Source organism: Actinacidiphila yeochonensis CN732 (genome assembly GCF_000745345.1).
GTDB lineage: Bacteria > Actinomycetota > Actinomycetes > Streptomycetales > Streptomycetaceae > Actinacidiphila > Actinacidiphila yeochonensis.
Map to the genome: position 1 here is coordinate 2,360,790 of NZ_JQNR01000005.1, position 55,781 is coordinate 2,416,570.

Below are 55,781 nucleotides of genomic sequence, written 5' to 3' on the forward strand. Positions count from 1 at the left end.
GAGGTAGTCGTACCCGGCCTGGTTCAGGTCGTACACGGTGCCGCCCTTGGCGGCGCCGGCCACGGCCGGAGCGGGACCGGTGGAGTCGGCGGCAGTGCCGAGACCGTAGTTCGGGACCGTCGCGGTCGCCGCCGTGGCCGTACCGCCGGTACCGCCGCCGCCGGTGCCGCCACCGCCGCTGCTGCACGCAGCGGTCAGCGAAAGCGCCCCGACAGCCGCCATGGCGGCCGTCACCCGAGCTTTGCTGTATCGCATGAAATCCTGCCTGTCACTGGACTGAACTGCCACCGATGCCGGCGCCCCGGCAGCCCGTCGGTATACGGACCGGTACGACGACCTGGACAACTTGGTTGTGGTGCTGGTGCGTTAGCGGAGGGTCTTCGGGTCGAGCGCGTCCCGGACCGAGTCCCCGAGCAGGTTGAACGCGACGACGAAGAGGACCATCGCGATGCCGGGGAAGAACATGAAGGTGATGTCGTTCTGGTAGTTCTGGGCGCCGGTCTGGAACAGCAGGCCCCAGTCGGGGGTGGGCGGCAGCATGCCGACGCCGAGGAACGACAGGCCCGCCTCAGCGGTCACGAAGACCGGCAGCATAAGCGTGGACTGCACCAGGATGGTACTTCCCAGGTTGGGCAGCAGCTCCTTGCGGATGATCCGCCAGGACGAGGCGCCGCTGATCCGCGCGGCCTCGATGAACTCCCGCTCGCGCAGGCTGAGTACCTGGGCGCGGATCAGGCGGCCGATGCTCATCCAGCCCAGGATGAACTGCACGCCGATCAGCACCAGCGGCCGGACCCACCAGCCCTCGGCGTCGCCCGGCTTCACGAAGAGCGCGATGGCCACCGGGGAGAAGGCGATGAAGAACAGCTGCTGCGGGAAGGACAGCAGGAAGTCGGAGACCCGACCCATGAAGAAGTCGGTGCGGCCGCCGAGGAAGCCCTGCGTGATGCCGAACAGCACGCCGACGAGGACCGACAGGATCGTGACCACGGCGGCGATGGCCAGCGAGTTGCGCATGCCGTACAGCAGCAGCGTGAAGACGTCACGCCCCAGGTTCGGCTCCAGGCCGAACCAGAAGTGGCTGTCGACACCGCCGTTGGGCTTGATCGGCAGGCCGTACTGGTTGAGCAGGCCGGGGGTGTCCTGGCCGTACAGCTCGGTCGGGTTCTTGCCGTAGAGCTTCGCGATCAGCGGGGCACCCACGGAGATCACGATGAAGAAGAGGACGACGCAGGCGCAGACGATGCCCGTCTTGTCCCGCTTGAAGCGCAGCCATGCGAGCTGTCCGGGTGTACGCCCGGCCAGTTCGCCGGCGCCCGCCGTGGACGCCTTGTCGGGCCCACCCTCAGGTTCGAGGGTGAGGCTGCCACCGTTGGCGTCGGCCTGGCTTGGACTCGTCATTGGTTACTTCCCCGGGGACCGAAAGCGTGCTTGCGACGCCTGAAGTGCGTCATGGGTTGAGCGGACTTTCGCAATGGAATCAACTTCCAGTCAAGGGGGGAAGGTATGAAGAAACCTTGTTGTTTGGCATCTTGAGCGAAGATTTTGCAGATTGTCGTCCGTACGTGCTTGACATCCGCCAGGTGAAACGGGCATGTCACCCGTACTGGTGCAGAACGCGTTTACACGCAGGCAACTTTTCCGTCGCAGCTCCGATATACGGACCCGGCAGTCTGAACAACGTACGGCCGTGCGGGTGCCGTAGGCCGGTCGGGCCCCTCAACAGGCCCGACCGGCCGCTCCCGAGGTCCTCCCAAGTCGCCCCCCGAACACCGGGGAAGCGATTGTTCCCCCTGACCCGGCCCGGTATATCTGAGGGTCCGTCGGATCTGAGGGGGAGCCGCCATGCCGCCGTACGCCGGGTATCCCGGGAAGTCGTCAGAAGTCCCGGCGGGAACACCCGGCGCAGCCGGAACTCCCGCCACAACCGTCGCCCCCGCGGGCCGGACCGCCGGCATCGTCCTCAGCCTCGCTCTCCTCGCGGTCGAGATCGCCTGGATCCTCCGCGACATCAAGTCCACCAGCCTGCACAACATGTTGGGGCGGTGGCTCGACTTCGACGTGACCGACCCGCACAGCCGACCAGTCTTCACCACCTGGGTGGACGGCCTGGTACTGGTGGTGCTCGTGGGGTCGGTGGTGGCGGCCAGGCGTTCCAGTGCGCGTGGGGCGTTCGTCACAACCGGGCTCCTGGTCGCCGTGGTCAGGCTGCCGGGCTGCTGGATCCTCACCTCGGACCGGGGCGAGGAGTACCTGATGCACGGGCGGTTGGCGGCCACGTCCTTCTTCGGGGCCCTGGCCGGAATCGCGCTGCTGGCGATCGGCCTCCTCTGGCGGGAGCCGGCCGAGGAGGGCGAGCCCGGTTCGGGGCCGCGGACCGCGCCGGTCCGGCCGCACCCGGGGTGGGCCGTCCTCACCGGGGTGCTGCTCGTGCTGTGCTGCCTCGAAACCGTCGGCTGGCAGGGCTACTGGATCGCCCGGGGATCGCAGGTCGTGCCCGTCCCGCACTACTACCGGGCGACGCTCTTCGGTGCCCGGCTGCTGCCGATCCCGCCGCTGGCCGCCCCGTCCGGGTGGCTGGCCTGGTGGACCGCGGTCCTCGCGGTGGTCGGCGCGGTCGCGGCCTTCCGCCGGGACGCGCTCGTCCGGGTGCTGGGCCTGGTCGTCGGGGCGCGCATGCTGCTCGGTGCCTGGGTGCTGCTCGACTACTGGCACGAGGAGCATCTGCTCTTCACGTTCGGCCGGCTGCCGGACTACGTGAAGGTGGAGCAGCCGTTCACGGTCCTGGAGGTCGTGCTCGGAGTGCTGCTGCTCGTGGTGGCCGGGCTGCGGGACACCGGTCAGCCGAACCTTCCGGCGCGGCCGTGGGGCGGGTCGGCCGGGCATCCCGCTCCGGGGCCTCGGCAGGGCTGGGGGCCGGCCGCCGGGTACGGGCCCGGGGTGCCACCGCAGCCGGCCCAGCCGCCGCAGCCGCCGCGGGGGGCGCCGCCCTATCCCGGCACCGCGTACCCGCCCGGCCCGGCCGTGCCGCCGACCGTGCCTCCGGCCCCGCCGCAGCCGCCTGCCGAACCGCCGGCCGCCGGCTGACCCGTCCGGGGAGGGAGCGGGGGAGGCGGAGGACGGGCGTCAGGCGCGGGGGCGGGAGGACAGCGCGCGCTTGAGGAAGTCGACCTGGAGCAGGAGCAGGTTCTCCGCGACCTGCTCCTGCGGGGTCATGTGGGTGACGCCCGACAGCGGCAGCACCTCGTGCGGGCGGCCCGCCGCGAGCAGCGCGCTCGACAGCCGCAGCGAGTGGGCGACGAGGACGTTGTCGTCGGCCAGGCCGTGGATCACCATCATCGGCCGCGGCGGCAGCGCCGCCCCGACCAGCCCGGCGTCGCCCACCAGGGAGTTGGCCTCGTAGACCGCCGGCTGCTCGGTGGGGTCGCCGAGGTAGCGCTCCATGTAGTGCGTGTCGTAGAGGCGCAGGTCGGTGACGGGGGCGCCGACGATCGCGGCGTGGAAGACGTCCGGCCGGCGCAGCGCCGCGAGCGCGGCCAGGTAGCCGCCGTAGGACCAGCCGCGGATCGCCACCCGGCCCAGGTCCAGCGGGTACTCCTCGGCCACCGCGTCCAGCGCCGCCACCTGGTCGGCCAGGGAGACCGCCGCGAGGTCGTTCGCCACCGCCTTCTCCCAGGCGGGCGAGCGGCCCGGGGTGCCGCGGCCGTCGGCGACGACCACGGCGAAACCCTGGTCGGCGAACCACTGCGAGACCAGGTGCGGGTTGTGCGCGGCGTAGACCCGCTGGCCGTGCGGGCCGCCGTACGGGTCGAGCAGCACCGGCAGCGGGCCGTCCGACCGGCTCCAACCGGTGGGCAGCAGGACGGCGGTGGGGATACGCGACGGGCCGGCCTCCAGCAGCCGCGGCCGGGCCGTCAGCGACGGGGTCTCCGTGTACGAGGCGATCCGTGCGGCCTTCCCGCCGCCGCGCAGCACCCGGGTGATCGGGCCGGGCCGGTCCAGTGCCAGCGAGGTGAGGACCGTCAACTCCCCGGCCCGCACCGCCGTGTGCACCCCCGGCTCGGGGGAGACCCGGGCCGCGCCCTCGGCACCCACCCGGTAGACGTGCACCTCGCCGATCTCCGGAGCGGCCGCCGCCTCGCCCGCGACCGCCGCCACGAGGACGTCCGGGCCGCTCGCGTCCAGCACCGCGCGCACCTGCAACTCCGGTCCGGTCAGCGACCTCTCACCCACCTTCAGGACCCGGACGCCGTCCTCGTCGGTGATCCGCACCAGCTCACCCGAGGGCGTCAGGGCGGGCACACCGGGGAAGAGATCCAGCCAAATTCGATCTTCCTCGGCGGCGAGGACCTCCGTCCCGCCGCTGACCGGGTCCACCGAGAGGTACCGCTGGGCGCGCTGCGCGCGGTTCTGCACCAGCAGCACCGCCGGGCCGGCCGCCGACCAGTGCACCGCCGCGAGATACGGGAACTCCGCCCCGTCCCAGACCACTTCGCGGCGCGAGCCGTCCAGGCCCAGCAGGAAGAGCGTCACCTCCGCGTTGGCCGTGCCGGCCGCCGGATAGGGCACACTGACCGGCGCCCGGCCCGGCTGGGCCGGCTCGGCGATCCACCAGCGCCGCACCGCGGACTCGTCGACCCGGGCGACCAGCAGCGCGCTGCTGTCCGGCGCCCACCAGAAACCCCGGCTGCGGCCCATCTCCTCGGCCGCGATGAACTCGGCCAGGCCCCACGTCACCGACTCGCCCTCCGGCTCGGCCAGCGCGCGGTCCTCCGCGCCGTCCGCGCCCACCACCCGCAGCGCGCCCCCCGCGGCGTAGGCGACCCACTGGCCGTCGGGGGAGAGGTGCGGGTCCACCACGGGCCCGGGGACGGCCAGTTCACGCACGGCCCCGGCCGGCACGCGACGGTCCGCGCCCCCGGCCGCGCCCTCCGTGCCGCTCTCGGGGGCGGCCCCAGGGCTCTCCTCGGCGCTCTCCGGCGCCCCCAGGCCGACCGTGAACAGCCGCCCCGACAAGGCGAACACCGCCGTCCGTACGGCCGCGTCCACCGCGAAGCCGACGATGCCGGCCGACCCCTCGCGGCTCCGCTCCCGCCGGGCCCGCTCCTCCGCCGAGAGCTCCTCCCCGGCCCCGCCCAGCAGGGCGTCCGGGTCCGCCGCCAACCGCTCGCCCCCGCCGGGCAGATCGAGCACCCACAACGCCTGCCGGCCGCCCCCGGCCGAGCCCTCCTCGGCCCCCGCGGCCCCGTCCTCCACCGCCGGCGGGCGGGAGCGGGCGAACGCCACCCGCGAGCCGTCCGGCGCCACAGCGAAGCCCCTCGGGGCACCGAGGGAGAACCGCTGCGTCCTCGCGTACTGCCGCGGGAATGAGAGGTACGTCATACCCGCGACCCTAGAGGGTGGGGCCGACAATCGCCCCTGTATTACGCCCGGTTCCGGTCGCACGCCGCTGACCTGGTACTCCGTCACCGCCCGGCGCGCCGGGCGGAGGCGGTGGGGTGGCTGGATCCGGTCATGCGCCCCCGTGTGCTTCCGTGCTCCGACATATGCGGGGGGACGGAAAGTTATGATCCGTAGCCGTGGGTGGGTAATAAGCAGATGGCATCTGACTGCCGGACCGACCGCACTCGACGGACCCTGCGTACTTGGGAGGTGAGCCGCTGTGGCACTTTCGATTTCGGCGGTGCTGCTGCTGCTGATCATCGTCGTCCTGCTGATCCGTCGCTCCGGTCTGAAACCCGGGCACGCCATCGCGTGCACGCTTCTGGGCTTCTACCTGGCCGGCTCGTCGTGGGCGCCGCAGATCACGGACCTGACGCACAACGTGGCTCAGACCATCTCCAACATCAAGCTCTAGTGCCGCGACCGGCACGGTTCGCCCGGTAGCGAGGCGTCCTGGCGCGGTCAGCCGCAAGGCGCCGAACCGGCCTCGTAGCGGGCCTGCTCGGCCGGTACGGCAACGCGGCGGACGGCCGTGCCAGGGCGGCGAGCGGGGCACACCCTGCCGGGAGCGCCACCAGGGCCTCTGCCCCGCACCCTGCCCCGGCACCGGGCCGCCGCCTTCGGCGGCCGCGGGCCCGGCCGCCGCACCCGCTCTCCGGGGTGCGGTGCCCGGGCCCGGTGCCGCGGGCCGGAGCCCCGTCCGCGGCGGCCCGCACTCCGTGCTCCGCCCCGGGCCGGGGCGTGCTTCCGCCGCGCCCCGGCGCGGTGCTCGCGTCCGGCCGCCGGGCGGGGCCGCGTAGGCTTCCTGGTATGACCGAAGCACCCGGGAGCCTGCCTGACCGGCGCCTGCTCTTCGTCCACGCGCACCCGGACGACGAGACGATCAACAACGGCGCCACCATGGCCAAGTACGCCGCCGAGGGCGCGCACGTCACCCTGGTGACCTGCACGCTCGGCGAGGAGGGCGAGGTCATCCCGCCCGAGCTCGCGCACCTGGCGTCCGACCGTGACGACACCCTGGGACGGCACCGGATCGGCGAGCTGGCCGCGGCCATGGCCGAGCTCGGTGTCACCGACCACCGCTTCCTGGGCGGCCCCGGCCGCTACCGGGACTCCGGGATGATGGGTGTGGCGCAGAACGACCACCCGGCGTGCTTCTGGCAGGCCGACCTCGACGAGGCGGCCGGCCACCTCGCCGACATCATCCTGGAGGTCCGCCCGCAGGCCCTGGCCGCGTACGACGCCGACGGCGGCTACGGCCACCCCGACCACATCCAGGCCCACCGGGTGGCGATGCGGGGCTGGGAGCTGGCCGCCGAGCGCGGGTACCGGGTGCCGCGGGTCTACGAGATGTGCATGGCCCGCTCCAAGGTCCAGGAGGGCTTCGACCGGCTCACCGCGGCCGGCCTCGACGTCCCGTTCAAGGGCGTCGCCGCCATCTCCGACCTGCCCGGCGTCGTCGACGACTCCCTGGTGAGCGTGGCCGTGGACGGCACCGCGTACAGGGACCGCAAGACCGCGGCCATGCGCGCGCACGCCTCCCAGATCGCCGTCGACGGGCCGTTCTTCGCCCTCTCCAACGACCTGGGCCAGCCGCTCCTCGCCGTCGAGTGCTACCGGCTGGCGCACGGCCGGCCTCCTGCCGGGCCGCTGCCCGCGGGCGACCTGCTCGCGGGCCTGGACGCCGCGGAGGCCGCCGTCGCCGACGCCGCTGCCGGTCCGGACGGGGAGGGCGACCGATGAGCCGGCCCGTCCCCTCGTCGCGCAACCAGCCGCTGTACCGGCCGATGGGCTCCAACCCGCTGATGACCCGGGGCGCGCGCGTCACGAGCTACGTCGGCCTCGGGGTGCTGGGGGCCGTGGTGGCGGTCGCCGGGGCACTGGTGCAGGGCGCCTGGCTGCCGGGCGGGGTGCTGCTGGCGCTGGCCGGATGCGTGGCGCTCTTCTTCGGCGGCGCCAAGTTGACCGGCACCCGGTTGGGTACGGTGGTGCCGGCGGCCGTCTGGCTGCTGTGCGTGATCCTGCTGAGCACCTCGCGCCCGGAGGGCGACTTCCTCTTCGCCGCCGGGGTGGGGCCCTACCTGTACCTGCTGGGGGGCGCGTTGGCCGCGGTGATCTGCGCCACTCTGCCCCAGACGCCGCCATCGGACCAGAAACGCACCTGACTTGGCAGGCGGGGGCCGGGGCGTGGTTGGGTGTGCTCAGCGTTCCGCCGGACCCGAGTCGCCGCCCTGCCCAGGTCGGTATGGTGGTGCCGCCGGCGAGCCCCCCGCCGAGTGACCGGCGGGGCGGCGTGGCCAACCGGGAGAGCCTGCTTTGAGTCGTGAAACTGACAGTACGTCCTCTGGCCCGCAGGGGCGCGGAGGCGCCGCGTACCCGTCGGGGACCCAGCCATACGGACCGCGTCCGTTCCCCGCGCTGCACCCGCAGGAGCGGCAGCGCCCGGCCGGCCAGGAGCAGGCCGGAGCCGGGGAGGACACCCCCGACGCGACGGACGAGCCGAAGACCGAGACGACTCTGACCACCCGGATCAGGATCAACATCCCAGGCTCGCGTCCGATCCCGCCGGTCGTGGTGCGCACCACGGTCGACGGCGAGGCGTCCGGCGCCGAGCCGGGCGCGCCGGAGCCCGCTCCCGAGCCGGCCGAGCAGGCCGCCGCGGAGCCGGAGAAGCCGGAGAAGAAGGGGACCAGCGACTGGTTCGCCCCGCGCAAGCCGATGGCGCAGCCCGCCCCGGCGGTGGGCGATGCGCCTGGCGGCGCCGAGAGCGGCTTCGCCGCGGCCCCGCAGACCACCCCTTCCGCCCCCGCGGTGCCCGGCGGCCCGGCGGCCCCGGGCGGCGACTACTTCGGCGGCAACCCCGCCGGGGACGACCTCTTCTCGGGCCCGTTCGCGGCGCCCTACAACGAGGAGGAGACGGCCGCCCTCCCGCTGCCGAACATCGGCTCGCCCCTCGGCGACGGCGCGCGCGGCTCGCACGACACTCAGGGCGCCGGCTTCCCCGGGGCCTTTGACACGGGTTCGCACGCGTCGCCGTTCGACACGGGTTCGCACGCGGCGCCGTTCGACACGGGTTCGCATGCGGCGGGTGGTTTCGACACGGGTTCGCATGCGTCGCCGTTTGATACGGGTTCGCATGCGTCGCCGTTCGATACGGGTTCGCATGCGGCGGGTGGTTTCGACACGGGTTCGCACGCGTCGCCGTTCGATACGGGTTCGCACGCGGCGGGTGGTTTCGACACGGGCTCGCACGAGGTGCCGGAGTTCGACACCGGCACCCACCGCGTCCCCGAGACGGACACCGGCTCGCACCCCGCCCCGGGCTTCGAGACCGGCTCGCACCCGGCGCCCGGCGTGCCCGGCGCGCCGTTCGGGCCCGACGACTTCCCGCCGGGTGTGCCGCGCCCGAACCCCGGCGCGGCGGACGAGGCCGATCCGGCAGGTGTCACACACCCCTCCGGGCCGACCAGCGGCCCGGCCACCGGCAGCATGACGGTGCCGCCGCTCGATGCCACACCGGCGGGGGGTTTCGACCCCGGCCTTCCGCAGGCCGCCCCGAAGGCGCCGAGGCGCCGCGTGGACGGGACCTCCGGCGACACCCTGGTCGGCGGCATTCCCCCGGTGCCACCCGCCGGGGCCGCGCAGCCGCAGCCGCAGCCGCCCGTCACGGCGTCCGCGCCCCGACCGGTGCCGGCACCCGCACCCGCCCCCGTACCGGCACCCGCCCCTGCACCGGCGCCCGGGTCCGCGGCCGGTGGTCCGCCCGCGAAGTCGGCTCCCGCGAAGAAGGGCCGCTCGAAGGTGGCGCTGCTCGGTGCGGGGGTGTGCGCCGTCGCGGCCGTCGCCTACGGCGCCGGGCTGCTGATGAACCACGCCGACGTGCCGAAGGGCACCACCGTGCTCGGCGTCGACATCGGCAACATGAACCAGGACGCCGCCGTCAAGACGCTCGACGACACCCTCGGCGGCCGGGCCAGCGCCCCGCTGGTCCTCACCGTCGACGGCAAGAAGGAGACGTTGAAGCCGTCGGTGGCCGGGCTGTCCATCGACACCGACGCCACCGTCCAGAAGGTCGCCCACGCCGACTACAACCCGGTCACGGTGATCGAGACGCTCGTGGGCCGCACCCACCCGGCGACGCCCGTGATCGACGTGGACGGGGACAAGCTCAGGGCGGCGCTCCAGGGCGTCGCGGGCCGGACCGGCTCGGCGTCGGAGGGCATGGTCACCTTCACCGACGGCACGGCCAAGGGGGTCCCGGGCAAGCCCGGCAAGTCGCTGGACGTGAACGCCGCCGCCGCGCAGGTGTCGGCCGCCTACCGGCAGCGCGCCGCCAGCGGGCAGAACACCCCCATAGCCCTGGCCACCGCCACGGTCCCGCCGAAGGTCACCCAGGCCGAGCTGGACAAGGCGGTCAACGGCTTCGGCAGGACCGCGATGTCCGGCCCGATCACGATCACCGGCGGCGGGCAGCGGATCGACTTCCTCACCACGGTGCCGCAGTTCCTCACCATGCAGGCCGCCCCGGACGGCCAGCTCGCCCCGCACGTCGACCTGAAGGCGCTCCAGGCCCTGTACGGGCAGATCTTCTCCGGCGTGCTGCTGGAGCGCGGCAACGGCTCCAAGACCGCGGTCACCCCGCAGGACGTGGCGACCGCCGTCGTCCAGGCGCTGGGGTCGCAGGGCGCCGGCCGGACCGTCGACCTGTCGGAGACGGCGGGGCAGTAGCGGGTCGCGGCTCCGCCGCCGGTCAGCCGGGGGCCAGGCGCCCGTGGGCGTCCACGGTGGCGGAGCCGACGTTCCCGACGATGGTGTGGCACCGGCCGCCGTCGGTGTGGTGGACCGACACCCGGCCGGTGGTGTCCAGAACGAGGTGCCCGTCCGACGCGACGAGCACCACCCGCACCCGGTGGGTGCCCGCCGTCAGCCCCCGCAACGACGCCACCGGGCGGCGGGGGTTGATCCGCTCCGCGCGGGCCGCGGCGCCGGCCGCCGTGCAGTCCTCCGGGTCCGCGTCCGGGTCCGCGTCCGTGGTCAGGACGCACACCCCCATCCGCGCGGCGCTGCCCGGGTGGGCCGTCGCCCAAGGGCCGGCGTCGATCCTCACCTGCGGGATTCCCGCGAAGGCGGGGCATGCCCGAGCCGAGCCGCCGCATCCGGTCAGCAGGCCCATGGCGCCCACGGCGCCCAGCACGCACGCGGCGACCCCGGACGGCCGCAGAGCCGGGCGACGGCGGCCCCCAGCCGCGCCGCCCCGCCGTCCGTGGGGTCTTCTCGCGCCAAGCGCCCCCAGGGCGCGTTCCTCATGTTCTTCCCGCCTCATGGCCCTGCGACGGGCCCGACCGCGGACGGGTTCCCTCCGGATACCCGGCCGCGGGCGGCCCCACGTCCCGCGCCGCGGCGCCTCGCGGTCAGCCGCGCTGCCACCAGCGGCGCTTGCGGCTCGGCAGCAGCGCTCGGATGGCCGGGCGCATCCGGTCGAAGGGCGCGACGACGGCCGTCGCCGAGGGGGCGCCGTCGTCCGCCGGGGCGGGCAGTGCCACGCCCAGGCAGAGCAGCTTCACCTTGTTCTCCGGCAGGGCCAGGCCGGCGAAGACGGGGGCACCGTCGAAGCCCTCGGGCAGCGCGGGGCCGCTCCAGGTCAGCGGGGCGTCGGGGGCGGGGCGGGAGACGTGTCCGGCCAGCATCCGCTGCGGCCGGTCCGGGTCTCGGTCCGACCCCTCCGCGTCCACCGCGTGGCCGAGGACGTACGCCTCCACCAGCTCCGGGCCGATCGCGGCGATGTCCTCGTCCCGCGCCGCCAGGCCGTCGGTGACCTCCTGGCTCTCCCAGTTCCAGCCCTTGCGTTCGGCGTGCAGGTGCATGTCGACGGTGGGCATCACGGCGACGCCGAGCCCCTCCAGGACGGTCCACCGCTTGGCGAAGCCGCCCATGGCCAGGATGTCCACCGCCTTCTGGGCGTTGTCGACGACCTCGGTGCGCAGCGTGAGCTGCCCGATCTCGTAGCGGGTCCGGGGCGCGGCGGTGACCAGGTACTGGCGGACCACCTCGCGGTCGCCGTCCGACTCCACCAGGTCGTTGAACCAGAACGCGGTGGCGAAGCTGTGGTCGGCGCGGGCCGCCTGGAACGGCAGGGTGGCCCGCCCGGCGACCGAGCGGACCGAGTCCGGGACCAGGCCGCGCGGGCCGCCGTCGGCCGGGGCCCGGCCGGCTGTCCGGCTCCCGCGGGCGCCTCGTGGTCCTGCTCGGGCTCGTCCGCCGCGAGCGGGCCGGTGGAGTCCGGGGCGCCGTGCTCGGCGGCGCCGTCCGGACGGTCCGGTCCCGCTGCCGCGTCCCGCCGTTCCGGACCTGCGGCTGCGTCCGGCGCGGGGGTACCGCCGGGCTCGGGCTCTTCGGACGGTTCGGTGGGCTGGGGGATTTCAGGCACAGCCGGACCCTACTACCCGGCGCTCCCCGTACCGCCCGAACCCCCGCGCGCGGCAGCCGCCGATCCCGGCCGCCCAGCTGCCCGGACCGGCGGCCGCCGTGCGGACGGTCAGGCCCTGCGGGTGTCCTTGCGGTACATCCACGCCGCCGTGCCCGCGAAGATCATCAGATAGACGGCGAGTACCGCGATGTCCTTGGCGTGCGGGGCGTCGCCGAGCACCATGGCCTGGCCCAGGCCCGCGTACGGCTTGCCGGGCAGGTACCCCAGGACCTCCTGCGTCCAGTGCGGCCAGCCCGTGACGGGGATCCACAGGCCGCCCAGGCCGGCGATGACGAAGTAGCAGATCATCGAGATCGGCCGGGCCACGTCCACGGTGGCCAGGTAGCCGATGGCCACCCCGAGCGCGGCGAAGACCAGGCTGCCGGCCCAGGTCGCGAAGGCGATGGCCACCCACTGCCAGGCGTCCAGCCGGATGCCCTTGGCCAGGGCGCCGATCAGCATCACGATGACGATGGACGGCAGGCTGACGGTGGCCGCCGAGGCGATCTTCGCCGTCACGTAGCCGCTGCCGGGCAGCGCGGTCAGCCGCAGCTGGCGCACCCAGCCCTTCTGCCGCTCCTGGGCGATCCGTTCGGCGTTGCCCATCAGCACGGACGTCATCGCGCCGAACGCCGACATCGCCACCATGTAGTAGGCGGCGAAGGTGATGTGGGTGCCGTCGATGACCTTGTCGTTCGGGGTGCCGCCCGCGATGACCAGGAAGAGGATCGACGGGTAGAGCACCGAGAAGAACATGAACCTGCGGTTCCGCACGGTGCGGGCGATCTCCAGCTTGACCAGGGTCTTCATCGGGTCCCCGCCTCCTTGTCGGCCTTCTCGGGCCTGCCGGCCCTGTCGGTGCCGGTGCCGGCGGCGCTGTCGGCACCGGCGCTCTCGGCGGCGGCGCGGTCGGTGATGGCCAGGAACGCCTGCTCCAGGCCGAGACCGGAGACCTCCAGGTTCCGCGGGTACAGGCCCATGGCGTACACGGCGTGCACGGTGGCGTCCGCGTCGTCGGACCGGATACGGACGGTGGGGCCGGTGACGTCCAGGCCCACCACGTGCGGCAGCGCGGTCAGCGCCGGCTCGTCTATCGCCCCGTCGAGATCGAAGGCGATGCGGCGGGCCCCGGCCCGGGCCTTGATCTCGGCGGAGGTGCCGTCGGCCAGCAGCCGGCCCTGGTGCATCACCAGCACCCGGTCGGCGATGGCGTCGGCCTCCTCCAGGTAGTGGGTGGCGAACAGCACGGTCCGGCCCAGTTCGACCTGCGCCCGCATGGTGGCCCAGAACGCCTGCCGGGCGCTGACGTCCATACCGGTCGTCGGCTCGTCCAGCACGATCAGCTCGTTGGCCCCGGCGGTCGCCATCGCGAACCGGACCCGCTGCTCCTGGCCGCCGGAGAGCTTGTTGACCTTGCGGTCGCGGATCTCCGCCAGGCCGGCGGCGGCCAGCACCTGGTCGACGGGGAAGGCGCGCGGGTGCAGGTCGCAGGCGAGGCCGACGATCTCCCGGACGGTGACCTCCTCCATCAGCCCGCCGCTCTGCAGCATCGCGCCCACCAGACCCCGGGCGATGGCCTTCTGCGGGGTGGTGCCGAAGAGCCGGACCTCGCCGGCGTCCGGGTTCTTCAGCCCCAGCAGCAGGTCCAGGGCGGTGGACTTGCCGGCCCCGTTCGGGCCGAGCAGTGCCACGGTCTCGCCCGGATGCAGCTCAAGGCTGAGCCCGGCCACGGCCCTGACGGCGCCGAAGCTCTTGTCGACGTCCCGGAAGGCCACCACGGGGACGGGCCCCGGGCCGCCGCTGCTGCCGGGGCCGTCTGCGCTGGTACTGACGGATGCTGCGGTCATAGCTCCTACTGTCGCCGGGCCGGGGCGTGCCCGGCAGTGCCGCCGGTCGTGTCTTCGGCATGACAGATGTCACGCCCGTCCGCGCCGGTTGTCATCAACGGACCATCCACGGACAGCCAACCGACCGTCCACGGACCCCGCGGGTGCTACAGCCAGCCCTTCTCCCGGGCGATACGCGCCGCCTCGGCCCGGTTGCGGGCGCCGGTCTTCTGGATCGCCGTGGAGAGGTAGTTGCGGACGGTGCCCTCCGACAGCCGCAGCCGGCCGGCGATCTCGGCGTTCGCCGCGCCCTCGGCGGCGGCGTTGAGCACGTCCCGCTCCCGGGCGGTCAGCGGGTCGGCGCCCTCGGCCAGCGCGGCGGCGGCCAGCCCGGGGTCGATCACCCGCCGGCCCCGGAGCACCTGCCGCACCGCCTCCGCGAGCTCGGCCGCGGGCGCGTCCTTGACCAGGAAGGCGTCGGCGCCCGACTCCATCGCCCGGCGCAGGTAGCCCGGGCGCCCGAAGGTCGTGACGATCACCACCTTCACCGACGGCAGCTCGCGACGCAGCTCGGCCGCCGCCTCGATGCCGGTCAGGCCGGGCATCTCGATGTCCAGCACCGCCACGTCCGGGGCGTGCCGGCGGGCGGCCGCCAGCACCTGGTCGCCCCGGGCCACCTGCGCCACGACGTCGATGTCGTCCTCCAGGGACAGCAGCGTCGCCAGCGCCTCGCGCACCATCGACTGGTCGTCGGCGAGGAGCACCCGCACGCCCGTCGTGCCGGAGTCCCCTGGAGGCGTCGCTGTCATGCCGACCAGGGTAGGCCCGGCACCGCCCGGCCCGTCCGCTGGCTCAGGGGGCCGCCGGGGCCTACCGGGTCGACGGCTCGACGACTCGACGGCGTCGACGGGGCCAGGGGCGGCGGGGCGCGGACGCGGGCCCGGTCAACCGGTGATGCGCATGAGCGTGATGTGGGCGTCGTCCACGGTGAAGGTGAAGTCGGACGGCCCGTTGAAGCCCTTGCCGCCGACCTCCGCGCTCACCGTGGTGGTGTCGCCCTCCGTACGGCTGCCGGTGACCCGCAGCGTCACCTCCTTGCCGATGAACTCGGCGTCGCTCCAGCGGCGGATCGCGTCATGGCCGCGGAAGACCCGTCCCCAGTCGTCCACCGCGCCCAGCGGGGCGAACGCGGCGAGGAGGTCCTCGGTGTTGCCGGCGCTGGCCGCCTCCAGGGCGGCGGCGACCGGGATCGGCATCGGGGGAGTGCTCGTCATGCCCGCCCAACGAGGTCGCGCCGGGCCGGTCACGTGCCGCGCGCCCGTACGGGGGCGGGACCGTGGCGGTGCGGGTGCAGGTCCCCGCGCGCGACCGGCCTCCGCGCGCGACCGGTGCCCGCCCTGCGCGGGGGAGCCGCCGTGCCCGCCTGCCTCCGACGGCCCGGGCCGGTGGTACGGGGAGCCGGAACGGCCCCGTCCGGAGGTCAGTTGAGCAGGGCGCGGGCGGCGCGGGCCTCGGACCGGATGGCGGTGGCCGTCTCCGGGTCGAAGGCGCCCACCACGTCCGCGTACTCCTCCATCGCCGCCGCGCCGCCGAGGAAGTCGCCCATCTTGACCAGGAGTCCGGCCCGCTCGTAGCGGAGCTTGGCCGGGTGGCGGGGCAGCAGCAGGGTCAGCTCGATGCTCCACAGCTGGACCGCCATCCGGTCCGGACGGGGCGCGGCCCAGGCGCGGATGTTGCCCAGCACCCGGCGCACCACGTCCAGCGGGTCGGCCGGGCCCAGCGAGGCCAGCGCGGCCCGCGCCGCCCCGGGCGGGCTCCCCGTCGACCGCGCCACCAGCAGGTCGGCGTCCACCGGGGAGAGCGGCCGGCCCCCGTCGAACGGGTCGACGAGGACGAACGGCTCGGCCCCGGCCGCCCCCGCGCCGCCGACGTCGCCCAGCGCCACCACGAAGCGGCCGGGCAGCCCCACCCCGTGCACCGGCGCGCCCGCCCGCCGCGCCACCTCCATCCACACCACCGACAGCAGGATCGGCAGCCCGCGGCGGCGCCGCAGCACCTCCTGGAGGAGGGAGGACTCCAGCCGCCCGTAGTCCGCGTCCGTGCCGTGGAAGCCGTGCCCCGCGCCCAGCACCCGGTGCAGCGCCTCCGCCCACTCCCGGGGGCCGCGTACCCCGTAGGGCATCAGCCCGGCCAGCCGGTCCAGCTCGATCTGCGCCAGGTCGGCGGCATCCCCGTCCAGCGCCGGGTCCGCCTCGGCCCCGATCAGCAGGCACAGCTCGGCGAGGTCGGGCCGCTCCTCCCGGGCCGCCGCCGCGAACCGCTCGCGCACCGACCCGGTCATACCGGAGGGCGCCGGTAGTGGTAGCCGTGGTGGTCGGTGAAGCCCAGCCGCTCGTACAGGGCGCGGGCCCCCGGGTTGTCCGCCTCCACCTGGAGGTGGGCGGCCGTGGCCCCCTCCTCGCGGGCCCGCCGGGCCAGCGCGGCCATCACCGCCGTGGCGAGGCCCCGCCGCCGCTGCTCCGGGGCCACCTCGACCGCGCCGAAGTGCGTCCACCGGCCGTCGACCACCGCCCGGCCGATCACGCCCGGCGCCGCGGCGAACCACACCGACGGGCCGCCCGTCATCACCCGCGCGGCGAGCTCGGCCAGGGCGCCGGTGCGGTGGTAGGCGGCCATCCAGGCGGCGTCCGGGGTCCGGCTGAACGTGAACTCCGGCTGCTCCGGCTGCCCTGGCAGCCCCGGCTCCTCGGCGAGCACCGCCAGCGGGGCCAGCGGCGCGGTGCGCACCAGCGTCGGCGACTCCCGCGACCAGCCCCGGGCGTCCAGCTCCGCCGCGTACGGCGAGGTGTCGGGCAGCTGGACGTACACCGGCAGGCCGCGCTCCCCGTACCAGGCGGCCACCCGCTCCAGCGCCTCGTCCAGCGGCACCCCCGGGTCGCCGACGGCCAGCACCGAGTTGGCCCGCTTGGTGAACCCCTCCCGGCGCGGCGGCCCGCCGGCCGGCCCGCCCGGCACCTCGGCCGCCGCGGCCCGCAGCGTCCACCCGCCCAGCCGCTCCGACTCCAGCGGCGGCCAGGCCCGCGCGGCGACCTCCTCCAGCTCGTCGGCCGTCGCGTCCGGCACCCCGCCGCGGCGCACCGGGGCAGGCGGCACGACCTTGCCGGCCACCAGGGCACGCTCCGCGATCCGGACCGTCCGCCCGTCGCGTCGTGTGACGCACACCACTCCGATGTCCCAAGATGCGAGAACACCGACCGTGTCGGTGAACGTAGGATGCCCGTCGACGATCTCGGCCAGCTGCCGTACCGACACGCGTTTTCCCACGTCAGCGGGGGTGATATGGATTCTGAGGCGTCCTATGGACGAGAAATCCGAGTGCATGCCTGCCCCTCCTGTTCGGATCGTGCCCGGGAACGGAGATACTAGGTGCGGGCATCGACGACGCCGCGCTCCCGCGCGAGATGAGCCCTAACGAGGAGGAACGACAGCGTGACTTACGTCATCGCGCAGCCTTGTGTCGACGTCAAGGACAAGGCGTGCATCGAAGAGTGCCCGGTCGACTGCATCTATGAGGGCTCCAGGTCCTTGTACATTCACCCCGACGAGTGTGTCGACTGCGGTGCGTGCGAGCCGGTGTGCCCGGTCGAGGCCATCTTCTACGAGGACGACACCCCGGAGGAGTGGAAGGACTACTACAAGGCGAACGTCGAGTTCTTCGACGAGCTCGGCTCGCCCGGTGGTGCCTCCAAGCTGGGCCTCATCGAGCGCGACCACCCGTTCGTCGCCGCGCTCCCGCCGCAGAACCAGTGAGCCGCGGCGGCCCGCTCGAAGGGCCGCCCAACGACCGCTGAACGACCTCCGCACCAGCCCGCCGGGTCCCGTACGGCCGCTCACGCGGCAGCCGTGCCGGGCCCGGCGTGCTTTTTCCCGCACCAAGCGAGAGTGAGCACGTGAGCATCTCCGCCCGCCTCCCCGCCTTCCCCTGGGACCGCCTGGAGCCGTACAAGGCCACGGCCGCCACCCACCCCGACGGCGTCGTGGACCTGTCGGTGGGTACCCCCGTCGACCCGGTCCCGGACGTGATCCGCGCCGCGCTGTCGGCCGCGTCCGACAGCCCGGGGTATCCGCTGACGTACGGGACGAAGGCGCTGCGCGAGGCCGCGGCGGAGTACCTGCGCAGGTGGCACGGCGTGGCCGGCGCGGACCAGGCCGCCGTGCTGCCGCTGATCGGCACCAAGGAGCTGGTCGGCTGGCTGCCCACCCTGCTGGACCTGCGCGAGGGCGACCAGGTCGGCCTGCCGGAGCTGGCCTACCCCACGTACGAGGTCGGCGCCCTCGTCGCCCGCGCCGAGCCCGTGGCGACCGACGACCCGGCCGCCGACCTGGATCCGGCCCGCACCCGGCTGCTGTGGCTGAACACCCCCTCCAACCCGACCGGCCGGGTGCAGACCGCGGCCGAGCTGCGGGCCGTCGTCGAGTGGGCCCGCGCCAACGACGTGCTGGTCGTCTCCGACGAGTGCTACATCGAACTCGGCTGGGAGGGCGCCGAGCCGGTCTCCGTCCTCCACCCGGACGTCTGCGGGGACAGCCACCAGGGCCTGCTCGCCGTCCACTCGCTCTCCAAGCGCTCCAACTTCGCCGGCTACCGCGGCGGCTTCCTCACCGGCGACCCGGAGGTGGTCGCGGCGCTGCTGGAGGTGCGCAAGCACACCGGCATGATCGTGCCGAAGCCGGTGCAGGACGCCATGGCCGCCGCCCTCGGCGACCGCGCCCACGCGGTCGAGCAGAAGGAGCGGTACGCCCGGCGGCGGGCCGCGCTGCGCACCGCCTTCGAGGCGGCCGGCTTCCGGATCGAGCACAGCGAGGCCAGCCTGTACCTGTGGGCGACCCGTGGCGAGGACTGCTGGACCACCGTCGCCGACCTCGCCGGGCTCGGCATCCTGGTGGCGCCCGGGGAGTTCTACGGGCCGGCCGGGCAGGAGTTCGTCCGGATCGCCTTCACCGCGACCGACGAGCGGGTGGCCGCAGCCGTCGCCCGCCTCACCCCGGCGGGCTGAGCCCCTCCCTGCCCGCCTCCCGCCCCGCGCCCCGGCCCACCAGGTCCGGGGCGCGGGGCGGCCGCGGAGCAGGCCCGAGGCTCGGCGCCCGAGGGGCTCAGCGGGCCACGGTGAGGAGGACGGGGGAGGCGGCCGCCGAGGCGGAGGCGCCCTTGGCGGCGCCCTTCGCGGTGGAACCCGCCGCGCTCCCCTTGGCCGCCGGCTCCTTCTGCCAGCCGCGTTCGGAGTGCGCGGCCTGCCAGCGCAGGCCGGCGAAGGAGACCTCCTCCAGCTTCAGCGTGTGCGCGTGCGCCACCGCCCACTGGGCCACCGCCCAGCCCCGCTGCTCCTCGGCCGCCGCGGTGCCGCCGCCGGCGGCCGTGGGCACCGCGACCGTCCGCGGGTCGGACTCCTGCCGCGGTGCGACCCGCTTGCCGAACTCCCGGGTCAGCCGCGCCGTCACCTGATCCGCCCGGCCCAGCCGGCCGCCCGCGCTGTAGGGCGTGTCGGCGCCCGTGGTGCAGCTCAGTGCCGCCGGGTCCGCCCCGGTCAGCGCCGCCGCCAGCTGCGTCGCGTCGGTCTCGTGCTTCGCGTACGCCTCCGGGTAGCCGCTGTGCTGCACCTCCTGCGCGGCCACGGTCAGCGGCAGCTTCTCGTACCCGTGGATCTTCACCAGGCTGTCGAAGAACGAGTTCGAGGCGTACACCGGGTCGAGGATGTCCTGCGCGCTGCCCCAGCCCTGCGACGGGCGCTGCTGGAAGAGGCCGAGCGAGTCGCGGTCCCCGCTGCTGAGGTTGTGCAGCTGGGACTCCTGCATGGACGTGGCCAGCGCTATCGTCACCGCCCGCGCGGGCAGGTCGCGGGAGAGGGCGACCGCGGCGATGGTCGCCGCGTTCGCGGCCTGGTCCTGGTCGAGTTCCAGGTCGGCGCCGTCGGTCTTGACGGTGCAGCCGGCAGCCGCCGGCCGGTGGTGGTTGGTGAGGACGTAGACGAGCACACCCGCGACAGCGAGCAGCACGAGCAGCGAGACGACGAGACGCAGGCCGCAGCCGCGGCGCTCGCCAGGAGGACGGGAAGCTGCCTTCCCCGCGGGGGACGATGGCGCGGGCACGGCCGAACCTTACCGAAATCCGCTGTGTCCCCGCCCCGCCCGGCGGGGCGCGCCGCCCCGCGGGTCCCGCCTCCGCCCGGCAGGTTCGGGGCACCGCGGTCGCGGCCGCTCCGGCCGGACTCCCGCCGCTGGTCGGACGGCACCTGCCGGCGGGGAGGCCGTCCACAGCCGAACGGGTGGTCGGCGACGGCGCCGGGCCCGCGAACCCTATCCTCGCCGTATGGAACTCGACCTCTCCCTGCCCGTTGCCGCCCTCACCGCCCAGCTCGTCGACGTGCCGTCGGTCAGCCGCGAGGAGAAGCGGCTGGCCGACCTCGTGGAGGCCGCGCTGGCCGCGGTCCCGCACCTGAAGGTCGATCGGGACGGGGACGCGGTGGTCGCCCGCACCTCCCTCGGCCGGGCCGAACGGGTGGTCCTGGCCGGCCACCTCGACACCGTCCCGATCGCCGACAACCTCCCCTCGCGGCTGGACGCCGACGGCCTGCTGTGGGGGTGCGGCACCTCCGACATGAAGGCCGGGGTGGCCGTCCAGCTGAAGCTCGCCGCCGAACTCACCGAGCCCAACCGCGACCTGACGTTCGTCTTCTACGACGCCGAGGAGATCGCCTCCGAGTTCAACGGCCTCGGCCGGCTCGTGGAGCGCCACCCGGAGTGGCTGGCCGCCGACTTCGCGCTGCTGCTGGAGCCCACCGGCGGCCGGGTCGACGGCGGCTGCCAGGGCACCCTGCGCTTCCGGGTGCAGACCACGGGCCGCCGCGCCCACTCCGCCCGCAGCTGGCTCGGCGAGAACGCCATCCACAAGGCCGCCCCGATCCTGGACCGGCTCGCCGCCTACCAGCCGCGGCGGGTGGAGATCGACGGCCTGGTCTACCCCGAGGGCCTCAACGCGGTGATGATCGAGGGCGGCCACGCCGGCAACGTGATCCCCGACTCCTGCGCGGTCACCGTCAACTACCGCTTCTCGCCCGACCAGTCGGAGGAGCAGGCGCTGGCGCGGATGCACGAGGTCTTCGACGGCTTCGAGGTGGTCCTCACCGACAGCGCCCCGGGAGCGCTGCCCGGCCTGTCGCACCCCGCCGCCGCCTCGTTCGTCGAGGCCATCGGCACCCCGCCGGCCGCCAAGGAGGCGTGGACGGACGTCGCGCGGTTCACCGCCCTGGGCGTGCCCGCCGTCAACTACGGCCCCGGCGAGCCGACCCTCGCCCACACCCGGGAGGAGAACGTGGAGGTGGCGAAGATCGAGGAGGCCGAGCGGAAGCTGCGCGCCTGGCTCTCCTCCTGACCACGGAGCCCACCTCCTGACCGCGGACCCCGCCTGCTGACCCCGCGGTGACCTCCTCCTTTCCCACGGCGCCCACCGTCCGCCCCTGGGCCGGCGCCCGCCGGCGGGCGGGCGGCCCCTGTCCTGCCGCCCGTCGCCACCTGGCGTCCTCCGCGGCTTCGCCCGGGCGTGGCCCGGCCATGCGTACGCTGCGGGTATGACAGACGCAACCGACCCGCGGGACCAGCCCGAGACGGGCGACGAGTGGCAGGAGGAGGCGGCCGCCGCCGCGGCGGAGGCCGAGGGCCGGCCGGAGGGCCGCGGCTGGCCCGAGCGGCACACCGGGCCGGTGATCCGCCGCCGGGGCCAGGTGCTCTCGGGCACCACCGACCAGCGCCTGCTGGACACCCGCGGCCCCTCGGACTGGGTGCACAGCGACCCGTGGCGGGTGCTCCGCATCCAGTCGGAGTTCGTCGAGGGCTTCGGCGCGCTGGCCGAACTCGGCCCGGCCGTCAGCGTCTTCGGCTCCGCCCGCACGGCGCCGGAGTCCCCCGAGTACGAGGCCGCGGTGCGGATCGGCCGCGCCCTGGCCGAGGCGGGCTTCGCGGTCATCACCGGCGGCGGCCCCGGCGCGATGGAGGCGGCCAACAAGGGCGCGCTCGCGGCCGGCGGGCTCTCCGTCGGCCTCGGCATCGAGCTGCCCTTCGAGCAGGGTCTCAATCCGTACGTCGACATCGGCGTCAACTTCCGGTACTTCTTCGTCCGCAAGACGATGTTCGTCAAGTACGCGTCCGGGTTCGTCGTCCTGCCCGGCGGGTTCGGCACCCTCGACGAGCTCTTCGAGGCGCTGACCCTGGTACAGACGAAGAAGGTCACCCGCTTCCCGATCGTGCTCTTCGGCACCGAGTACTGGGGCGGCCTGGCCTCCTGGGTGCGCGGCACCCTGGTCGCCGAGGGCAAGGCGTCCGCCGCCGACCTGGAGCTGTTCCACGTCACCGACGACGTCGACGAGGCGGTGGAGCTGGTCACGAAGGAGAGCGCCTAGCGGGCGCCCTCCCGCCCGGACCCCCGCCCTGTCCGGGGTGCCGGCCCGGGCGGACCGGCAACGGGCGGACTGGCAACGAGTGGACCGGCAAGGGGCGGACCGGCTCCCGCGGCCGGGCGGGCCGGCCGGCCGCGAAGGACCGGCCGCCCCGTCGTTCCGGACAGGGCTCAGGCGAGGCCGCGGCGGGCCACCGCCGGGGGACGGTGGCCCGCGATCGACGCGACCATGTCCAGCACCTGCAGGGTCTCGGCGACCTCGTGCACGCGGTACACCTGGGCCCCCAGCCACGCCGAGACCGCCGTGGTGGCCAGGGTGCCGACCAGCCGCTCCTTCACCGGCCGGTCCAGCGTCTCGCCGACGAAGTCCTTGTTGGAGAGCGAGACCAGGACCGGCCACCCGGTGGCCGCCATCTCCGGCAGCCGCCGCGTCGCCTCCAGCGAGTGCCGGGTGTTCTTGCCGAAGTCGTGGCCCGGGTCGATGAGGATGCCGTCCCGGCGCACCCCCAGTGCGGCCGCCCGCTCGGCCAGCCCCACGGTCACCCGCAGGATGTCCGCCATCACGTCCTCGTACTCGACCCGGTGCGGCCGGGTGCGCGGCTCGGCGCCGCCCGCGTGCGTGCACACCAGGCCCGCACCGTGCCGCGCGGCCACCTCGGCGAGCTTCGGATCGACCCCGCCCCACGCGTCGTTCAGCAGGTCCGCCCCGGCCTGGCACACCTCCTCGGCCACCTCGTGCCGCCAGGTGTCCACGCTGATCACCACGTCCGGGTGGCGGCGCCGCACCTCGGCGACGAAGCCGACCGTACGGCGGATCTCCTCGGCCGCCGACACCTCCTCGCCCGGCCCCGCCTTCACCCCGCCGATGTCCACGATGGCCGCGCCCTCCTCGACCACCCGCGCGACCCGTTCCAGCGCGGGCTCGTCGGTGAACGTCGCGCCCTGGTCGTAGAACGAGTCCGGTGTCCGGTTGACGATCGCCATGACCACCGGCTCCCGCTCGCCGAATTCCCGGGCGCCCAGCCGAAACCTCACGTGCCACTCCTCATCTCCGACTCATGCGATCGTGGCACGATCGTGCCTGACACGTAGGGTCGGACTCCGGGAGACCGCTTTGTTCTGGTTCATGCTCATCGCGCTCGTCGCGGTGGTCGCCGCGGTGGCGCTGGCGGTGCTCGGCGACGGCGGCGCCCTCAGGGACGCGGACCCCGACCGGGTCCAGGACCGGCTGCCGTCGGACCGGCCGCTCGCCCGCGCGGACGTCGAGACCGTCCGCCTGCCCACCGGCGCGCGCGGCTACCGGATGGCCGAGGTGGACGAGGTGCTGGACCGGCTCGGCGCCGAACTCGCCGAGCGCGACGCCCGCATCGCCGAGCTGGAGGCCTCGCTGGCCGGGGTGCGCGGCGGCGCCCCGCACACCGGCGACGACCCCGGTCCGGTCCAGCACGGCCCGCGGGGGTTCGGCGCCCCCGGCCAGACCTACGGCCGGCCGTACGGCGGCCAGGACGGCCAGGGCCGCGGCGCCGAGGACGGCCAGGGCCGCGGCGCCGAGGGCTACGGCGGTCCGGAGCAGGGCCAGGACTACGGCAGGCCCTACGACCAGGAGCCCTACGGCCGCCAGCCGGGCGATGACCCGGAGCGGGACGGCCGCGGTGAGTGACGGCGGGACCGGGACCGTCGTCGGGCCCGACGGGAAGCCGCGCTGCCCGTGGGGCCTGTCCACCCCCGACTACGTCGCCTACCACGACGAGGAGTGGGGCCGGCCGGTCCACGGCGACGACCCGCTCTTCGAGCGGATCTGCCTGGAGGCGTTCCAGTCCGGGCTGTCGTGGATCACCATCCTGCGGCGCCGCGAGACCTTCCGCGCGGCCTTCGCCGGGTTCGCGATCGACGCGGTGGCCGCGTTCACCGACGAGGACCGCGCCCGGCTGCTCGCCGACCCCGGGATCATCCGCAACCGGGCGAAGGTCGACGCCGCCATCGCCAACGCCGCCGCGGCGCGGGCCGTCCGGGACACCTACGACGGGGGGCTGGACGCGCTGCTCTGGTCGTTCGCCCCCGACCCGGCGCTCCGCCCGGCCCCGCGCACCACCGCCGACGTGCCCGCCACCACCCCGGAGTCGACCGCGCTGGCCAAGGAGCTGAAGAAGCACGGCTTCCGCTTCGTCGGACCGACCACGGCCTACGCGCTGATGCAGGCGTGCGGCCTGGTCAACGACCACCTCGCCGGCTGCGCCGCCCGCTGACCACCCATCGCCGCCCCGCCCGGATCGCCCCAACGGCAACGACAACGACTGCGGACCGGACCCGGGCCCGGACCCGGGCCCGGACCCGGAGCCCGCGACGCGCCCGGGCGGCCGGCGGGCGCCGGCGGGTTCTCAGCGGCCGGTGAAGCGGGGCTGCTCCTTGCGGACGAACGCGGCCACGGCCGCCCGGTGGTCCGCCGAGGAGCCGGCCCGGGACTGGAGCACGTCCTCGCGGGCCAGCGCGTCCGGCAGCGAGGAGGAGGCCGCGCCGGCCAGCGCCTCCTTGATCGCCGCGTACGCCGCCGTCGGCCCCTCGGCCAGCTGCCGGGCCGTCGCGACCGCCTCGGCGGCCAGCTCCTCGTCGGGCACCACCCGGTGCACCAGGCCCAGTTCCAGCGCCTCCGCCGACCCCACCCGGCGCGGGAAGAGCAGCAGCTCGGCGGCCCGCCCGTAGCCGACCAGCCGCTGCAGGGTCCACGACATCCCGGAGTCGGTGGAGAGCCCGACCCCGGCGAAGGCGGTGGTGAACGAGGCGCTCCGCCCCGCGATCCGGTAGTCCGCGGCGAACGCGAAGCCCGCGCCCGCCCCGGCCGCGGCCCCGTTGACGGCGGCCACCACCGGCTTCGGCATGGTGGCGATCGCCAGGGTGATCGGGTTGTAGTGCTCCGCGACGGTGGTCATGCCGCCGCCCGCCTCCAGCACGCCGACGTGCTCCTTGAGGTCCTGCCCGACGCAGAACGCCCGGCCCCGGGCGGCGAGCAGCACCGCCCGGACCGCCCCGTCGCCCGCCGCCGCGCGCAACGCGTCCCGCAACTGCTCCTTGGCCGCCGTGTCGAGCGCGTTCATCGCGTCCGGCCGGTCCAGGGTGACCGTGGCCAGCCCGTCCTCGACCGCGTACCGTACGCTCTCACCCATACTCAGCACCCTTCGCCACGGACGTCCGGCGGTCGGTCGGGCGGTCGGTTCGGCAGCTGTCCGGCAGCCGCCCGGCCGTGCCCCGGCTGATCTCCCGGTCAGGATGCCCGACCGGGAGGTCGCCGCGCATGTGACGTACCTCAAACCGGAGCGGCGGTACCGTCCTCGGCAGGGCCGCCGGGCATGCCCCGAAGCTCCGGAAAACCCCGTACCGGACGCCCGTTCTCCGGCGAAACAGCCGGTCCCGGCGTTGCGAAAGGAGAACGGAGTGACGCTGATATTGGTCATCGGGTCGGCGGATGCGGGATAATGGCCGAGAACCAATGTGTTCGAGTCCGAGCTGGTTTCAGGAAGGGGAACGAGCATGGCGGCCATGAAGCCGCGGACGGGTGACGGCCCGCTCGAGGTGACCAAGGAGGGGCGGAGCATCATCATGCGCGTTCCGCTGGAGGGCGGCGGACGGCTTGTCGTCGAGTTGACCCCGGACGAGGCGGACGCCCTCGGCGACGCGCTGAAGAAGGCCATCGTCTGACCAGCCGGCCCCCCTACCTGCCGCGGCCACGCACCTCAGGGTGCGTGGCCGCGGCTTTTTCCCCGGTCCCGCCGGTCTCCGGTCCCGCCGGTCTCCGGTTCCGCCGGTATCCGCTGACTTCTGCCGGTCCCGTCGGTATCCGCCCGGGTTGCGCCGGATCGTGCGGGGTTCCGCCGGTCCGTCGGCTCCGGCCCTCCCGGGCGCGGCCCCGGCCGGACCGGAGGCGATGGCCGGGCGGGGTGGTCAGGGCAGCCGCACCGCGCAGAGGAGGCCGTCCTCGGTGGGCAGCAGGACGGGGGTCAGCTGGGGGTTGTCGCGTACCGTGCGCATGAGTTCGCGCAGGCGGACGGACTCGGCGTCCTGGTGGGCGGCGTCGAGCGCGCGGCCCCGGCCGAAGGCGCCCTCGAAGCAGACGACGCCGCCGGGGCGCAGCAGGCGCAGCGACTCGTCGAGGTAGGCCAGGCACTCCAGGCGGTCGGCGTCGCAGAAGACGAGGTCGTAGGCGCCGTCGGTGAGACGGGGGAGGACGTCGAGGGCGCGGCCGCAGATGAAGCGGGCGCGGTTCGCGGGGACGCCGGCGTCGCGGTAGGCCTCGCGGGCCAGTTGCTGGCGGTCCGGCTCGGAGTCGACCGTGGTCAGCACGCCGTCGGGGCGCATGCCGTGGAGCAGGTGGAGGCCGGAGACCCCGGCGCCGGTGCCCACCTCGACCACGGACTTCGCGCCGCACGCCCCGGCCAGCAGCCGCAGCGCCGCGCCGGTGCCGGGGGAGACGGCCCGCAGTCCGGCCGCGCGGGAGCGGGCGCGGGCGCGTATCAGCGGCTCGTCCTCCGCGGCGAAGGCGTCGGCGAACGCCCAGCTCGCCTGCCAGTTGCCGGAAATGGCCTCTCCCCTTGTCCTGTCGTGCCCATTGCGGACGGCCCTCGCGGGGAGCGTATCTGCTGCCGTCGGGAACCCGCTGATGGGACCGGGCGTTAGCGCTTTAGGCAGTACCTACATCGGGCGGGCAGGAAAACGGGTGGCCCCACGCCACCCCGTCCCGCCCGAGGCAACAGCGCATTTATCCGGAGCTAACGGGCGAGGTGGATATGGTAGGGGCTCTACTGGCCACCACCAGAGCCGACAGGGGAGGTGTGGCTGCGGCCGGTGACCGAGGAGTGCTCGCGCGCTTCCGCCGGTCGGCCGGACAGCCCGTATCCGTGACCAACACCGCTGACGACCGTTCACCCGGCACCCACTCCGCGACAGCCACGTTCGCCACCGACGGAGACGGTCAGACGTGGACGCCTCCCTCCTGGGAGGAGATCGTCAGCACGCACAGTGCTCGGGTCTACCGGCTGGCGTACCGCCTGACCGGCAACCAGCACGACGCGGAGGACCTCACCCAGGAGGTCTTCGTGCGGGTCTTCCGATCCCTTGCCACCTACACGCCCGGCACCTTCGAGGGCTGGCTGCACCGCATCACCACGAACCTGTTCCTGGACATGGTGCGGCGCCGTCAGCGCATCCGGTTCGACGCCCTCGGCGACGACGCGGCCGAGCGGCTCCCCAGCCGCGAGCCGTCCCCCGCGCAGCACTTCAACGACACGCACTTCGACGCGGACATCCAGCAGGCGCTGGACACCCTCGCGCCGGAGTTCCGCGCCGCCGTGGTGCTCTGCGACATCGAGGGGCTGTCGTACGAGGAGATCGCCGCCACCCTCGGGGTGAAGCTGGGCACGGTGCGCAGCCGCATCCACCGCGGCCGCTCCCACCTCCGCAAGGCTCTGGAGCACCGGGCGCCCGGAGCGCGCCCGGCGCCCGCGCTCGCTGCCGCTGCCTCCGTACCCGAACCTGGCCAGGAGGGCGGGAGAACGTGAGCAGCAGCGGTTCAGGTGAACAGCGGCGTACCCAGCGTCCGGTGGTCGCCGAGGCGCATCTGGGGGACCGGTTGGCCGCCTTCGTCGACGGCGAGCTGAGCGGTGACACCAGGGACCGGGTGGCGGCGCACCTCGCGACGTGCCAGCAGTGCAAGTGGGCCGCCGCCGAACAGCGGCGGCTGAAGAGGGTGATGGCCGGCTCGGAGCTGCCGGCCATATCGGCCGGTCTGCTGGCGCGGCTCCAGGGGCTGCCCGGCATGGACTGCGGCGACGGGCCCGGCGGCATGGACGGCCGGGGCCGGAGGGGGCGGACGCGGGCGGCTACGGCCACCGGCGCGGCCCCTTCGACGGCGGGTTCCTCGGCCGCGGCGGCACCGGGGGCGGTTTCGCCTCCCGTGGCGGCCCGGACGACACCGGGATGCCGGAGATACCGGACGCGGCCGGCACGGTCGTCCCGGTTCCGGCCGGCGCCCCCGGGGGCGGCTTCTCCTACCTGGACCCGGTCGCCGACCTGGTGCCCGGCGGGGACGGCCAGCCGCGCGGCCGCGGCTTCCGGATACACGACTCCACCTCGCGCGGCCGGCGCTTCGCCTTCGCCGCGGCCGGCGCGTTCTCCATGGCCGCCATCGCGATCGGCAGCACGCTGCCGATGGAGGCTGCCATGGACGGCGGGGCCCGTCCGGACGACGGTCCCGCTGTGATTCCCGTCACGGCCGGTCAGGTCTCCGACACCCGTGGCACCACGCCGCGCGGCGTGCTGGAGTCCGAGCGGCAGGAGCGGCGGCAGTCGCCGTCCGTCGGCGCGTCGGCCACCTCCGTGGCGCTGGCCGGGTCGCTGCTGGCCGGCGGTGTCGTACCGCTGTCGGCGGCCCCCACGGCCGCCCCGGCCGCGGTGGCCCTCGCGGCCGGGCAGCAGGCCGCGGAGACCGCCTCGGCGGCGCGACAGGCCGACACTGCGGCCGCGTCCTCCGGCAGCTCCGCGCTGCCGCGATGAGGGCTGTGACGGTGAGCGGCTTCTCGCGCGGCGCGCGCCGGTCCTGGGGGGCCGCTCGGCGCCGTCGGCCTCCGGGGGGCTTCCAGGGGCCTTCCTGCGGCTTTGCGGGGCTGTTCCCCGGTGGTTCCCGGCACGTTCCCCGGCCGGTCGCCGCCGGGTCGCCGGAGGGCCGGACAGTGGCGGCTCCGCACCACACGGCGGCAGAGTTTGGCCGTTGCCACTCCCGAATCGCTCGGGTGGGCAGGTACCGTGAATTCCGCCGGTCCCTGCCCCGCCGGCTGTGGACGTCCCAAGGAGCTGCAAGGTGTTCTTCGACATAGGCCCGCTGGAGCTGGTCGCGCTCGTGGTCCTTGCGGTGCTCGTCTTCGGTCCGGACAAGCTTCCGAAGATGATCCAGGACGCGATGGCGTTCATCCGGAAGGTGCGCGAGTTCTCCGACAGCGCCAAGGAGGACATCCGCCGCGAGCTGGGGCCGGAGTTCAAGGACTTCGAGTTCGAGGACCTCAACCCCAAGACGTTCATCCGCAAGAACCTGATGAACGGCGAGGACGAGTACGGCCTCAGCGAGCTGAAGGACCTGCGGGACAGCCTCGACCTGCGCAAGGAGATGTCCGAGGTCACCGACCTGCGCAAGGAGATGGCGGAGGTCACCGACGCGGTCAACGGCGTCGAGCCGGCCGCCGCGGGTGCCGCCAGTGCCTCGGGCGCCGCCGCCAACGGCTCCGTGGCCGCCGGGGACCGGCTCAAGAAGCTCGGTCCGGGCGAGCCGCCCCCGTTCGACGCCGACGCGACCTGACGGGGCGGCGCCCGTCAGGGCGCCCGGCTCCGAGGGCGGGGTTCGGTCACGTCACCCCGTCGGCCGGGGCGGTCTGACGACGCGCCGGACCGACAAACGGATTGTCGGAACGGACCTCCGAAAAGGTGCCGGACCGGTGCCGGGACCTGCCGGACCGGCGCCCCGGAGCCGTCGGACCGGTGCCGGGAGGTCGTCGACCGGTGCTCGGACCTGCTGGTACGGCCACCCCGCCCGGGCCTGGGGGAGGACGTCCGGTGGGACCCGGGCAGCCCGTCCAGCGTCAACCTGATTCCGCGGTTTCACCGTATTGGGTGCGCGTTGTCCGTGTGTTCGCGATCACCCCACGCCGTTTCGCGCCCCGAACCCGGCCGCCGTCGGGCAATATGGCATGTCGCCCGTACGGGTATGGAGGAGGCGCGACGCTGATGGACACAAAGGCCGGTACGAGACCGGGAACGGTCGACGGGTACCTGCTGGCGGACTTCCCGTGGTACGGGCTGGACGAGGCGTTCACCGGGGCGCGGTGGCTCGGCGCCGTCGGCAGCAGCGCCGACGGGACCGTCGAGCACGGGTCCGTCGGGCACGGCGACGAGCCGTCGCTGAAGGCGGACGGCAGCGACCCCGAGGGGCAGCGGTTCGCGGTGGTGGTCACGGTGGCCGAACGGCCGCTGCGCCGCAGCGCGGACGGCACCGGCGTCCTGGAGGCCACCTCGGTCTTCTCCGCGGCCTGGCTGGCCGGCTCCGGCCTGCTGAACGCCACCTGGCCCACGCACATGGACCGCGCGCTGCGCCAGGACTGGGTGGAGCAGCAGACCTCGGCCGCCTGGGAGCTGGCCGACGAGCTCACCGCGGGACCGCCCGCGAAGCCCTCCGACGAGGCGTCGGAGGAGTCCGACGAGGAGAACGGCCTCGGCTGGTCCTCGCTCACCCTGCCGGTCGACGGGGTGCCCACGCCGTTCCACTACCGCGAGTCCGAGTACGGGTGGGTGCTGGCGGGCTCCGCCAGCGGCGTCCACCTGGGCGCCTATGGGCGCGGGATGAGCGCGTACGGGCTGGCGCTGGCCGCCGTCCCCGACATCCGCGCCTACGACGCCGCCAGCCGCGCGGCCGCCGCCGACGCGGACCCCGCGGCCCCCGAAAACCCCTCGGGCCCCGCAGATCCGGAGGACCCGGTCGACGCCGGTCCGGCCCCCGCCCGGGCCTGAACCGGACGGTCACCACGGAAACGGGCCGGCCGGGCGCGGGCACACCGCGACCCGCCGGCCCGCCCCGACCTCGGCGGACGTACGCCCGGCGGACGTACGCCCGTCACCCCGTACGCCCCGAACCCGTACGCCCGTCCACGGGAAGAGCCCCCGGCGGGGCCGGGGGCTCACACCGTCGCGGCCGGCGGCCGCGGCGCGTCAGAACTTGTTGCGCGGGGTGATGCCCAGCGACATGCCCGCCAGGCCCCGCTGGCGGGCGGCCAGCTTCCCGGCGATGTCCCGCAGCGCGGCGCCGGCGGGGGAGTCCGGGTTGGCGACCGCCACCGGGCGGCCGTCGTCGCCGCCCTCGCGCAGCCGTACGTCGATCGGCACCCGGCCAAGCACCGGCACCGTGGTACCCGTGGTGCGCGACAGGCCCTCGGCCACGCGGTCGCCGCCGCCGGTGCCGAAGACCTCGACCACCTCGTCGCAGTGCGGGCACGGCATGCCGGCCATGTTCTCCACCACGCCGACGATCTTCTGGTGCGTCTGGACCGCGATCGACCCGGCCCGCTCGGCGACCTCCGCGGCGGCCTGCTGCGGGGTGGTGACCACCAGGATCTCCGCGTTGGGCACGAGCTGCGCCACCGAGATCGCGATGTCGCCGGTGCCGGGCGGCAGGTCGAGCAGCAGCACGTCCAGGTCGCCCCAGTAGACGTCGGCCAGGAACTGCTGGAGCGCGCGGTGCAGCATCGGCCCGCGCCACACCACCGGCGCGTTGCCCGGGGTGAACATGCCGATCGAGATGACCTTCACACCGTTCGCGGCCGGCGGCATGATCATGTCCTCGACCTGGGTGGGCCGGCCCTCCACGCCCAGCATCCGCGGCACGCTGTGGCCGTAGATGTCCGCGTCGACCACGCCGACCTTCAGCCCGTCGGCGGCCATGGCCGCGGCGAGGTTCACCGTCACGGAGGACTTGCCCACGCCGCCCTTGCCGGAGGCCACCGCGTAGACGCGGGTCAGCGAGCCCGGCTGGGCGAAGGTGATCTCCCGCTCGGCCTTCCCGCCGCGCAGCGACGCGGCCAGCTCCCGCCGCTGCTCGTCGCTCATCACGTCGAGGGTGACGTCCACCGAGGTCACCCCGGGGACCCGCGCCACCGCCGAGGTGACCCGGCCGGAGATCTCCCCGCGCATGGGGCAGCCGGAGACGGTCAGGTAGACGGTCACCGCGACCGCGCCCTCCGGCCCGATCTCGACCGATTTCACCATCCCCAGATCGGTGATCGGCCGGTGGATCTCCGGGTCGTCGACGGTCGCCAGTGCGGCCCGGACGGCCTCGTCGGTCGGGGTGCCGGTCGGTGTCGAACCGTGCAGAGCGGTAGCCATACGAACGAGGATACGGCGGCTGCGGGCGGCCCCTCAGCGCCCCCGCCCGTCTCCTTCGTCACCGGCCGCGCGGTGCTGCCGCGCCGCCCGCCGGTCACCGCTCCGGCTCTCCTCCAACTCCTTGACGAGGTCCTCCAGCTCGGAGCGGATCCAGTCCCGGGTGGCCACCTCGCCCAGGCCCGCGCGCAGCGCCGCCACCTCGCGGGTGAGGTACTCGGTGTCGGCGATGCTGCGCTCGTTCTGCTTGCGGTCCTGTTCGAGGTTGACCCGGTCCCGGTCGTCCTGCCGGTTCTGCGCCAGCAGGATCAGCGGGGCCGCGTACGACGCCTGCAGCGACAGCATCAGGGTCAGGAAGATGAACGGGTAGCCGTCGAAGCGCAGATGGGACGGCGCGAAGACGTTCCAGAGCACCCACACGACGATGACCGCGGTCATCCAGACGATGAACCGGCCGGTGCCCAGGAAGCGGGCGATCCGCTCGGAGAACTGCCCGAACGCGTCCGGGTCGTAGGAGGGCAGCAGGCTGCGGCGCGGCTCGCGGGGCTGGTCCAGGCGGATGCGCGGGCGCCCGGTGGCGCTCGCCCCGGCGGGCAGCCGCGAGCGGTCGCGCTCCCTGTCGTCAGCGGCCACCGGTACCTCCCGCGGCCGGGCCGTCGGACCCGTCGTCCCACACGGCGTCACGCGGGTCGTCGGCCGGGTCGTCGGGGTCGTCGGCCGGGTCGTCGGGATCGCCGCCCGGGTCGTCGGGATCGCGGCGCGGGTCGTCGCGCGGGTCCGGGTAGTCGAAGTGCGGGCCGGTCTCGCGCCAGTCCTCGGGCAGCAGGTGGTCCAGGACGTCGTCGACGGTCACCGCGCCGAGCAGCGACCCGCCGTCGTCCACCACGGGCGCGGAGATCATGTTGTACGTGGCCAGGAAGCTGGTCACCGACGGCAGCTGCGTCTCCGGGCCGAGCGGCTGGAGGTCGGTGTCCACGATCGAGCCCAGCAGGGTGAACGGCGGGTCCCGCAGCAGCCGCTGGAAGTGCACCAGGCCCAGGTACTTGCCCGTCGGCGTCTCCTCCGGCGGCCGGCACACGTAGACCTGCGCGGCCAGCGCCGGCGACAGGTCAGGGTTGCGGATGCGGGCCAGCGCGTCGGCGACCGTGGCGTCCGGGCGCAGCACGATCGGCTCGGTCGTCATCAGGCCGCCCGCGGTGCGCTCCTCGTACGACAGCAGCCGCCGCACCCCGGCGGCGTCGCGCGGCCGCATCAGGGTCAGCAGCCGCTCCTGCTCCTCGACGGGCAGCTCCGCCAGCAGGTCGGCCGCGTCGTCCGGGTCCATCGCCTCCAGGACGTCGGCGGCCCGCTCCTCCTTGAGCTTGCTGATGATCTCCACCTGGTCGTCGTCCGGCAGCTCCTCCAGGACGTCGGCGAGCCGGTCGTCGTCGAGCGCGGCGGCGACCTCGCCGCGCCGCTTGGGCGGCAGGTGGTGCAGCACGTTGGCGACGTCGGCCGGACGCAGCCGCTCGAACGTGGCCACCAGGGTCTCCGCGCCCTGGCCCTCCTCGGCCAGCCAGAAGCCGCTCACCGCCGACCAGTCCACGGTCAGCGTGCTGCCGCCGCGCCGCTCGCGGGAACCCTTCCAGGGCAGCGGCACCCGGCTGCCCGGGGAGCCGCGGCGCACGAAGACCTTGTCGATCTCCCAGTCCCGCCGCGCGGGCAGCCGCATGATCGACACGTCCAGGACGGTGACCTCCTCGCCGGCCGGCTCCGCCGCGCTCGCGCCGGCCTCCTCGGCTGCCCCGGCCTCCTCCGGGGGCTCGCCGGGACCGCCGTGCTCGGGCGGCAGCAGCCGTACGTGGCGGTCCAGCAGCTCGCCCAGCACCAGCGTCTCGGACGGCCGCTGCTCGAACCGGCGCATGTTCATCACGCCGGTGGTGATGACCTGGCCCGACTCCACACCGGTGACCCGGGACATGGGCACGAAGATCCGGCGCCGGCCGGCCACCTCCACCACCAGCCCGAGCACCCGCGGCGGCCGTCCGCCGACCCGGCGCACCACCACCACGTCGCGCAGCCGGCCGACCTGGTCGCCGTTGGGGTCGAAGACGGTCACGCCCGCCAGGTGCGAGACGAAGACCCGGGAGCCTCCTGCCGCCACGGGCGTCGCCTCCTCCCGGCCGTCCCGGCAGGACCTCCTGCCACGGCACGCGTCTCGGCCGCTGGCCGCTCGTTCGCCAGGCTACTCCGGGGGGATCTTGCCCGCCCGCGGGATGCTCCGGCCGGGCGGCCTGGGGTAGCTTCGAGGCGGCCCGGCGGCCCTGCCGGCGCCGCCGCCCACCGGAGGACGAGAACCCGTGCCCCACGGCCGAAGGACCGCTGCCGCCCTGCTCGCGATCGCCACGGGCGGCCTGCTCACCGGATGCCTCGGGTCCGGCGGCGACCCGGACGCCGGCACCAACGGCGTCGGCAAGCTGCCGGCGGCCACCATCGAGCAGAAGGCCAGGGCCGCCGCCGACTCCGCCGCCGCCGTACGGCTGGCCGGCACGGTGATCAGCGGCGGCGACACCTACCGGCTCGACATGCGGCTGCGCGGCAACGGCGGCGTCGGCGAGGTCACCGAGGGCGGTGACACCTTCCAGCTGCTGCGGGTCGGCGACGACCTCTACCTCAAGGCCGGCGCCGACTTCTACACCTCCGGCGACTCCGACAAGGACAGCCGGACCGCCGCCACCAACCTCAGCGGCAAGTACGTCAGGGTGCCCTCGGGCGATCCGTCCTACAAGCAGTTCAGCGGCTTCACCGACAAGAAGACGCTGCTGGCCGACCTCTTCGTCTTCGACGGCTCGGTGAGCGTCGGCGACCACCACAAGGTCGGCTCCACGAAGACCATCGCCCTCGACGGGTCGCACGGCGGCTCGCTGGACGTCTCCCTCAAGGGCACGCCGTATCCGCTGCGGTACGAGCGGGCCGCCGCCGCGGGAGCGCTGACCCTCTCCGACTGGGGCGAGGACTTCAGACTGGCCGCGCCGCCGAAGTCGGAGGTCGTCGACTACGGCAAGACGGTCGGCAAGTAGCCAGAAGGCCCTGCGCCGGGGCGGCGAGCGGTGCCCGGGCCGCCCGCCCGGCGGTCAGCCCTTGCGGCGCTTCCGGCCCAGCAGCCGGGGCAGGGCGGCGGGCGCGGGCCGGCGGGTGGTGGCGGGGTCGCGACCGGCACGGCGGCGCCGGAGGTGTCGGGCATGGCGCCCGGGTACTCGGCGGGGCGGCCCCGCGCGGTGAGCCGGAAGAGGTCGCAGGTGCGGGCCCAGCGGTCCGGCATGGCCTCGCCGTCGGGGGCGTTGAGGCGCTTGCCCTTGAGCTCGGCCACGGCCGCCTGCCACGGCTCGCCCTCGGGCGCCAGCAGCTCGGCCCGGGCCGTCCAGGAGACCAGCCGGCCGCCCTTGTCCTTGCTGCGGGCGGTCACCTGTGCGGTGCCGCCGTCCGACAGGCCGGGCAGCGGCTGCTCGCCGGGTCCGCCGACCAGGCACAGCGCGCCGTCCACCCAGGCGTGCCACACGGCCTGGCCGTTGACCCACACCAGGCCGGACTTCTTCGCGGCCTCCTCCACCAGCGCGGCCAGCTCGGCGGCCTCAGCATCCACGGACGGCGTCGACATGCCCCCACCCTACCGACGGCCGGCCCGGTCCCCGTCCGGCCCCGGCCCGGTCAGGGGGCGGCGAACGGCCCGGGAACGGGGGGCGCCCGGACCCGGCGGGAGCCTTAGGCTGGGCGGGTGAATGCCAGCGACGCCGCAGCTCAGCCGGGCCCTGCCCCCGCTACCGGCCCCGCCCAGGCCGCGGCCGGTTCCGGGGTGCCGACGGCCGTACCCGCCGCCGCGGCGCCGCCCGTGCCAGGTCCGGGCACGGCACCCGGTACGGCCGTACCGGGAACGGCCGCCGATGCGGGCCCGCAGCCCGGAACCGGCCGCGGCCTCGACTTCACGCTGCTCGCGCTGGCCGTCATGGGCGTGTCCGCCTCGGCCCCGCTGATCGCGGCGACCGCGGCCCCGGCACTGGCCATCGCCTTCTGGCGCAACGCCATGGCGGTGGGCGTGCTCAGCCCGGTCGCGCTGTGGCGGCACCGGGCGGAGCTGCGCGGGATGGGGCGGCGGGCCACCGCCCTGTCGGTGCTGGCCGGGCTGACGCTCGCGCTGCACTTCGGCGTCTGGCTGCCCAGCCTGGGCATGACCTCGGTGGCCACCTCAACCGCCCTGGTCACCACCACCCCGATCTGGACGACGCTCATCCTGCGGATGCGCGGCCACCGCCAGCCGGGCCTGGTGTGGGCCGGTACCGGCCTCGCGGTCGTCGGCGTGCTGCTGCTCACCGGGATCGACCTCTCGACCGACACCCGGGCGCTGGCCGGCGACGCCCTCGCCCTGGCCGGCGGCCTCGCCGCCGCCTGCTACATGCTGCTGGGCTCGCAGGTGCGGCGCACCGCCACCACCACCGCGTACACCTTCGTCTGCTACTCCTCCACCGCGCTGGCGCTGCTGTGCGCGTGCGCGGTCTCCGGTTCGGCGCTCACCGGCTACGACGGCCGGACCTGGCTGAAGATCGCCGCGCTGACCGTGGTCGCCCAGTTGCTGGGCCACTCGCTGCTGAACCGGGTGGTGCGGGGCCTGGGGCCGTCCACCACGTCCACCGCGATCCTGCTGGAGACGCCGGGCGCCGCGCTGATCGCCGCGCTCTGGCTGGGCCAGACCCCGCCGGCCGCCGCGTACCCCGCGCTCGCGGTGATCCTGGCCGGGCTGGCGCTGGTCGTCCTCTCCGGCCGGCGCGGCTGAGGGCGCGTCCCGCCGGGGCCCGGCGCGGCCCTACAGCCAGCCGTTGCGGCGGAAGCCGCGGTGGATCGCGTAGCAGATGGCCACGATCGCGCCGAGCACCATCGGGTAGCCGTACTTCCAGCGCAGCTCGGGCATGTGGTCGAAGTTCATCCCGTACACGCCGGTGATCATGGTCGGCACGGCCAGGATGGCCGCCCAGGCGGTGATCTTGCGCATGTCCTCGTTCTGCACCACCGTGGCCTGCGCCAGGTTGGCCTGGAGGATCGAGTTCAGCAGGTCGTCGAAGCCGGTGACCTGCTCGTGGACGCGGGCCACGTGGTCGGCCACGTCCCGGAAGTACTTCTGGATCTCCGGGTCCACCAGCCGCATCGGCCGCTCGCCCAGCATCTGCATCGGCCGCAGCAGCGGGGACACGGCCCGCTTGAACTCCAGCACCTCGCGCTTGAGCTGGTAGATGCGGCTGGCGTCACCGCCGCGGGAGGTCTTGCCGCCGGGCTCGGAGAAGACGTCGATCTCGACCTCGTCGATGTCGTCCTGCACGGCCTCGGAGACGGCCAGGTAGTCGTCGACGACCCGGTCGGCGATCGCGTGCAGCACCGCGGAGGGGCCCTTGGACAGCAGCTCCGGGTCGTCCTCCAGCCGGTGCCGGAGCGACCGCAGCGAGCCGTGGCCGCCGTGCCGCACGGTGATGACGAAGTACCGGCCGGTGAAGACCATCACCTCGCCGCTCTCCACCACCTCGCTGGTGGCGGTGAGCTCGGCGTGGTCGACGTAGCGGATGGTCTTGAAGACGGTGAAGAGCGAGTTGTCGTACCGCTCCAGCTTCGGCCGCTGGTGGGCGTGGACGGCGTCCTCCACGGCCAGCGGGTGCAGCCCGAACGCCTCCGCGATGACCGCGAACTCGGCCTCCGACGGCTCGTGCAGGCCGATCCACACGAAGCCGTCGCTGCCGTCGCACAGCTCGCCCGGCCGGCCTGCCCGCACCGCCGCCAGCGCGTCGTCCAGGTCGCGGATGTCGTCGCAGCGCACCCCGTCGCGGTAGACGGCGCAGTCGACGATCGCGCTGGAGGCGTGGGGAAGTTCGCGGTCGGAGCCGTAGTCGTACGTCGTGGTGGGCCGCCGCAGGGCGGGGCGCAGGGCGGGGCGGACGACGGCGCGCAGGTCGCGGATCATCGACATGGCAAGCTCCTTCACGGACTGGCCGACGGCACGGGTGCCGCGCTGAATGCTGATCAGGGCAGGTTGATCACCAGCAGTTCAGGGAGCTCTTCCGGCGTGCACGTGACGTGACGGGTGACGTCACGCCTGGCCTTCGCGGGAGCTGGGTGACGGGCGCGGCGGGGCCGGGGAAAGGTCCTGGGGGACCACTCGGCGGAAGGGCCGCGTCCGAGAACCGGGAGCATGTGTGTTTCACACGGGCTCAGCCGGGTAGGGAAGCTCCGGAACGCGTGTCACGAAGGGGTAGGACGGAAGAGCTGCCGGTACTGCACGGTCGACTCGGATCCATGTCAGCCCCACCTCCTCCGGCCAGTCCCCGCCAGGGGATGTCGTGTCGTGAGAGAACCGCTCCACTCTAGCAAGCCCCCGCGGCCACGATGACCCGGCTTGCCCGATCCTTGCGCGTTCTATGCTCCCCCTATGACCGAAGTCACGGCGCTCGTCGACGCCCACCTCCGCTCTGAGCTGGGCGAACCCGGGGCCCGCGCCGCTGTGGTCTTCCTCGGCGCCGAACGGGTCGAGGTGCTCCGCTGGAGCGACGGCGACCTGGTCCGCTACGTGACGCTCGGGATGTCCGCGCGGCCGATGGCCGAGCCCGAGGAGGCCGCGCCGCTGTCCGTCTCCTACGCCGACCCCGTCCGCGGCCCGCGCGCCGAGCTGGTGCTCACGGTGCGAGCCGGGCTGGCCGACACCGACAAGGTGCTGCGCCCGCTGGCCGTCCTCGCGGCGTCCCCGCAGGTCGAAGGGGTGGTGGTGGCGCCGGGCGGTTCGCTGGACACCGGCGCGCCGCTGTGGCCGGGGGCGCCGTTCCAGGCGGTGCTGGTCGCCGAGGGGGGCGGCCTGCTGCCCGACCTCGCGCTGCCGGAGCCGATGGAGCCGGTGCGGTTCCTGCCCGTGCTGCCCATGACGCCGAACGAGGCCGCGTGGAAGCGGGTGCACGGCGCCGAGGCGCTGCACGACCGCTGGCTGCGCCACGGCACCGACCTGCGCCATCCGGCGCGCCGGCCGGTGCCGTTGGAGGGCTGACCCGGAGGGTTCCCGAGCCCTTGCTCACGCCTCCTGGGGGGCGGGCCGCCGTGCTGCCCGTGGCCGGCGGGGGGTGCGTGCGGGGCCTGCGCGACGGCGTCCTCCTCGTCCTCCTCGTCCTCTTCGTCCTCTTCGTCCTCCTCGTGCACCACCGCCAGGTGCCGTCGGCGCACGCCGATGACGAGCGCGCCCACCGCCGCGGCCTGTGCCGCGAGCACCTGTCCGGTCCGTGGACGGCGGCGATCGCCCAGTGGCCCGCCCGCCCGCCGCCGGGAACGGACCCGGACCCGGGCGCGCCCGCCGTGTTTCCCGCGGGCGTCGCACCTCCCGGTACGCCCGGGGCGTACGCCGGCGCCCCCCGGATGGGTGATCGTCCTTGACGCGGGCACGGGCGGGGAGGACCGTGGACCGGTATGAGGGGCGAACCCAGTTGCCCGAGATGCGGTGGGCGGGTCCGCGCGCCCGGACTCTTCGCCGACTCCTGGCAGTGCGCGGTCCATGGGAGCGTGAACCCGCTCCAGCCCGTCGTCCCGCCCAGTGTCGAAGCCCTGGGCGTCGTGGTGAACCGCTCGCACGTCCCGGTCTGGATGCCGTGGCCGCTGCCCCTGGGGTGGCTCTTCTCCGGCGTCGCCTCCGTCGGTGACGACCGCAGCGGCGGACGCGCCGCCGCCGTCGCCTGCTCGGGGCCGGGGCCGCTCGGCGGGCCCGGCGAGCTGATCCTGGTCGCGGAGGAGCTGGGCGTCGGCCTCGGAGCCCGCTACGCCGGGATCGACGGCCCGGACCCGGGCCCCGAGATGTGCGTGGACAAGCCGCCGCAGGCCAAGGTGCTGGCGGCCGGGCGGCCGACCGCCCTGTGGCACGTCAGCGGCGCGCCCGCCGACCGGGTGGTCTTCGCGGGGGAGGCGCGCGGGCTGTGGCTGTGGGCGATCGTCTGGCCCGAGTCGACGGGCCTGCTCATGTACGACGAGGTGGTCCTCACCGACCTGCGGGACGCCGGCGCCGAGGTCGACCTGCTGCCCTGCGGCGCCCTCACCCCCCGCCTGCTCACACCCTGACACCGGCGCGTCGCCCCCGGGCGCCCGGCCGTCCGTACCGCGCCGTCCGCGCTCTCCGTGCCGTCAGTGCCGTCGGCGCCGTCCGTGCGTCCGTGCGTCCGTGCGTCCGTGCCGTCCGTCCCGACCTGGCCACGGGCGCTGTGGCAAAGGCTCCTTCGGCGCCCCGCCCAGCCCGTATGCTTGCCTGCGGGCGAGGCCGCCCGACCGTCCCCGCCGAGCCGGAACCCGAGGAGTGAGCCGTGCGCATCGACCTGCACGCCCACTCCAACGCCTCCGACGGCACCGACACCCCCGCCGAGCTGGTCCGCAACGCGGCTGCCGCCGGGCTGGACGTGGTGGCCATCACCGACCACGACACCGTCGGCGGCTACGCCCAGGCGCGCGCCGCCCTCGCCGACGCCCCCGGCCTCACCCTGGTGACCGGCGCGGAGCTGTCCTGCCGGGTCCAGGGCATCAGCCTGCACATGTTGGCCTACCTCTTCGACCCGGCCGAGCCCGAGCTGTACCGGGAGCGGGAGCTGGTCCGCGACGACCGGGTGCCCCGGGCCCGGGCCATGGTGGCCCGGCTCCGGGAGATGGGTGTCCCCGTCACCTGGGAACGGGTCGCCGAGATCGCGGGCGACGGATCGGTAGGCCGCCCGCACATAGCGACCGCCCTGGTCGAACTGGGCGTCGTCGACACCGTCTCGGACGCGTTCGACTCCGAGTGGCTCGCCAACGACGGCCGCGCCTACGTCCCCAAGCACGAGCTGGACCCGTTCGACGCGGTGCGGCTGGTCAAGGCGGCCGGCGGCGTCACCGTCTTCGCCCATCCCGGGGCGAGCAAGCGCGGCCGGACGGTGTCCGAGCAGGTCATCGCCGACCTGGCCGCGGCGGGCCTGGACGGCCTGGAGATCGACCACACCGACCACGACGCCGCCACCCGGGACCGCCTGCGGGCCCTCGCCGCCGACCTGGGGCTGCTCACCACCGGCTCCAGCGACTACCACGGCAGCCGCAAGGACGTCCGGCTCGGGACCTGCACCACCGACCCCGAGGTCTACCGGGAGATCTCCCGGCGCGCCACCGGCGCGCAACCCATCTCCCAGGTCTAGGGCCGGTCGCGGCGCCGGACGCCCCGAGCACTCTCCCCGGCCTGACCCGGGCTCGACCCCTGGCTCGTGCTCGACCCCTGGCTCGTGCTCGGCCCCTGGCTTGGGATCGGCCCCTGGTCCGGGCCGTCCGGACTCCCGAGTGCGGCCTCGGCCGCTCCTCCCTCGCCCCCAGGCACCACCCGTCCCGTGACGGCAGGCCACCGAGACACCGTGCCGTGCCGCCGCGCCGGTCGCGGCCGGGCCGAGGGCACCCCCACTCCGTCACCCAGCCGCTACGCACCCGCCGCCACGGCGGTTCGCAGAAGGTACAGAAGGAAAGCACAGCCCCCGATGTTCGACCTCACTCTCTTCGGTTCGGTGTTCGTCACCCTCTTCGTGATCATGGACCCGCCCGGGGTCACGCCGATCTTCCTCGCGCTGACCTCCGGCCGCACCGCCAAGGTGCAGCGCCGGATGGCCTGGCAGGCCGCCGCCGTGGCGCTCGGCGTGATCACCGTCTTCGGCATCTGCGGGCAGCAGATCCTGGACTACCTGCATGTCACCGTGCCCGCGTTGCGGATCTCCGGCGGGCTGCTGCTCCTGCTGATCGCCCTGGACCTGCTCACCGGGAAGGCCGACGAACCCACCCAGACCAAGGACGTCAACGTCGCGCTGGTCCCGCTCGGCATGCCGCTGCTGGCCGGGCCGGGCGCGATCGTCACCGTCATCCTCGCGGTGCAGCACGCCGACGGCGCCGGCCAGCAGCTCGCGGTGTGGCTGGCCATCGTGGCCATGCACACGGTGCTGTGGCTGACGATGCGCTACTCGCTCACCGTCATCCGGCTCATCAAGGAGGGCGGCGTGGTGCTGGTCACCCGGCTGTCCGGGATGCTGCTCTCGGCCATCGCGGTGCAGTCGGTGGCCACCGGCGTCTTCGGCTTCATCCACGGCTCCGGCTCGTCCTGACCCTCCCCGGGCAGGCGCCCGCGCCCGCGCCCGCCGCCCGGGAACGCCAAAGCGCCCCGTACGTCCTGGGTACGGGGCGCTGTCGCGTCGGCCCTTGCGCTCTTCCGCCCGGGCGGGCGGGTGGCGGGTGGCCGTGCCGGGGCCGGTGGTCGCACCGGTCGGCATGTTCGCCGGGACGTCGCTCGACTCGTCGAACCGGTACGCCGGTTGTCACGTGTCGTGCACCGGTATGCCGGTACGTCGGGCCGGTCGGCGCGTCACCGGGTAGGGCGGGCTGAACCGTCAGTCCGCCGGGCGGATGTAGATGCGCTGTCCGAGCGCTGCGGCCTGCTGCACGATGCCGTCGACCGCGGTGGCGTCCACGACGGTGCTGTCGACGGCCTCGCCGTTGACGTCGTCCAGTCGCAGGATTTCGAACCGCATAGGGTTGCTCCCTTCGTCGCGCGTTACATGTGTAGTCAACGAACACCCCCTTCAAAACATTCCCTAGGCTAATGAAAATCTTTCACGATCGAACTAGCCACCGGTGAGGGAAGTCCGGGCGCCGTCCCGCCGGCGGCTACGCCCGGTCGTCCGCTTCCTCGGCTCCGGCCCAGAAGTCCAGCAGCGCGGCGGCGGTCTCCTCGGGCCGTTCCGCGTTGGGGGAGTGCTCCGCCCCCTTCACCACCACGCGCCGGGCCCGGAGGCGGACCGCCATCTCGTCCAGCCATGGCACGGGCCAGGCGTAGTCCTGCTCGCCGGAGAGTACGAGTTTAGGGACCGGCACCGCCGCCAGTTCCGCCACCCGGTCCGTTTCGGTCATCAACTGCCGGGCCGTCGCCATCAGTTGCTCGGGCACGGTGCCCATCCAGCGGCGGTGCAGGAAGTCGGCGAGCCAGGTCGGCGACGGGTCCGCGGCGGTGCCGTCCGCCGTGCTGCCGTCCGCAGCGGTGGCGCCCGGCGCGGCGGGGTCCGTGTCGGAGGCCGGCCCCGGTGCGGAGCGGTCCGGGCCGCCCGTCGCGTTCATCGCCCGCCAGGCCGTCTCCATGTCGACGCTCGGCAGGTAGTCGACCAGCAGCCGGGTGCGGGCCTGCTGCTCCTCGGTGACCGCCGCGGGACCCGAACTCATCAGCGTCACCGAGGAGTACGGCACCGCGCCCCGGGCCGCCGCCGTCAGGACCGCGGCCCGCAGCAGGTGGCCGCCCAGCGAGTGGCCCACCGCGTGCAGTGCCGGACCGCCGGGCCGCACGCCGTACCGCTCGGCCAGCGCGGCGGTCTGGGCCAGCATGTCCTCGGCCAGTTCGGTCTGGGCGTACGCGGCCTCGTCCCGCGGGCCCGGGGTCTCGTACTGGCCGCGGCCGTCCACGGCGACCGCCCGGTAGCCGGCCCCGGTCAGCAGCGCCAGCAGGTCGAGGAAGTCCTCCTTGCTCCCGGTGAAGCCCGGCACGAGCAGCACCACGCCGCGCCCGCCCCCGCCCTCCGCCGGGTCCCCCGCCGCGTCCGCCTTCCGGCCGCCGGCCGCGGGGGCGCCGTCCAGCACCGCGAACGTGCCTCGGGTGGTGGCCAGTCGGCCCGCCGTGACGTTCCGGGGGAGGTCGAGAGTGCTGGGACGGCTCATGGAGCGAGGCTACGCGCCTCCCGTGTCCGCGAGGTTGCCTTCGGGTATGACCTCACCCCGGGAATCCCCGGGGAGGGGCAAAGATCTGTCCACGTCGGGCGCGAACCGGCCCGAACGCGCGCGAACCCGTGGAAACGCGGCGTGACCGGGTGGAAAAGGGGCGTCGGACGCGGTGTCGACGGGGCGGATACCGGCCCCCGTCGCAGCGGCCACCGCCGGAACGTCTACCGGACGGACGTCCGCCGGACGGTGTGCCGACCGGACCGCCAGCGTGCCACCGGGCTCGGAACGCCGCCACGTGACGCGGACGCGCCGCGGCGCCGGGCCGCCCTCGTTCGGGCGGACCGGCGCCGCGGCGGGTGGAGCCGTACGGCTCCGCGTTCACGCGCCCGGTCAGGCGTCGGCGGCCTCCGCCGTCTCGGCGGCCTTGCGGGTGCGGCGGCGGGGAGCCTTGACCGGCTCGGCGGCCTGCTCCGGCACGGCGGCCTCGGCAGTCGCCGCGGCCTTGCGCGGGGCGCGGCGGCGCGGGGCCTTGACGGGCTCGGCGGCCTGCTCCGGCAGCGCCGCCGCCTCGGTGACGGCCTCCGCCGTCTCCGGGCTCGCCGCGGCCTTGCGGGTGGTACGGCGACGCGGGGCCTTGACGGGCTCGGCGGCCTGCTCGGGCACCTCCGCCACCACCGCGGGGGCGGTCGCCGCCGCCTCGACCTCGGCCTGGACGGCCTTGGTGCCCGCCGCGGTCTTGCGGGGGGCGCGGCGGCGCGGCGCCTTCGCCGGTTCGGCGGCCTCGGCGGAGACCTCCACGGTGTCGGCCACGGTGTCGGCCACGGTCTGGGCCGCGGCCTCGGTGCTCGCGGCGGTCTTGCGCGGGCGCGGCGGCGCGGCGCCTTCGCCGGTTCGGCGGCCTCGGCGGAGGCCTCCACGGTGTCCGCGACGACCTCGGCGGCCGTCTCCACCGCCTTGGTGCTGGTGGCGGTCTTGCGCGGGGCGCGGCGGCGCGGCGCCTTCGCCGGTTCGGCAGCCTCGGTGACGGTGTCCGCGACGGCCTCGGCGACCTCTGCGGCCTCGGCGACGACCGGTGCCGTCTCCGAGCTCGCCGCGGCCTTGCGGGTGCGGCGGCGCGGAGCCTTGACCGGCTCGGCCACCAGGTTCTCCACGGCCTGGACGGCCGCTTCCTCGACGACCTCGGCCGCGTCCGCCACGACCTGGGCCGCTGCCTCGGTCACGGCCTCGGCGGCGACGGGAGCCGCCGCCCCGGACACGGCGGTGCCACGGGTCCGGCGCCGGCGCCGCGGCGTGCGCCGCTGCTCCTGATCGGCCCCGGACTGCTCGGTCCCGGCCGGTGCGTTCCCGACCGGCGCGTTCCCGCCCTGGACCGGAGTGGTCTGCCTGCTCTCGCCCTGCGCCAGGTCGGAGCCGCCACGGGTGCGCCGACGCTGCCGCGGAGTGCGGGTGCGCTCCGGGCGCTCCTGCTGCTCCTGGCGGTCGCCGCGGTCGCCGTTGCGCTCGCCCTGGCGGCCGCCCTGACGAGTGCCCTGGCGGTCACCCTGACGGTCGCGGCGGCCGCGGCCGCCGGTCTCGCCGAGGTCCTCGACCTCCTCCGCGTCCAGGCCGGCCCGGGTCCGCTCGGCGCGGGGCAGGACGCCCTTCGTGCCGGCCGGGATGCCCAGCAGCTCGTACAGGTGCGGGGAGGTGGAGTAGGTCTCCTCAGGGGCGTTGAACGGCAGGTCCAGCGCCTTGTTGATGAGCTGCCAGCGCGGGATGTCGTCCCAGTCGACGAGGGTGATCGCGGTACCGGAGGCGCCGGCCCGGCCGGTGCGGCCGATGCGGTGCAGGTAGGTCTTCTCGTCCTCGGGCGTCTGGTAGTTGATGACGTGTGTGACGCCCTCGACGTCGATGCCGCGGGCGGCCACGTCGGTGCAGACCAGCACGTCCACCTTGCCGTTGCGGAAGGCCCGCAGCGCCTGCTCGCGGGCGCCCTGGCCGAGGTCGCCGTGGACGGCGCCGGAGGCGAAGCCGCGCCGCTCCAGCTGCTCGGCCACGTCGGCCGCGGTCCGCTTGGTGCGGCAGAAGATCATCGCCAGGCCCCGGCCGTCGGCCTGGAGCACCCGGGAGATCAGCTCGGGCTTGTCCATCGAGTGGGCGCGGAAGACGTGCTGGGTGATGTTCGCGACGGTCGCGCCCTCGTCGTCCGGCGCGGTGGCGCGGATGTGGGTGGGCTGCGACATGTAGCGGCGGGCCAGGCTGATCACGGCGCCCGGCATGGTGGCGGAGAAGAGCATCGTCTGCCGCTTGGCCGGCAGCATGCCCATGATCTTCTCGACGTCCGGCAGGAAGCCGAGGTCGAGCATCTCGTCGGCCTCGTCCAGGACGAGGGCGCGCACCTGCTTCAGGTTGAGCTTCTTCTGGCCGGCCAGGTCGAGCAGCCGCCCCGGGGTGCCGACGATCACGTCGACGCCCTTCTTCAGCGCCTCGACCTGCGGCTCGTAAGCGCGGCCGCCGTAGATCGCGAGCACCCGCACCGCGCGGACCTTGCCGGCGGTGAGCAGGTCGTTGGTGACCTGCTGGCACAGCTCGCGGGTGGGGACGACGACGAGCGCCTGCGGGCTGTCGGTGAGCTGCTCGGCGGTGGCGCGGCCGGCCTCGACGTCGGCGGCCACGGTGACCCGCTCCAGGATCGGCAGGCCGAAGCCGAGGGTCTTGCCCGTACCGGTCTTGGCCTGGCCGATCACGTCGTTGCCCGCGAGGGCGACGGGGAGGGTCATCTCCTGGATCGGGAAGGGGGTGGTGATGCCGACGGCTTCGAGGGCTTCGGCGGTCTCGGGAAGGATGCCGAGACCGCGGAACGTGGTGGTGGTCAGGATGTCGCCTCTTCTGTGAGACGCGGCACTGGCGGCCAGGGGGGTCGAGCAGCCGGTCGCCGGGGAGACGGGCCGGTCGCTGACCGCGCGCGGAGTCCTGCATGGCCGTGAGGGGCCGAAAAGCGCGCGGGACCGCTGCCCTCGCTCATGCCGCGAGCGGGCCCCTCCCGATGGCAGGAGGGCGGTCGGTTAGGAGCCGATCGGGCCACCGACCGGGCATCCAGGTGTTGCACACGTCGCCCGCCGCTGGTCGGCGCCAGGCCGACTGGACGGCGGGTGCATTACCACTCTACCCCGGAAACGCCCACCTGCACCCGAGCGAATGTTTCCCTCCCTCCCCGACCGGGGGACGGAGCCGCTTTGGCTATTGTGCGGGCCATGGACGACGAGACCGACCAGACGCCCGAGCAGCAGCCCCAGCGCACCGGGATCGCCGCGCAGGGCTGGGACACCGCCTCCGCGCAGCCCCAGTACCGTGCCGCCGTCGTGGACCTGCTGGGCGCCCTGGCGTACGGGGAGCTGTCCGCGTTCGAGCGGCTGGCGGAGGACGCGAAGCTGGCGCCGTCGCTGGGGGACAAGGCGGAGCTGGCCGCGATGGCCGCCGCCGAGTTCCACCACTTCGAGCGGCTGCGCGACCGGCTCGCGGAGGTCGGCGAGGCGCCGAACGAGGCGATGGCCCCCTTCAGCGCCGCCCTGGACGGCTTCCACCGGCAGACCGCGCCCTCGGACTGGCTGGAGGGCCTGGTCAAGGCGTACGTCGGTGACGCCATCGCGTCCGACTTCTACCGCGAGGTGGCGGCCCGGCTGGACTCCGACACCCGGGAGCTGGTGCTGGCGGTCCTGGACGACACCGGCCACGGCGCCTTCGCCGTCGGCAAGGTGCGCGCCGCCATCGCCGCCGACCCGCGCGTCGGCGGCCGGCTGGCGCTGTGGGCCCGGCGGCTGATGGGCGAGGCGCTGTCGCAGGCGCAGCGGGTGGTCGCCGAGCGGGACGCGCTGTCCACGATGCTGGTCGGCGGGGTGGCGGACGGCTTCGACCTGGCCGAGGTGGGGCGGATGTTCTCCCGGATCACCGAGGCCCACACCAAGCGCATGGCGGCGCTGGGCCTGTCCGCCTGACGACCCTTCTCCGTCCCCCGTCCCACCGCCGCCTCACCCGCCTCCCCGGCAGCCGCGCGGCGGCCCTGGACGCCCACGAGGCCCGGCCCCCGCGATCAGGCGGGGGCCGGGCCTCACGTCGTTCCGGGCTCGGGCGGCCCGGGGCGTCCGGATCGCCCGAGGGGTCAGGCGCTGGCCGCCGGGGTCTTGGTGTGGCGGCCGTGCTTGGGCGGACCGGCCAGCAGGCTCAGCAGGACGACCGCCGTCAGCACCGCGGCCGGGAAGGTGGCCTCCGGGTGGTGGCGGCCGACGATCGTCCGGGCGATGAGGCCACCGGTCAGCGCGGCCGCCACCCCGGTGAACAGCGTCAGCGGGGACAGCGGGAGCCGCCGGGGGAGGAGCCTGCCGGCCGCGGCGGCGGCCAGCAGCCCCAGTACGGCGAAACCGACGGCGTTCCAGAGCATCGTCAACTCCCTCGGGTCGGACGCGATCACGCGTCTCCGGGCCGAAGGAGTCCTACCCCCCAGGCCATCTGGGCAAAACGGCATCGCCCGCCGCGTCGGCACTTTCTGGCAGTGCCTCAGGACGGCGACGCGTGACATGGACCCCGCCGCGTCGCCGCTCGCGGTCGGTCAGACCCCGGCCGGCGCACCTGGCCGACTCACCGGTCCTGGTCCCCGGTCCTGGTCTTCGGAGCCGTGCCCGCCGGCAGACGGCGGAGCCGCGGCCCCCCGGTTTCGGGGACCGCGGCTCCGTGCGGTCGTGCGGTGCGGGCCCCGGCCGGGCCGGGCGGGCCCTCAGAGGGCGGCGCCGAACCCCACTCGGCGGGCCGCCGGCTCACCGATCTCGACGTAGGCGAGGCGGTCGGCGGGCACGAGGACCTTGCGGCCGTGCTCGTCGACCAGGCTGAGGAGCTTGCTGGTGCCCGAGAGCGCGTCGGCGACGGCCTTCTCGACCTCGTCGGCCGACTGCGCGCTCTCGATGTTGATCTCGCGCGGCGCGTACTGCACGCCGATCTTGACCTCCACGGCTTGGATACCTCCGATGGTCGGGCGGTGTGCGCGGTTCGTTTCGTTCGCGCCGTACGCAGCACAGACTAGCCCGCGCGGGGCGTCGGCAAGGGCACGCGGGGGACGCCGTGAGCGAACACCGCGCCCCCTCCGCGGGGCCTGACGGAACCGGACGGGACCGGACGGACCCGGACAGGACCGGAGGGGATCGGGCCGGACCGGACGGGGCCGGGCCCGGCCTCAGCGGTGGTCGCCGGCGCGGTCCGTGTGGTGGTCCGCGTGGTGGTCGGTCTGGTGCTCGCCCCCGTGGTGGCCCTCCGCGCCGTGCAGCGGGAACCCGGCGATACCGCGCCAGACCAGCGAGGTCAGCAGCTGGACCGCGGTGTCCCTGGGCACGTCGCTGCCGCTCGCCAGCCAGTAGCGGGCCACCACCTGGGAGACGCCGCCGAGGCCGACCGCCAGCAGCATGGAGTGGTCGGGGGCCAGCCCGGTGTCCTCGGCGATGACCTCGCTGATCGCCTCGGCGCACTGGAGGGAGACCTTGTCCACCCGCTCCCGCACGGCCGGCTCGTTGGTCAGGTCCGACTCGAAGACCAGCCGGAACGCGCCGCCCTCGTCCTCGATGTAGGCGAAGTACGCGTCCATCGTCGCCTCGACGCGCTGCTTGTTGTCCGTGGTGGACGCCAGCGCCGTCCGCACGGCCTGGAGCAGCGACTCGCAGTGCTGGTCCAGCAGCGCGAGGTAGAGCTCCAGCTTGCCGGGGAAGTGCTGGTACAGGACCGGCTTGCTCACCCCGGCGCGCTCGGCGATGTCGTCCATCGCGGCGGCGTGGTAGCCCTGCGCGACGAACACCTCCTGAGCCGCGCCCAGCAGCTGCTCGCGCCGGGCCCGGCGGGGCAGGCGGGTGCCGCGCGGCCTGGCCTGGGTCTGCTCGATGGCTGTCACGCCGCCTCCCGAAGTGTTGCCGTGTGGTTCACGCTGTGCTCGACCTCACGGATGGGCACCGTGTGGCCCATCGTACGTTTGGGTAACCTCGCCGCGCGCTGTACGGGGGCACATTCTCACTTCCTGGGACCTTCACCGGAAAGCCGCGCCCCCTCCGCCCCCGCGCTTCGGGCCCTTTCGCCGAGCCGCCGGGCCGGGGCCGGGCAGCGGGGAGCCGCCCGTCGAGCCCGCGCCTGCCGGACCCGCCCGCCCCCGCGACCCCGGGCGTGCCTGAGCGCGCCCCGAAGCCCGCGATTCCGTGCGTGCCCCGCTGCGCCCGTCCGCGCCCTGCGCGTGCCCCTCTGTGCCCGCGCGGGCACAGAGGGGCACGCGCGGCGGCCGGAGACACGGCTCAGCGGTAGTCGTCCTCGTCCTGCGTGACCACCCGGCGCTGCTCCGCCACGTCGACCGGGTCGGCCGCGCCCTCGGCGGCCTCCGGGCGGGCGGTGATCGGCTCGTCGCGGCGCTGGAGCAGTTCGGCGCGCTGCTCGGCGGTGTCCGCCTCCGGCGCCTCCAGGCCCAGCCGCCCCGAGGCGTCCTGGTCGTCGCCGGCGGCGGCCCGCTCGTCGGACCTGTCGGCCTCCCGTTCGAAGGCGTCGAGACCGTCCAGGCCGTCCAGACTGCCGAGGTTCTCCAGGTTCTCCAGGTCGTCCGCGGTGACGGGTGGGGCCGTTCGCGCTGCCTGGCGGGGGCCGGTGTGCCGGTTGTGATCGGACATGGCGCCTCCTCGTCCGGAGTCAGGGGAGTCCTGCCACTTCTCCGGCTCCCCCATGGAGCCTATGGGCGGGCCGCCGACGCCGCAGCGCGGCCGCTCCCGTCCCGCTCCTGCTTCCCTGCTACCCCGCCTTCCGCCGAGTCCTCCTCATCCGGCGGGGGACTTTTCCTCTTTCCCGCGCGAAATACCATTTCGCCACCGCGACGTGCGCCGGATGTGGTGGTCGCCACACGGACAGGGTGCGTGATCGCCTCGTAACATTGCCGCATGCCAACGTCCGATCTCCGCCGCGCCGCCGTCGCGCCGGCGGCTGTCCCTCCCGAGGGGCCGAGGCTCGCGGACGGGGAGTCGGCCCGAACCGTGCGGCTGCCGGGGCTGAGCCTGGTGGTGCGCTCGCGCCCGGCGACCGGGCCGGACCCGGAGCCGGCGCTCTTCGTGCACGGTCTCGGCGGCTCCTCGCAGAACTGGTCCGCGCTGATGCCCCTGCTCGCCGACCGGCTGGCCGGCGAGGCCCTGGACCTGCCCGGGTTCGGCCACTCCCCGCCGCCCGACGACGGCAACTACTCGGTGGCCGGGCACGCCCGCGCGGTGGTGCGGCTGCTGGAGAGCGAGGGGCGCGGCCCGGTCCACCTCTTCGGCAACTCGCTGGGCGGCGCGGTGGCCGTCAAGGTCGCGGCGGCCCGGCCGGACCTCGTGCGCACCCTGACCCTGGTCTCACCGGCGCTGCCCGAGGTGCCGCCGCAGACCAGCGCCTGGCCGACCGCGCTCGCCGCGGTTCCCGGCGTGATCCGGTGCTACGGCCGGCTCACCCGCGACTGGAGCCCGCAGCGGCGCACCGAGGCGCTGCTGTCGCTGTGCTACGGCGACCCCTCGTCGGTCAGCGAGTCGGACCGCGCGGAGGCGGCGGCGGAGTACCGGCGGCGGATGGCGCTGCCGTACTTCCGCGACGTGATGGTCCGCTCCACCCGCGGCATCGTGGGTGCCTACACGCTGGGCGGCCAGCACGCCCTGTGGCGGCAGGCCGAGCGCGTCCTCGTCCCCACGCTGCTGGTCTACGGCGGGCTGGACAAACTGGTGTCGCCCAGGTCGGCCCCGCGTGCGGCCCGCGCTTTCCGCGACCGTCGACTGGTGTTCATCCCGAACAGCGGCCATGTGGCGATGATGGAGCACCCCGAACTGGTGGCCCGCGCCGTCCACGACCTGCTGGACGAGGTGGCGCCGCGGACCGGGGTGCCCGGTGCGGCGGATTCGGGTTCGGCGCCCACCGGGCGGGGTACCACGGAGCAGGCGGGCACGGCGGCGACCGGGAGCTGAACGAAGGCGTGGGCAGGCACAGCGCGACAGACGGGACCAGCGGCGGCCAGGACGGCTCCGGAGAGCGGGACGGCCGGCCGGGCCCCGGGGGCATACCCGGCGCCGGGACACCCGGCGACACCTCCGGCTCCGGCACGCCCTACGGCGGGCTGAGCCTGCCGTACGGCGGCTCCCTGCGCTTCGGCCCCCCGGGCCCGCCGCCCGGCCCGGACACGGCACCCGGCACGCCCGGCACGGACGGCCTGGAGGACACGGACGGCCTGGAGGACGCGGACGGCCTGGACGACCTGGACGTGCCCTACGACCTGGCGTACCTGGACGACCTGGACACCCCCTACGGCTCGGGGGAGCGGGGCGGCTCGCGGGGCCCGGCCGGGTTCGCCGTCCCGCCGGTGAACGGCTCGCTCTTCTCCGCGCCCGGCACCGGGCGGCGGCGCCGCGCACCCGCCGAGGAGAGCGGCTACTTCGCACCGCCGCGCCCCACCGGCCTGGACGACCCGCCCGCCGCCCACCCCCAGCACCTCGAACCCGCCCCCCGCGACGGCTCCGGAAAGCGGCCCGACGGCCGGGCGGACCTCGGCTCCGCACCTGGCGGGGACCCCTTCGGGCCCCCTTACGGCCACGAGTCCGGTACGCGCCCGCCCCGGCCGCGGCAGGAGTTCCTCGACGCGTTCGACGCCGCCTTCGAGGCCCGGCAGCACCCGGCCCCCGCCCCGCTCCGGCTCCCGAGCCCGAGTCCAAGCCCGAGCCCGAGTCCGAGCCCGTCGTCACGGTGACCGGTCCCGGTCGCGCTCCCGGTTCCGGCGCCGCGCCGGAGCCGGGTCGGCGCTCCGGCCGGGGCCGCACGATCAGCGGGATCGCCGCCGCCGCGGTGGCCACCACCCTGGCCGTCCTCGTGGGCGCCCAGCTGGAGCGCGGCCACCACCCCGCGGGCGACCGGCCCGACGGGGTCGTGCCCACCGTCGGCGACACCTCGCCGACGCCGAGCGGGCCGACGAAGAGCGCGACACCCGGCGGCCGCACCGAGGGGACCGGCACCCCGGCGTCCTCCGCCGCGACGTCCGGGCGCGCGGGCGCCAAGGCGCCCCGGACCGCGCCCACCGGCGCCCCCGGCGACGCCTATCTGGACACCTCGACGGCGGCCGGCCCCGGGGGCACCCCCTCGGCTGCCGGCTCCGGGGGCGGCGGCCAGGGAGGCGCCCGCGACGGCACCGCGGACGCCCAGGGCGGCCGGGGCGGCAGGTCCGGGCAGGCGGGCGCGGGCAAGGACGGCAGCGGTGGCCGCGGCCAGGCGGCAGGCGGCGTCGGGCGGGCGGCGAGCGGCCGGAGCGGCGGGCAGGGCCGGCAGCGCGGCCGCGCCGGCGGCTACCCCCTGAGTCCGCAGACGAGCCCCGCCGGGGCGTACTCGGGCTCCTCGGCTCCCCGGACGTCCCCCGCCTCCGGCACCTCGTCCGGTACGGGCGGCGGCGGAGCGGCCGGGCACCGAAGCCCCTTCGCGGGCGGCCACGCCTCCTGAACCCGCGCCGCACGGCGGGTCTCCGGTGTGGAGGGCGGGGAAGAGGGGAAGTGTCAACCCGGGCCGTTGCAGCCACTGTTGACGGAGTGTGAGGAAAACGCCCCCCTGGTCGAACCGGAGGGGGCCATTCCATCCATAAGCGATCCTTTGGGATCGCCATGGCCCGGCTTTGACATTTTCGGTCATAAGAGTGCACCATCCTGCACATGTCTGTGCGCCGTCTCTCCTCTGCCACCCGCGTCGCCTTCGAGCTGGCGCTGATCGGTGTGGCCGCGCACAGCGTCTCCGACGTGCACTGTCGGTGATCAACCTCCCGGCCCTCCAGGCGTCGAGCCGGCCCTCTCCACCCCGCGCGGGGTGAGGGCGCTCCGCCCGCGGCCGATCTCCGGCAGGTCCCCGTCACGCCCCGCGTGACCGCCCGGACCACTCCACCCGCCTCCCCGCGAGCGCGCCAGCGCGTCCGCACCCGCCGCCCGGGCCCCTCCGCCCGGGGAAAGGTCCCACCATGCCTCGCATGCCCCTGTCGCCCCGGAAGCTGGGCGCCATAGCCGTCGGACTGGCCCTCGCCGGAGGGGCCGTCGCCTGCGGCCCCAAGAGCGCCGACTCCGCCGCGAAGGGCGCGGACGCCGCCCCGCACCAGGGCGGAACCCTCTACGTGCTGAACAACCAGCCGCAGACCAACTTCGACCCGGCCCGCCTCTACACCTCCGGCGGCGGCAACATCCCGTCCCTGGTCTTCCGCACCCTCACCGCCCGTAACCGCGCGAACGGCGCCGCGGGCAACAAGGTCGTCCCCGACCTGGCCACCGACACCGGCGAGCCGAGCAAGGACGCCACGGTGTGGACGTACCACCTCAAGGCGGGGCTGAAGTACCAGGACGGCACGGCGGTCACCGCCGCCGACATCAAGTACGGCATCGAGCGCTCCTTCGCCGCGGAGCTCTCCGGCGGCGCCCCCTACCTGCGCGACTGGCTGGTCGGGGCGAAGGACTACCAGGGCCCGTACAAGGACCCCAAGGGCCTGTCCGCGATCGAGACGCCCGACGCCTCGACGATCGTCTTCCACCTCGACAAGTCCGAGGGCGACTTCCCGCTGCTGGCCACCCAGACGTCCTTCTCGCCGGTGCCCAAGGCGAAGGACACCGGCACCAAGTACGCCGACGCCCCGGTCTCCACCGGCCCGTACGAGGTGGTCAGCAACCAGGACAACGGCGAGCACATGGTGCTCAAGCGCAACCCCGAGTGGTTCGCGGCCACCGACAGCCAGCGCAAGGCCTACCCCGACACCATCGACGTGCAGGGCGGGCTGGACCAGGCCGTCATCAACCAGCGGCTGTCCGCCGGCGTCGGCAAGGACGCGGACGCGATCACCACCGACACCAACCTCGGGCCGGCCGAACTGGCCAAGACCAGCGCGGACAAGAGCCTCTCCTCGCGGGTCGGCACCGGCCACTTCGGCTACACCGACTACCTGGCCTTCAACCCGAAGGTGAAGCCGTTCGACAACATCAAGGTGCGCGAGGCGATCTCCTACGCCATCGACCGCACCACCGTCGTCGACGCGGACGGCGGCTCCTCGCTCGCCGAGCCCGCCACCACCTTCCTGCCCGACCAGGCGGCGTTCGGCTACACGCCGTCCGACCCGTTCCCGGCCGGCGCCAACGGCAACCCGGCCAAGGCCAAGGAGCTGCTGAAGGAGGCCGGTTACCCGAACGGCCTGACCGTCACGCTCGCCCACACCACCGACAAGAACGGCGAGGAGGGTCCCGAGGTCGCCACCGCGATCCAGGACGCGCTGAAGAAGGCCGGCATCACCGTCAAGCTCGACGGCATGGAGCACAACGCCTACCAGGACAAGGTCTACAGCGTGAAGACCGAGCCGGGGCTCTTCCTGGCCGGCTGGGGTGCCGACTGGCCCGCCGGCGGCCCGTTCCTCGGCCCGATCTTCGACGGCCGGCAGATCGTCAAGGACGGCTACAACTTCAACAGCGCCCAGCTGAACGACCCGTCGGTGAACAGCGAGATCGACAGCATCAACAAGCTCACCGACCTGAGCGCCGCGGCCAAGCGCTGGGGCGCCCTGGGGCAGAAGATCGACGCCCAGGCGCTGACCGTCCCGCTGGTGCACCCCGTCTACAAGCGGCTGTACGGCAAGGACATCCGCAACATCGTGATCAGCGACTGGACCGGCGTCCTGGACGCCGACCTGGTCGCGGTGAAGTGACGTCGTGACCGTCGACGCCACGCTCTCCCTCGCCGAGGGCGGCCCGGCACCCGCCGCGCCGCCCCCGGGCCGGCGGTTCTGGCGGCGGCTGCGCGCCCAGCGCGCGGCCCTCGCCGGGGCGCCGTGGTCGTGCTGCTGGTCCTCGTCGCGGTGGCAGCGCCCCTGCTGGCCGGTATCGAGGGCCAGGACACCACCACCTACCACGCCGGGCTGCTCGACTCCGGAGCC

Annotated in this window: 54 protein-coding genes and 4 pseudogenes (2 of these 58 cut by a window edge); 31 read left to right on the forward strand and 27 right to left on the reverse strand. The window is 74.7% G+C overall.

Features of this window, described 5'->3' with window-relative positions:
• Window positions 1-255: the beginning of an ABC transporter substrate-binding protein gene (locus tag BS72_RS21985; RefSeq protein ID WP_051951412.1), read on the reverse strand. The gene continues 1,533 nt to the left of window position 1, outside the view; the window shows 255 of its 1,788 coding nt (coding positions 1-255); the start codon lies at window positions 253-255; its stop codon lies off the left edge, out of view.
• 111 nt (window positions 256-366) lie between these two features.
• Window positions 367-1,401: an ABC transporter permease gene (locus BS72_RS21990; protein ID WP_037912874.1), complete on the reverse strand. Its 1,035-nt coding sequence runs from the start codon at window positions 1,399-1,401 to the stop codon at window positions 367-369.
• A gap of 444 nt (window positions 1,402-1,845) precedes the next feature.
• On the opposite strand from BS72_RS21990, the gene BS72_RS39610 reads away from it, so the two are divergent.
• Window positions 1,846-3,087, forward strand: a complete 1,242-nt coding sequence (locus BS72_RS39610) for a hypothetical protein (RefSeq protein ID WP_037912875.1) — start codon at window positions 1,846-1,848, stop codon at window positions 3,085-3,087.
• A 39-nt stretch (window positions 3,088-3,126) separates the two neighbouring features.
• On the opposite strand, the gene BS72_RS22000 is transcribed toward BS72_RS39610, so the two are convergent.
• Window positions 3,127-5,382, reverse strand: coding sequence for a S9 family peptidase (locus BS72_RS22000; RefSeq protein ID WP_037912876.1), 2,256 nt, complete (start codon window positions 5,380-5,382; stop codon window positions 3,127-3,129).
• A 280-nt stretch (window positions 5,383-5,662) separates the two neighbouring features.
• Here BS72_RS22000 and BS72_RS22005 point away from each other — a divergent pair, with 280 nt between their 5' ends.
• The 4 genes from BS72_RS22005 (at window position 5,663) to BS72_RS22020 (ending at window position 10,170) form a co-directional block, all read left to right on the forward strand.
• Window positions 5,663-5,857, forward strand: coding sequence for a hypothetical protein (locus BS72_RS22005; RefSeq protein ID WP_037912878.1), 195 nt, complete (start codon window positions 5,663-5,665; stop codon window positions 5,855-5,857).
• Between the two features lie 395 nt (window positions 5,858-6,252).
• Entirely contained in the window at window positions 6,253-7,185 is a 933-nt protein-coding gene (gene mshB / locus BS72_RS22010; protein ID WP_051951414.1) for an N-acetyl-1-D-myo-inositol-2-amino-2-deoxy-alpha-D-glucopyranoside deacetylase, read from the forward strand.
• A 44-nt stretch (window positions 7,186-7,229) separates the two neighbouring features.
• Window positions 7,230-7,607: a DUF6113 family protein gene (locus BS72_RS22015; protein ID WP_037917125.1), complete on the forward strand. Its 378-nt coding sequence runs from the start codon at window positions 7,230-7,232 to the stop codon at window positions 7,605-7,607.
• Window positions 7,608-7,758: 151 nt separating this feature from the next.
• The gene (locus tag BS72_RS22020) at window positions 7,759-10,170 is read left to right on the forward strand and encodes a VanW family protein (protein WP_037912883.1); all 2,412 of its coding nucleotides are present in this window, start codon (window positions 7,759-7,761) and stop codon (window positions 10,168-10,170) included.
• Between the two features lie 22 nt (window positions 10,171-10,192).
• Here the strand turns inward: BS72_RS22020 and BS72_RS22025 are convergent, their stop codons facing one another.
• The 8 genes from BS72_RS22025 to BS72_RS22060 form a co-directional block, all read right to left on the reverse strand.
• Complete coding sequence (locus BS72_RS22025) at window positions 10,193-10,636, reverse strand: hypothetical protein (protein ID WP_037912885.1); 444 nt, start codon at window positions 10,634-10,636, stop codon at window positions 10,193-10,195.
• A 217-nt stretch (window positions 10,637-10,853) separates the two neighbouring features.
• Window positions 10,854-11,513 (reverse strand): hypothetical protein, encoded by a 660-nt coding sequence (locus BS72_RS22030; protein ID WP_051951421.1) that lies wholly within the window; start codon window positions 11,511-11,513, stop codon window positions 10,854-10,856.
• 464 nt (window positions 11,514-11,977) lie between these two features.
• Window positions 11,978-12,718: an ABC transporter permease gene (locus BS72_RS22035; RefSeq protein WP_037912887.1), complete on the reverse strand. Its 741-nt coding sequence runs from the start codon at window positions 12,716-12,718 to the stop codon at window positions 11,978-11,980.
• Entirely contained in the window at window positions 12,715-13,755 is a 1,041-nt protein-coding gene (locus BS72_RS22040) for an ABC transporter ATP-binding protein (RefSeq protein WP_051951422.1), read from the reverse strand. The genes BS72_RS22035 and BS72_RS22040 overlap by 4 nt, the downstream gene beginning before the upstream one ends.
• 146 nt (window positions 13,756-13,901) lie before the next feature.
• The gene (locus BS72_RS22045) at window positions 13,902-14,543 is read right to left on the reverse strand and encodes a response regulator transcription factor (RefSeq protein ID WP_051951427.1); all 642 of its coding nucleotides are present in this window, start codon (window positions 14,541-14,543) and stop codon (window positions 13,902-13,904) included.
• Between the two features lie 135 nt (window positions 14,544-14,678).
• On the reverse strand, window positions 14,679-15,008 hold the full coding sequence (locus BS72_RS22050; protein ID WP_198545934.1) for a nuclear transport factor 2 family protein: 330 nt from the start codon (window positions 15,006-15,008) through the stop codon (window positions 14,679-14,681).
• A gap of 206 nt (window positions 15,009-15,214) precedes the next feature.
• Window positions 15,215-16,075, reverse strand: coding sequence for a transglutaminase family protein (locus BS72_RS22055; protein WP_037912900.1), 861 nt, complete (start codon window positions 16,073-16,075; stop codon window positions 15,215-15,217).
• Complete coding sequence (locus BS72_RS22060) at window positions 16,072-17,115, reverse strand: GNAT family N-acetyltransferase (protein ID WP_078901541.1); 1,044 nt, start codon at window positions 17,113-17,115, stop codon at window positions 16,072-16,074. The genes BS72_RS22055 and BS72_RS22060 overlap by 4 nt, the downstream gene beginning before the upstream one ends.
• A gap of 108 nt (window positions 17,116-17,223) precedes the next feature.
• Between BS72_RS22060 and fdxA the strand changes: the two genes are divergently transcribed.
• Both fdxA and dapC read left to right on the forward strand, forming a co-directional pair.
• Window positions 17,224-17,544 (forward strand): ferredoxin, encoded by a 321-nt coding sequence (gene fdxA / locus BS72_RS22065; RefSeq protein ID WP_019058397.1) that lies wholly within the window; start codon window positions 17,224-17,226, stop codon window positions 17,542-17,544.
• A gap of 140 nt (window positions 17,545-17,684) precedes the next feature.
• Window positions 17,685-18,791 (forward strand): succinyldiaminopimelate transaminase, encoded by a 1,107-nt coding sequence (gene dapC / locus BS72_RS22070; RefSeq protein ID WP_037912905.1) that lies wholly within the window; start codon window positions 17,685-17,687, stop codon window positions 18,789-18,791.
• Between the two features lie 97 nt (window positions 18,792-18,888).
• Here dapC and BS72_RS22075 read toward each other — a convergent pair whose 3' ends face one another.
• Complete coding sequence (locus tag BS72_RS22075) at window positions 18,889-19,881, reverse strand: hypothetical protein (RefSeq protein ID WP_051951428.1); 993 nt, start codon at window positions 19,879-19,881, stop codon at window positions 18,889-18,891.
• 220 nt (window positions 19,882-20,101) lie between these two features.
• Between BS72_RS22075 and dapE the strand changes: the two genes are divergently transcribed.
• On the forward strand, window positions 20,102-21,163 hold the full coding sequence (dapE, locus tag BS72_RS22080) for a succinyl-diaminopimelate desuccinylase (RefSeq protein ID WP_037912907.1): 1,062 nt from the start codon (window positions 20,102-20,104) through the stop codon (window positions 21,161-21,163).
• Between the two features lie 196 nt (window positions 21,164-21,359).
• Window positions 21,360-22,187, forward strand: coding sequence for an LOG family protein (locus tag BS72_RS22085; protein ID WP_078901542.1), 828 nt, complete (start codon window positions 21,360-21,362; stop codon window positions 22,185-22,187).
• 167 nt (window positions 22,188-22,354) lie between these two features.
• On the opposite strand, the gene folP is transcribed toward BS72_RS22085, so the two are convergent.
• On the reverse strand, window positions 22,355-23,167 hold the full coding sequence (gene folP, locus BS72_RS22090) for a dihydropteroate synthase (protein ID WP_078901878.1): 813 nt from the start codon (window positions 23,165-23,167) through the stop codon (window positions 22,355-22,357).
• Window positions 23,168-23,309: 142 nt separating this feature from the next.
• On the opposite strand from folP, the gene BS72_RS34515 reads away from it, so the two are divergent.
• On the forward strand, window positions 23,310-23,843 hold the full coding sequence (locus BS72_RS34515; RefSeq protein ID WP_407638997.1) for a DivIVA domain-containing protein: 534 nt from the start codon (window positions 23,310-23,312) through the stop codon (window positions 23,841-23,843).
• Window positions 23,812-24,429, forward strand: a complete 618-nt coding sequence (locus BS72_RS22100) for a DNA-3-methyladenine glycosylase I (protein WP_051951429.1) — start codon at window positions 23,812-23,814, stop codon at window positions 24,427-24,429. Before BS72_RS34515 ends, BS72_RS22100 begins: the two co-directional genes overlap by 32 nt.
• A 132-nt stretch (window positions 24,430-24,561) precedes the next feature.
• On the opposite strand, the gene BS72_RS22105 is transcribed toward BS72_RS22100, so the two are convergent.
• Window positions 24,562-25,344 (reverse strand): enoyl-CoA hydratase-related protein, encoded by a 783-nt coding sequence (locus tag BS72_RS22105; RefSeq protein WP_037912911.1) that lies wholly within the window; start codon window positions 25,342-25,344, stop codon window positions 24,562-24,564.
• Between the two features lie 364 nt (window positions 25,345-25,708).
• Between BS72_RS22105 and BS72_RS34520 the strand changes: the two genes are divergently transcribed.
• Window positions 25,709-25,876, forward strand: a complete 168-nt coding sequence (locus tag BS72_RS34520) for a DUF3117 domain-containing protein (RefSeq protein ID WP_073493047.1) — start codon at window positions 25,709-25,711, stop codon at window positions 25,874-25,876.
• Window positions 25,877-26,119: 243 nt separating this feature from the next.
• Here BS72_RS34520 and BS72_RS22110 read toward each other — a convergent pair whose 3' ends face one another.
• Window positions 26,120-26,755, reverse strand: coding sequence for an O-methyltransferase (locus BS72_RS22110; RefSeq protein ID WP_232792653.1), 636 nt, complete (start codon window positions 26,753-26,755; stop codon window positions 26,120-26,122).
• Between the two features lie 206 nt (window positions 26,756-26,961).
• On the opposite strand from BS72_RS22110, the gene sigE reads away from it, so the two are divergent.
• The 5 genes and pseudogenes from sigE to BS72_RS22130 all read left to right on the forward strand — a co-directional run bounded on the left by sigE (window position 26,962) and on the right by BS72_RS22130 (window position 30,727).
• Window positions 26,962-27,732 (forward strand): RNA polymerase sigma factor SigE, encoded by a 771-nt coding sequence (gene sigE, locus BS72_RS22115; RefSeq protein ID WP_078901545.1) that lies wholly within the window; start codon window positions 26,962-26,964, stop codon window positions 27,730-27,732.
• A 41-nt stretch (window positions 27,733-27,773) separates the two neighbouring features.
• Window positions 27,774-27,845 (forward strand): annotated as a pseudogene (locus BS72_RS38570) (hypothetical protein); the annotation flags it as partial.
• Between the two features lie 305 nt (window positions 27,846-28,150).
• Window positions 28,151-28,726 (forward strand): hypothetical protein, encoded by a 576-nt coding sequence (locus tag BS72_RS34530; RefSeq protein WP_051951430.1) that lies wholly within the window; start codon window positions 28,151-28,153, stop codon window positions 28,724-28,726.
• Between the two features lie 304 nt (window positions 28,727-29,030).
• Window positions 29,031-29,522, forward strand: a complete 492-nt coding sequence (locus BS72_RS22125) for a sec-independent translocase (protein WP_037912917.1) — start codon at window positions 29,031-29,033, stop codon at window positions 29,520-29,522.
• Between the two features lie 425 nt (window positions 29,523-29,947).
• The gene (locus BS72_RS22130; protein WP_051951436.1) at window positions 29,948-30,727 is read left to right on the forward strand and encodes a hypothetical protein; all 780 of its coding nucleotides are present in this window, start codon (window positions 29,948-29,950) and stop codon (window positions 30,725-30,727) included.
• 198 nt (window positions 30,728-30,925) lie between these two features.
• Here the strand turns inward: BS72_RS22130 and BS72_RS22135 are convergent, their stop codons facing one another.
• The 3 genes from BS72_RS22135 to BS72_RS22145 are packed head-to-tail and all read right to left on the reverse strand — an operon-like array spanning window position 30,926 to window position 34,235.
• Entirely contained in the window at window positions 30,926-32,095 is a 1,170-nt protein-coding gene (locus BS72_RS22135; protein ID WP_051951438.1) for an Mrp/NBP35 family ATP-binding protein, read from the reverse strand.
• Between the two features lie 33 nt (window positions 32,096-32,128).
• Window positions 32,129-32,725, reverse strand: coding sequence for a DUF1003 domain-containing protein (locus BS72_RS22140; RefSeq protein WP_051951439.1), 597 nt, complete (start codon window positions 32,723-32,725; stop codon window positions 32,129-32,131).
• Entirely contained in the window at window positions 32,715-34,235 is a 1,521-nt protein-coding gene (locus BS72_RS22145) for a magnesium transporter MgtE N-terminal domain-containing protein (RefSeq protein WP_078901547.1), read from the reverse strand. Before BS72_RS22145 ends, BS72_RS22140 begins: the two co-directional genes overlap by 11 nt.
• A 196-nt stretch (window positions 34,236-34,431) precedes the next feature.
• On the opposite strand from BS72_RS22145, the gene BS72_RS22150 reads away from it, so the two are divergent.
• The gene (locus BS72_RS22150; RefSeq protein WP_037912918.1) at window positions 34,432-35,151 is read left to right on the forward strand and encodes a hypothetical protein; all 720 of its coding nucleotides are present in this window, start codon (window positions 34,432-34,434) and stop codon (window positions 35,149-35,151) included.
• 54 nt (window positions 35,152-35,205) lie between these two features.
• On the opposite strand, the pseudogene BS72_RS22155 reads toward BS72_RS22150, so the two are convergent.
• Window positions 35,206-35,729: pseudogene (locus BS72_RS22155) on the reverse strand (hypothetical protein).
• A gap of 231 nt (window positions 35,730-35,960) precedes the next feature.
• On the opposite strand from BS72_RS22155, the gene BS72_RS22160 reads away from it, so the two are divergent.
• Window positions 35,961-36,899 carry a DMT family transporter gene (locus BS72_RS22160; RefSeq protein ID WP_037917148.1) on the forward strand — a complete coding sequence of 313 codons (939 nt, stop codon included), beginning with the start codon at window positions 35,961-35,963 and terminating at the stop codon, window positions 36,897-36,899.
• 30 nt (window positions 36,900-36,929) lie between these two features.
• Here BS72_RS22160 and BS72_RS22165 read toward each other — a convergent pair whose 3' ends face one another.
• Entirely contained in the window at window positions 36,930-38,078 is a 1,149-nt protein-coding gene (locus BS72_RS22165; protein ID WP_037912920.1) for a magnesium and cobalt transport protein CorA, read from the reverse strand.
• Between the two features lie 459 nt (window positions 38,079-38,537).
• On the opposite strand from BS72_RS22165, the gene BS72_RS22170 reads away from it, so the two are divergent.
• The 5 genes from BS72_RS22170 (at window position 38,538) to BS72_RS22190 (ending at window position 42,237) form a co-directional block, all read left to right on the forward strand.
• Window positions 38,538-39,143 (forward strand): suppressor of fused domain protein, encoded by a 606-nt coding sequence (locus BS72_RS22170; protein ID WP_037912921.1) that lies wholly within the window; start codon window positions 38,538-38,540, stop codon window positions 39,141-39,143.
• A 20-nt stretch (window positions 39,144-39,163) separates the two neighbouring features.
• Entirely contained in the window at window positions 39,164-39,523 is a 360-nt protein-coding gene (locus BS72_RS22175) for a hypothetical protein (protein WP_157856302.1), read from the forward strand.
• A 33-nt stretch (window positions 39,524-39,556) separates the two neighbouring features.
• On the forward strand, window positions 39,557-40,198 hold the full coding sequence (locus BS72_RS22180) for a DUF6758 family protein (protein ID WP_037912924.1): 642 nt from the start codon (window positions 39,557-39,559) through the stop codon (window positions 40,196-40,198).
• A gap of 239 nt (window positions 40,199-40,437) precedes the next feature.
• Window positions 40,438-41,292 (forward strand): PHP domain-containing protein, encoded by an 855-nt coding sequence (locus BS72_RS22185; RefSeq protein WP_037912926.1) that lies wholly within the window; start codon window positions 40,438-40,440, stop codon window positions 41,290-41,292.
• Window positions 41,293-41,622: 330 nt separating this feature from the next.
• Window positions 41,623-42,237: a MarC family protein gene (locus BS72_RS22190; RefSeq protein ID WP_037912928.1), complete on the forward strand. Its 615-nt coding sequence runs from the start codon at window positions 41,623-41,625 to the stop codon at window positions 42,235-42,237.
• Between the two features lie 282 nt (window positions 42,238-42,519).
• Here the strand turns inward: BS72_RS22190 and BS72_RS37400 are convergent, their stop codons facing one another.
• The 3 genes and pseudogenes from BS72_RS37400 to BS72_RS22200 form a co-directional block, all read right to left on the reverse strand.
• Window positions 42,520-42,660 (reverse strand): hypothetical protein, encoded by a 141-nt coding sequence (locus BS72_RS37400; protein WP_198545935.1) that lies wholly within the window; start codon window positions 42,658-42,660, stop codon window positions 42,520-42,522.
• 136 nt (window positions 42,661-42,796) lie between these two features.
• On the reverse strand, window positions 42,797-43,834 hold the full coding sequence (locus tag BS72_RS22195) for an alpha/beta fold hydrolase (protein ID WP_037912933.1): 1,038 nt from the start codon (window positions 43,832-43,834) through the stop codon (window positions 42,797-42,799).
• A 393-nt stretch (window positions 43,835-44,227) separates the two neighbouring features.
• Window positions 44,228-46,596: pseudogene (locus BS72_RS22200) on the reverse strand (DEAD/DEAH box helicase).
• Between the two features lie 474 nt (window positions 46,597-47,070).
• On the opposite strand from BS72_RS22200, the gene BS72_RS22205 reads away from it, so the two are divergent.
• Window positions 47,071-47,811, forward strand: a complete 741-nt coding sequence (locus BS72_RS22205) for a ferritin-like fold-containing protein (protein WP_051951441.1) — start codon at window positions 47,071-47,073, stop codon at window positions 47,809-47,811.
• A gap of 164 nt (window positions 47,812-47,975) precedes the next feature.
• Here the strand turns inward: BS72_RS22205 and BS72_RS22210 are convergent, their stop codons facing one another.
• The 4 genes from BS72_RS22210 to BS72_RS37405 form a co-directional block, all read right to left on the reverse strand.
• Entirely contained in the window at window positions 47,976-48,254 is a 279-nt protein-coding gene (locus BS72_RS22210; protein ID WP_037912947.1) for a hypothetical protein, read from the reverse strand.
• Between the two features lie 333 nt (window positions 48,255-48,587).
• Window positions 48,588-48,818 carry a DUF3107 domain-containing protein gene (locus tag BS72_RS22215; RefSeq protein ID WP_037912952.1) on the reverse strand — a complete coding sequence of 77 codons (231 nt, stop codon included), beginning with the start codon at window positions 48,816-48,818 and terminating at the stop codon, window positions 48,588-48,590.
• Window positions 48,819-49,040: 222 nt separating this feature from the next.
• Window positions 49,041-49,745 carry a TetR/AcrR family transcriptional regulator gene (locus BS72_RS22220; RefSeq protein WP_051951443.1) on the reverse strand — a complete coding sequence of 235 codons (705 nt, stop codon included), beginning with the start codon at window positions 49,743-49,745 and terminating at the stop codon, window positions 49,041-49,043.
• 391 nt (window positions 49,746-50,136) lie between these two features.
• The gene (locus tag BS72_RS37405; protein WP_051951445.1) at window positions 50,137-50,502 is read right to left on the reverse strand and encodes a hypothetical protein; all 366 of its coding nucleotides are present in this window, start codon (window positions 50,500-50,502) and stop codon (window positions 50,137-50,139) included.
• Window positions 50,503-50,766: 264 nt separating this feature from the next.
• On the opposite strand from BS72_RS37405, the gene BS72_RS22230 reads away from it, so the two are divergent.
• The 6 genes and pseudogenes from BS72_RS22230 to BS72_RS34535 form a co-directional block, all read left to right on the forward strand.
• Entirely contained in the window at window positions 50,767-51,813 is a 1,047-nt protein-coding gene (locus BS72_RS22230; protein WP_078901548.1) for an alpha/beta fold hydrolase, read from the forward strand.
• A gap of 8 nt (window positions 51,814-51,821) precedes the next feature.
• Entirely contained in the window at window positions 51,822-52,589 is a 768-nt protein-coding gene (locus tag BS72_RS32630; RefSeq protein WP_051951449.1) for a hypothetical protein, read from the forward strand.
• Window positions 52,586-53,329: a hypothetical protein gene (locus BS72_RS32635; protein ID WP_051951451.1), complete on the forward strand. Its 744-nt coding sequence runs from the start codon at window positions 52,586-52,588 to the stop codon at window positions 53,327-53,329. The genes BS72_RS32630 and BS72_RS32635 overlap by 4 nt, the downstream gene beginning before the upstream one ends.
• Window positions 53,330-53,535: 206 nt before the next feature.
• On the forward strand, window positions 53,536-53,634 hold the full coding sequence (locus BS72_RS39615; protein ID WP_322942429.1) for an Ms4533A family Cys-rich leader peptide: 99 nt from the start codon (window positions 53,536-53,538) through the stop codon (window positions 53,632-53,634).
• Window positions 53,635-53,843: 209 nt separating this feature from the next.
• On the forward strand, window positions 53,844-55,553 hold the full coding sequence (locus BS72_RS22235) for an ABC transporter substrate-binding protein (RefSeq protein WP_407638998.1): 1,710 nt from the start codon (window positions 53,844-53,846) through the stop codon (window positions 55,551-55,553).
• Window positions 55,554-55,557: 4 nt separating this feature from the next.
• Window positions 55,558-55,781 (forward strand): annotated as a pseudogene (locus tag BS72_RS34535) (ABC transporter permease); it runs 854 nt beyond the window's last position.

Coding starts and splice junctions, on each gene's coding strand:
- dapE (WP_037912907.1), top strand. CDS start 20,102: ATGGAACTCGACCTCTCCCTGCCCGTTGCCGCCCTCACCGCCCAGCTC.
- BS72_RS22195 (WP_037912933.1), bottom strand. CDS start 43,834: ATGAGCCGTCCCAGCACTCTCGACCTCCCCCGGAACGTCACGGCGGGC.
- BS72_RS22105 (WP_037912911.1), bottom strand. CDS start 25,344: ATGGGTGAGAGCGTACGGTACGCGGTCGAGGACGGGCTGGCCACGGTC.
- BS72_RS22045 (WP_051951427.1), bottom strand. CDS start 14,543: ATGACAGCGACGCCTCCAGGGGACTCCGGCACGACGGGCGTGCGGGTG.
- BS72_RS22060 (WP_078901541.1), bottom strand. CDS start 17,115: ATGCACTCGGATTTCTCGTCCATAGGACGCCTCAGAATCCATATCACC.
- BS72_RS22000 (WP_037912876.1), bottom strand. CDS start 5,382: ATGACGTACCTCTCATTCCCGCGGCAGTACGCGAGGACGCAGCGGTTC.
- BS72_RS22210 (WP_037912947.1), bottom strand. CDS start 48,254: ATGCTCTGGAACGCCGTCGGTTTCGCCGTACTGGGGCTGCTGGCCGCC.
- BS72_RS22190 (WP_037912928.1), top strand. CDS start 41,623: ATGTTCGACCTCACTCTCTTCGGTTCGGTGTTCGTCACCCTCTTCGTG.
- BS72_RS37405 (WP_051951445.1), bottom strand. CDS start 50,502: ATGTCCGATCACAACCGGCACACCGGCCCCCGCCAGGCAGCGCGAACG.
- BS72_RS22100 (WP_051951429.1), top strand. CDS start 23,812: ATGACCCGGAGCGGGACGGCCGCGGTGAGTGACGGCGGGACCGGGACC.
- BS72_RS37400 (WP_198545935.1), bottom strand. CDS start 42,660: ATGCGGTTCGAAATCCTGCGACTGGACGACGTCAACGGCGAGGCCGTC.
- BS72_RS22180 (WP_037912924.1), top strand. CDS start 39,557: ATGAGGGGCGAACCCAGTTGCCCGAGATGCGGTGGGCGGGTCCGCGCG.
- BS72_RS22050 (WP_198545934.1), bottom strand. CDS start 15,008: ATGACGAGCACTCCCCCGATGCCGATCCCGGTCGCCGCCGCCCTGGAG.
- BS72_RS22165 (WP_037912920.1), bottom strand. CDS start 38,078: ATGTCGATGATCCGCGACCTGCGCGCCGTCGTCCGCCCCGCCCTGCGC.
- BS72_RS22205 (WP_051951441.1), top strand. CDS start 47,071: ATGGACGACGAGACCGACCAGACGCCCGAGCAGCAGCCCCAGCGCACC.
- BS72_RS21990 (WP_037912874.1), bottom strand. CDS start 1,401: ATGACGAGTCCAAGCCAGGCCGACGCCAACGGTGGCAGCCTCACCCTC.
- BS72_RS34520 (WP_073493047.1), top strand. CDS start 25,709: ATGGCGGCCATGAAGCCGCGGACGGGTGACGGCCCGCTCGAGGTGACC.
- BS72_RS22130 (WP_051951436.1), top strand. CDS start 29,948: ATGGACACAAAGGCCGGTACGAGACCGGGAACGGTCGACGGGTACCTG.
- mshB (WP_051951414.1), top strand. CDS start 6,253: ATGACCGAAGCACCCGGGAGCCTGCCTGACCGGCGCCTGCTCTTCGTC.
- BS72_RS22085 (WP_078901542.1), top strand. CDS start 21,360: ATGACAGACGCAACCGACCCGCGGGACCAGCCCGAGACGGGCGACGAG.
- BS72_RS39615 (WP_322942429.1), top strand. CDS start 53,536: ATGTCTGTGCGCCGTCTCTCCTCTGCCACCCGCGTCGCCTTCGAGCTG.
- BS72_RS34530 (WP_051951430.1), top strand. CDS start 28,151: ATGCCGGAGATACCGGACGCGGCCGGCACGGTCGTCCCGGTTCCGGCC.
- BS72_RS22230 (WP_078901548.1), top strand. CDS start 50,767: ATGCCAACGTCCGATCTCCGCCGCGCCGCCGTCGCGCCGGCGGCTGTC.
- BS72_RS34515 (WP_407638997.1), top strand. CDS start 23,310: ATGCTCATCGCGCTCGTCGCGGTGGTCGCCGCGGTGGCGCTGGCGGTG.
- BS72_RS22035 (WP_037912887.1), bottom strand. CDS start 12,718: ATGAAGACCCTGGTCAAGCTGGAGATCGCCCGCACCGTGCGGAACCGC.
- BS72_RS22055 (WP_037912900.1), bottom strand. CDS start 16,075: ATGACCGGGTCGGTGCGCGAGCGGTTCGCGGCGGCGGCCCGGGAGGAG.
- BS72_RS22015 (WP_037917125.1), top strand. CDS start 7,230: ATGGGCTCCAACCCGCTGATGACCCGGGGCGCGCGCGTCACGAGCTAC.
- BS72_RS22235 (WP_407638998.1), top strand. CDS start 53,844: ATGCCCCTGTCGCCCCGGAAGCTGGGCGCCATAGCCGTCGGACTGGCC.
- BS72_RS22135 (WP_051951438.1), bottom strand. CDS start 32,095: ATGGCTACCGCTCTGCACGGTTCGACACCGACCGGCACCCCGACCGAC.
- sigE (WP_078901545.1), top strand. CDS start 26,962: ATGGTAGGGGCTCTACTGGCCACCACCAGAGCCGACAGGGGAGGTGTG.
- BS72_RS22040 (WP_051951422.1), bottom strand. CDS start 13,755: ATGACCGCAGCATCCGTCAGTACCAGCGCAGACGGCCCCGGCAGCAGC.
- folP (WP_078901878.1), bottom strand. CDS start 23,167: ATGGCGATCGTCAACCGGACACCGGACTCGTTCTACGACCAGGGCGCG.
- BS72_RS39610 (WP_037912875.1), top strand. CDS start 1,846: ATGCCGCCGTACGCCGGGTATCCCGGGAAGTCGTCAGAAGTCCCGGCG.
- BS72_RS22170 (WP_037912921.1), top strand. CDS start 38,538: ATGACCGAAGTCACGGCGCTCGTCGACGCCCACCTCCGCTCTGAGCTG.